The sequence below is a fragment of the Streptomyces sp. NPDC029159 genome, assembly GCF_055564055.1.
In genome coordinates this window covers 115,126-169,239 of sequence record NZ_JBVHWT010000008.1, presented here as the reverse complement: position 1 = coordinate 169,239, position 54,114 = coordinate 115,126, and the positions used below count along the sequence as shown (strand labels likewise).

General features: G+C 73.4%; 60 protein-coding genes and 3 tRNA genes (2 of these 63 cut by a window edge). 35 read left to right on the top strand and 28 right to left on the bottom strand.

The genetic code is table 11. The features are described from left to right. On the top strand, positions 1-74 hold the 3' portion of the coding sequence (locus ACZ4U4_RS18085) for a hypothetical protein (protein WP_467874954.1). The gene continues 334 nt to the left of window position 1, outside the view; the window shows 74 of its 408 coding nt (coding positions 335-408); the start codon falls outside the window, past its left edge; its stop codon occupies positions 72-74. A gap of 32 nt (positions 75-106) precedes the next feature. On the opposite strand, the gene ACZ4U4_RS18080 is transcribed toward ACZ4U4_RS18085, so the two are convergent. Then, positions 107-280: a hypothetical protein gene (locus ACZ4U4_RS18080; protein WP_467874951.1), complete on the bottom strand. Its 174-nt coding sequence runs from the start codon at positions 278-280 to the stop codon at positions 107-109. A 34-nt stretch (positions 281-314) separates the two neighbouring features. Then, complete coding sequence (locus ACZ4U4_RS18075; RefSeq protein ID WP_467874948.1) at positions 315-572, bottom strand: hypothetical protein; 258 nt, start codon at positions 570-572, stop codon at positions 315-317. A gap of 107 nt (positions 573-679) precedes the next feature. On the opposite strand from ACZ4U4_RS18075, the gene ACZ4U4_RS18070 reads away from it, so the two are divergent. From ACZ4U4_RS18070 to ACZ4U4_RS18060, 3 genes are all read left to right on the top strand, one after another. Further along, complete coding sequence (locus ACZ4U4_RS18070; protein WP_467874946.1) at positions 680-1,507, top strand: helix-turn-helix domain-containing protein; 828 nt, start codon at positions 680-682, stop codon at positions 1,505-1,507. Beyond that, on the top strand, positions 1,504-1,710 hold the full coding sequence (locus ACZ4U4_RS18065) for a DUF397 domain-containing protein (protein WP_467874943.1): 207 nt from the start codon (positions 1,504-1,506) through the stop codon (positions 1,708-1,710). The genes ACZ4U4_RS18070 and ACZ4U4_RS18065 overlap by 4 nt, the downstream gene beginning before the upstream one ends. Positions 1,711-1,857: 147 nt before the next feature. After that, positions 1,858-2,121 carry a DUF397 domain-containing protein gene (locus ACZ4U4_RS18060; RefSeq protein ID WP_467874941.1) on the top strand — a complete coding sequence of 88 codons (264 nt, stop codon included), beginning with the start codon at positions 1,858-1,860 and terminating at the stop codon, positions 2,119-2,121. Positions 2,122-2,194: 73 nt separating this feature from the next. Here ACZ4U4_RS18060 and ACZ4U4_RS18055 read toward each other — a convergent pair whose 3' ends face one another. Together ACZ4U4_RS18055 and ACZ4U4_RS18050 are read right to left on the bottom strand one after the other, a co-directional pair. Then, positions 2,195-2,389 (bottom strand): hypothetical protein, encoded by a 195-nt coding sequence (locus ACZ4U4_RS18055; RefSeq protein ID WP_467874938.1) that lies wholly within the window; start codon positions 2,387-2,389, stop codon positions 2,195-2,197. 144 nt (positions 2,390-2,533) lie between these two features. After that, positions 2,534-3,118: a TetR/AcrR family transcriptional regulator gene (locus ACZ4U4_RS18050; RefSeq protein WP_467874935.1), complete on the bottom strand. Its 585-nt coding sequence runs from the start codon at positions 3,116-3,118 to the stop codon at positions 2,534-2,536. Between the two features lie 146 nt (positions 3,119-3,264). Between ACZ4U4_RS18050 and ACZ4U4_RS18045 the strand changes: the two genes are divergently transcribed. The 4 genes from ACZ4U4_RS18045 to ACZ4U4_RS18030 all read left to right on the top strand — a co-directional run bounded on the left by ACZ4U4_RS18045 (position 3,265) and on the right by ACZ4U4_RS18030 (position 7,281). Further along, positions 3,265-4,113 carry a methyltransferase domain-containing protein gene (locus ACZ4U4_RS18045; protein ID WP_467874932.1) on the top strand — a complete coding sequence of 283 codons (849 nt, stop codon included), beginning with the start codon at positions 3,265-3,267 and terminating at the stop codon, positions 4,111-4,113. 120 nt (positions 4,114-4,233) lie between these two features. Continuing rightward, positions 4,234-5,697, top strand: coding sequence for a multicopper oxidase family protein (locus ACZ4U4_RS18040; RefSeq protein ID WP_467874929.1), 1,464 nt, complete (start codon positions 4,234-4,236; stop codon positions 5,695-5,697). Positions 5,698-5,893: 196 nt separating this feature from the next. Continuing rightward, positions 5,894-6,358, top strand: a complete 465-nt coding sequence (locus ACZ4U4_RS18035; RefSeq protein WP_467874926.1) for a hypothetical protein — start codon at positions 5,894-5,896, stop codon at positions 6,356-6,358. Positions 6,359-6,561: 203 nt separating this feature from the next. Continuing rightward, on the top strand, positions 6,562-7,281 hold the full coding sequence (locus ACZ4U4_RS18030) for a hypothetical protein (RefSeq protein WP_467874924.1): 720 nt from the start codon (positions 6,562-6,564) through the stop codon (positions 7,279-7,281). On the opposite strand, the gene ACZ4U4_RS18025 is transcribed toward ACZ4U4_RS18030, so the two are convergent. From ACZ4U4_RS18025 to ACZ4U4_RS17995, 7 genes are all read right to left on the bottom strand, one after another. Next, positions 7,218-7,745, bottom strand: a complete 528-nt coding sequence (locus tag ACZ4U4_RS18025; protein WP_467874922.1) for a hypothetical protein — start codon at positions 7,743-7,745, stop codon at positions 7,218-7,220. The two genes, ACZ4U4_RS18030 and ACZ4U4_RS18025, sit on opposite strands and share 64 nt — an antisense overlap. 80 nt (positions 7,746-7,825) lie before the next feature. Beyond that, on the bottom strand, positions 7,826-8,059 hold the full coding sequence (locus tag ACZ4U4_RS18020) for a DUF397 domain-containing protein (RefSeq protein ID WP_467874919.1): 234 nt from the start codon (positions 8,057-8,059) through the stop codon (positions 7,826-7,828). Positions 8,060-8,140: 81 nt separating this feature from the next. Further along, positions 8,141-8,998 (bottom strand): helix-turn-helix domain-containing protein, encoded by an 858-nt coding sequence (locus ACZ4U4_RS18015; RefSeq protein WP_467874916.1) that lies wholly within the window; start codon positions 8,996-8,998, stop codon positions 8,141-8,143. Next, positions 8,982-9,518: a DUF6879 family protein gene (locus ACZ4U4_RS18010; protein ID WP_467874913.1), complete on the bottom strand. Its 537-nt coding sequence runs from the start codon at positions 9,516-9,518 to the stop codon at positions 8,982-8,984. Before ACZ4U4_RS18010 ends, ACZ4U4_RS18015 begins: the two co-directional genes overlap by 17 nt. Then, positions 9,499-9,717 carry a hypothetical protein gene (locus tag ACZ4U4_RS18005; RefSeq protein ID WP_467874910.1) on the bottom strand — a complete coding sequence of 73 codons (219 nt, stop codon included), beginning with the start codon at positions 9,715-9,717 and terminating at the stop codon, positions 9,499-9,501. Before ACZ4U4_RS18005 ends, ACZ4U4_RS18010 begins: the two co-directional genes overlap by 20 nt. Before the next feature lie 102 nt (positions 9,718-9,819). After that, complete coding sequence (locus ACZ4U4_RS18000) at positions 9,820-10,344, bottom strand: DUF6879 family protein (protein ID WP_467874907.1); 525 nt, start codon at positions 10,342-10,344, stop codon at positions 9,820-9,822. An 81-nt stretch (positions 10,345-10,425) separates the two neighbouring features. Next, the gene (locus tag ACZ4U4_RS17995) at positions 10,426-11,742 is read right to left on the bottom strand and encodes an SGNH/GDSL hydrolase family protein (protein WP_467874904.1); all 1,317 of its coding nucleotides are present in this window, start codon (positions 11,740-11,742) and stop codon (positions 10,426-10,428) included. A 396-nt stretch (positions 11,743-12,138) separates the two neighbouring features. Here ACZ4U4_RS17995 and ACZ4U4_RS17990 point away from each other — a divergent pair, with 396 nt between their 5' ends. The 8 genes from ACZ4U4_RS17990 to ACZ4U4_RS17955 all read left to right on the top strand — a co-directional run bounded on the left by ACZ4U4_RS17990 (position 12,139) and on the right by ACZ4U4_RS17955 (position 20,620). Next, entirely contained in the window at positions 12,139-13,452 is a 1,314-nt protein-coding gene (locus tag ACZ4U4_RS17990) for a DUF445 domain-containing protein (RefSeq protein ID WP_467874902.1), read from the top strand. A 115-nt stretch (positions 13,453-13,567) separates the two neighbouring features. Next, on the top strand, positions 13,568-14,338 hold the full coding sequence (locus ACZ4U4_RS17985; RefSeq protein ID WP_467874899.1) for a class E sortase: 771 nt from the start codon (positions 13,568-13,570) through the stop codon (positions 14,336-14,338). A 45-nt stretch (positions 14,339-14,383) separates the two neighbouring features. Further along, positions 14,384-14,617, top strand: coding sequence for a DUF3311 domain-containing protein (locus ACZ4U4_RS17980; RefSeq protein WP_467874896.1), 234 nt, complete (start codon positions 14,384-14,386; stop codon positions 14,615-14,617). Further along, positions 14,614-16,179, top strand: a complete 1,566-nt coding sequence (locus ACZ4U4_RS17975) for a sodium:solute symporter family protein (RefSeq protein ID WP_467874893.1) — start codon at positions 14,614-14,616, stop codon at positions 16,177-16,179. The genes ACZ4U4_RS17980 and ACZ4U4_RS17975 overlap by 4 nt, the downstream gene beginning before the upstream one ends. Positions 16,180-16,336: 157 nt before the next feature. After that, the gene (locus tag ACZ4U4_RS17970) at positions 16,337-16,651 is read left to right on the top strand and encodes a DUF6412 domain-containing protein (RefSeq protein ID WP_467874890.1); all 315 of its coding nucleotides are present in this window, start codon (positions 16,337-16,339) and stop codon (positions 16,649-16,651) included. Between the two features lie 250 nt (positions 16,652-16,901). Further along, entirely contained in the window at positions 16,902-17,675 is a 774-nt protein-coding gene (locus tag ACZ4U4_RS17965; protein WP_467874887.1) for a YidC/Oxa1 family membrane protein insertase, read from the top strand. Positions 17,676-17,866: 191 nt separating this feature from the next. Then, positions 17,867-18,724 carry a fumarylacetoacetate hydrolase family protein gene (locus tag ACZ4U4_RS17960; protein WP_467874885.1) on the top strand — a complete coding sequence of 286 codons (858 nt, stop codon included), beginning with the start codon at positions 17,867-17,869 and terminating at the stop codon, positions 18,722-18,724. Positions 18,725-18,895: 171 nt separating this feature from the next. Then, positions 18,896-20,620 carry a choice-of-anchor A family protein gene (locus tag ACZ4U4_RS17955; protein WP_467874883.1) on the top strand — a complete coding sequence of 575 codons (1,725 nt, stop codon included), beginning with the start codon at positions 18,896-18,898 and terminating at the stop codon, positions 20,618-20,620. Between the two features lie 134 nt (positions 20,621-20,754). On the opposite strand, the gene ACZ4U4_RS17950 is transcribed toward ACZ4U4_RS17955, so the two are convergent. Beyond that, positions 20,755-21,882: a Gfo/Idh/MocA family protein gene (locus ACZ4U4_RS17950; RefSeq protein ID WP_467874881.1), complete on the bottom strand. Its 1,128-nt coding sequence runs from the start codon at positions 21,880-21,882 to the stop codon at positions 20,755-20,757. A 229-nt stretch (positions 21,883-22,111) separates the two neighbouring features. Here ACZ4U4_RS17950 and ACZ4U4_RS17945 point away from each other — a divergent pair, with 229 nt between their 5' ends. The 11 genes from ACZ4U4_RS17945 to ACZ4U4_RS17895 all read left to right on the top strand — a co-directional run bounded on the left by ACZ4U4_RS17945 (position 22,112) and on the right by ACZ4U4_RS17895 (position 31,010). Then, positions 22,112-22,693, top strand: a complete 582-nt coding sequence (locus ACZ4U4_RS17945) for a hypothetical protein (protein ID WP_467874878.1) — start codon at positions 22,112-22,114, stop codon at positions 22,691-22,693. Between the two features lie 107 nt (positions 22,694-22,800). Further along, the gene (locus ACZ4U4_RS17940; protein ID WP_467874876.1) at positions 22,801-23,571 is read left to right on the top strand and encodes a GntR family transcriptional regulator; all 771 of its coding nucleotides are present in this window, start codon (positions 22,801-22,803) and stop codon (positions 23,569-23,571) included. A gap of 138 nt (positions 23,572-23,709) precedes the next feature. Next, complete coding sequence (locus ACZ4U4_RS17935) at positions 23,710-24,831, top strand: TIGR03364 family FAD-dependent oxidoreductase (RefSeq protein WP_467874873.1); 1,122 nt, start codon at positions 23,710-23,712, stop codon at positions 24,829-24,831. 5 nt (positions 24,832-24,836) lie between these two features. Then, positions 24,837-25,535 (top strand): phosphonatase-like hydrolase, encoded by a 699-nt coding sequence (locus ACZ4U4_RS17930; protein WP_467875209.1) that lies wholly within the window; start codon positions 24,837-24,839, stop codon positions 25,533-25,535. A 1-nt stretch (position 25,536) separates the two neighbouring features. After that, entirely contained in the window at positions 25,537-26,631 is a 1,095-nt protein-coding gene (locus tag ACZ4U4_RS17925; RefSeq protein ID WP_467874871.1) for an ABC transporter ATP-binding protein, read from the top strand. Further along, positions 26,624-27,559: a 2-aminoethylphosphonate ABC transporter permease subunit gene (locus ACZ4U4_RS17920; protein ID WP_467874868.1), complete on the top strand. Its 936-nt coding sequence runs from the start codon at positions 26,624-26,626 to the stop codon at positions 27,557-27,559. The genes ACZ4U4_RS17925 and ACZ4U4_RS17920 overlap by 8 nt, the downstream gene beginning before the upstream one ends. Continuing rightward, positions 27,546-28,343 carry an ABC transporter permease gene (locus tag ACZ4U4_RS17915; RefSeq protein ID WP_467874865.1) on the top strand — a complete coding sequence of 266 codons (798 nt, stop codon included), beginning with the start codon at positions 27,546-27,548 and terminating at the stop codon, positions 28,341-28,343. Before ACZ4U4_RS17920 ends, ACZ4U4_RS17915 begins: the two co-directional genes overlap by 14 nt. Before the next feature lie 33 nt (positions 28,344-28,376). Next, on the top strand, positions 28,377-29,441 hold the full coding sequence (locus ACZ4U4_RS17910) for a 2-aminoethylphosphonate ABC transporter substrate-binding protein (RefSeq protein ID WP_467874863.1): 1,065 nt from the start codon (positions 28,377-28,379) through the stop codon (positions 29,439-29,441). Between the two features lie 124 nt (positions 29,442-29,565). Beyond that, positions 29,566-30,345 carry an HAD-IIA family hydrolase gene (locus ACZ4U4_RS17905; protein WP_467874861.1) on the top strand — a complete coding sequence of 260 codons (780 nt, stop codon included), beginning with the start codon at positions 29,566-29,568 and terminating at the stop codon, positions 30,343-30,345. A gap of 112 nt (positions 30,346-30,457) precedes the next feature. Then, entirely contained in the window at positions 30,458-30,709 is a 252-nt protein-coding gene (locus ACZ4U4_RS17900) for a hypothetical protein (RefSeq protein WP_467874858.1), read from the top strand. Further along, on the top strand, positions 30,699-31,010 hold the full coding sequence (locus tag ACZ4U4_RS17895) for a hypothetical protein (protein ID WP_467874855.1): 312 nt from the start codon (positions 30,699-30,701) through the stop codon (positions 31,008-31,010). Before ACZ4U4_RS17900 ends, ACZ4U4_RS17895 begins: the two co-directional genes overlap by 11 nt. A gap of 80 nt (positions 31,011-31,090) precedes the next feature. Here ACZ4U4_RS17895 and ACZ4U4_RS17890 read toward each other — a convergent pair. Beyond that, a tRNA-Lys gene (locus ACZ4U4_RS17890) sits at positions 31,091-31,164 on the bottom strand. A 575-nt stretch (positions 31,165-31,739) separates the two neighbouring features. Here ACZ4U4_RS17890 and ACZ4U4_RS17885 point away from each other — a divergent pair. From ACZ4U4_RS17885 to ACZ4U4_RS17875, 3 genes are all read left to right on the top strand, one after another. Further along, positions 31,740-32,159, top strand: coding sequence for an SsgA family sporulation/cell division regulator (locus tag ACZ4U4_RS17885; protein ID WP_467874853.1), 420 nt, complete (start codon positions 31,740-31,742; stop codon positions 32,157-32,159). A 34-nt stretch (positions 32,160-32,193) separates the two neighbouring features. After that, entirely contained in the window at positions 32,194-33,408 is a 1,215-nt protein-coding gene (locus tag ACZ4U4_RS17880; RefSeq protein ID WP_467874850.1) for a hypothetical protein, read from the top strand. A 380-nt stretch (positions 33,409-33,788) separates the two neighbouring features. Then, entirely contained in the window at positions 33,789-34,382 is a 594-nt protein-coding gene (locus tag ACZ4U4_RS17875) for a lytic polysaccharide monooxygenase auxiliary activity family 9 protein (protein ID WP_467874848.1), read from the top strand. Between the two features lie 341 nt (positions 34,383-34,723). Here ACZ4U4_RS17875 and ACZ4U4_RS17870 read toward each other — a convergent pair. The 6 genes from ACZ4U4_RS17870 to ehuB form a co-directional block, all read right to left on the bottom strand. After that, positions 34,724-34,797 (bottom strand) — tRNA-Lys (locus ACZ4U4_RS17870). A gap of 84 nt (positions 34,798-34,881) precedes the next feature. Further along, complete coding sequence (locus tag ACZ4U4_RS17865; RefSeq protein WP_391644009.1) at positions 34,882-35,640, bottom strand: IclR family transcriptional regulator; 759 nt, start codon at positions 35,638-35,640, stop codon at positions 34,882-34,884. Between the two features lie 271 nt (positions 35,641-35,911). After that, positions 35,912-36,718: an ectoine/hydroxyectoine ABC transporter ATP-binding protein EhuA gene (ehuA, locus tag ACZ4U4_RS17860; RefSeq protein WP_467874844.1), complete on the bottom strand. Its 807-nt coding sequence runs from the start codon at positions 36,716-36,718 to the stop codon at positions 35,912-35,914. Then, on the bottom strand, positions 36,708-37,361 hold the full coding sequence (gene ehuD / locus ACZ4U4_RS17855) for an ectoine/hydroxyectoine ABC transporter permease subunit EhuD (protein ID WP_467874841.1): 654 nt from the start codon (positions 37,359-37,361) through the stop codon (positions 36,708-36,710). The genes ehuA and ehuD overlap by 11 nt, the downstream gene beginning before the upstream one ends. Next, positions 37,358-38,086 (bottom strand): ectoine/hydroxyectoine ABC transporter permease subunit EhuC, encoded by a 729-nt coding sequence (gene ehuC / locus ACZ4U4_RS17850; RefSeq protein WP_467874838.1) that lies wholly within the window; start codon positions 38,084-38,086, stop codon positions 37,358-37,360. The genes ehuD and ehuC overlap by 4 nt, the downstream gene beginning before the upstream one ends. Further along, the gene (ehuB, locus tag ACZ4U4_RS17845) at positions 38,083-38,967 is read right to left on the bottom strand and encodes an ectoine/hydroxyectoine ABC transporter substrate-binding protein EhuB (RefSeq protein WP_467874835.1); all 885 of its coding nucleotides are present in this window, start codon (positions 38,965-38,967) and stop codon (positions 38,083-38,085) included. Before ehuB ends, ehuC begins: the two co-directional genes overlap by 4 nt. Before the next feature lie 428 nt (positions 38,968-39,395). Here ehuB and ACZ4U4_RS17840 point away from each other — a divergent pair, with 428 nt between their 5' ends. Then, positions 39,396-39,896: a DUF3830 family protein gene (locus tag ACZ4U4_RS17840; protein WP_467874833.1), complete on the top strand. Its 501-nt coding sequence runs from the start codon at positions 39,396-39,398 to the stop codon at positions 39,894-39,896. Positions 39,897-39,967: 71 nt separating this feature from the next. On the opposite strand, the gene ACZ4U4_RS17835 is transcribed toward ACZ4U4_RS17840, so the two are convergent. Beyond that, on the bottom strand, positions 39,968-41,380 hold the full coding sequence (locus tag ACZ4U4_RS17835; protein ID WP_467874830.1) for an amidase: 1,413 nt from the start codon (positions 41,378-41,380) through the stop codon (positions 39,968-39,970). A gap of 100 nt (positions 41,381-41,480) precedes the next feature. Further along, complete coding sequence (locus ACZ4U4_RS17830) at positions 41,481-42,464, bottom strand: D-2-hydroxyacid dehydrogenase (protein WP_467874827.1); 984 nt, start codon at positions 42,462-42,464, stop codon at positions 41,481-41,483. A gap of 283 nt (positions 42,465-42,747) precedes the next feature. On the opposite strand from ACZ4U4_RS17830, the gene ACZ4U4_RS17825 reads away from it, so the two are divergent. The 3 genes from ACZ4U4_RS17825 to ACZ4U4_RS17815 all read left to right on the top strand — a co-directional run bounded on the left by ACZ4U4_RS17825 (position 42,748) and on the right by ACZ4U4_RS17815 (position 45,856). Then, on the top strand, positions 42,748-43,713 hold the full coding sequence (locus tag ACZ4U4_RS17825; protein WP_467874825.1) for a maleate cis-trans isomerase family protein: 966 nt from the start codon (positions 42,748-42,750) through the stop codon (positions 43,711-43,713). Positions 43,714-43,829: 116 nt separating this feature from the next. After that, positions 43,830-44,561: a maleate cis-trans isomerase family protein gene (locus ACZ4U4_RS17820; protein ID WP_467874822.1), complete on the top strand. Its 732-nt coding sequence runs from the start codon at positions 43,830-43,832 to the stop codon at positions 44,559-44,561. 185 nt (positions 44,562-44,746) lie between these two features. Beyond that, on the top strand, positions 44,747-45,856 hold the full coding sequence (locus tag ACZ4U4_RS17815; RefSeq protein ID WP_467874819.1) for an LLM class flavin-dependent oxidoreductase: 1,110 nt from the start codon (positions 44,747-44,749) through the stop codon (positions 45,854-45,856). A 50-nt stretch (positions 45,857-45,906) separates the two neighbouring features. On the opposite strand, the gene ACZ4U4_RS17810 is transcribed toward ACZ4U4_RS17815, so the two are convergent. Then, positions 45,907-47,730, bottom strand: a complete 1,824-nt coding sequence (locus tag ACZ4U4_RS17810; protein WP_467874817.1) for a putative bifunctional diguanylate cyclase/phosphodiesterase — start codon at positions 47,728-47,730, stop codon at positions 45,907-45,909. A 371-nt stretch (positions 47,731-48,101) separates the two neighbouring features. Between ACZ4U4_RS17810 and ACZ4U4_RS17805 the strand changes: the two genes are divergently transcribed. Then, positions 48,102-49,343, top strand: coding sequence for a M6 family metalloprotease domain-containing protein (locus ACZ4U4_RS17805; RefSeq protein WP_467874814.1), 1,242 nt, complete (start codon positions 48,102-48,104; stop codon positions 49,341-49,343). Between the two features lie 68 nt (positions 49,344-49,411). On the opposite strand, the gene ACZ4U4_RS17800 is transcribed toward ACZ4U4_RS17805, so the two are convergent. From ACZ4U4_RS17800 to ACZ4U4_RS17775, 6 genes are all read right to left on the bottom strand, one after another. Further along, a tRNA-Lys gene (locus tag ACZ4U4_RS17800) sits at positions 49,412-49,485 on the bottom strand. Positions 49,486-49,554: 69 nt separating this feature from the next. After that, complete coding sequence (locus ACZ4U4_RS17795) at positions 49,555-50,196, bottom strand: bifunctional DNA primase/polymerase (protein WP_467874812.1); 642 nt, start codon at positions 50,194-50,196, stop codon at positions 49,555-49,557. Between the two features lie 251 nt (positions 50,197-50,447). Beyond that, positions 50,448-50,825: a hypothetical protein gene (locus ACZ4U4_RS17790; RefSeq protein ID WP_467874810.1), complete on the bottom strand. Its 378-nt coding sequence runs from the start codon at positions 50,823-50,825 to the stop codon at positions 50,448-50,450. An 80-nt stretch (positions 50,826-50,905) separates the two neighbouring features. After that, positions 50,906-52,285 carry an AAA domain-containing protein gene (locus tag ACZ4U4_RS17785; RefSeq protein WP_467874807.1) on the bottom strand — a complete coding sequence of 460 codons (1,380 nt, stop codon included), beginning with the start codon at positions 52,283-52,285 and terminating at the stop codon, positions 50,906-50,908. Then, entirely contained in the window at positions 52,282-53,826 is a 1,545-nt protein-coding gene (locus ACZ4U4_RS17780) for a hypothetical protein (protein WP_467874804.1), read from the bottom strand. The genes ACZ4U4_RS17785 and ACZ4U4_RS17780 overlap by 4 nt, the downstream gene beginning before the upstream one ends. Beyond that, positions 53,817-54,114 carry the 3' end of a hypothetical protein gene (locus ACZ4U4_RS17775; RefSeq protein WP_467874802.1) on the bottom strand. Its footprint extends 1,031 nt past the window's final position, so only the last 298 of its 1,329 coding nucleotides appear in the window; the start codon falls outside the window, past its right edge; the stop codon is at positions 53,817-53,819. Before ACZ4U4_RS17775 ends, ACZ4U4_RS17780 begins: the two co-directional genes overlap by 10 nt.

Sequence of the window (54,114 nt, the reverse complement as noted above, 5' to 3'; positions counted from 1 at the left end):
CCGCCCTCGTCGGCGCCGCACTCCACGCGGCCCTGCGCGCCACGGCCCGCCGCGTCACACGTCGCGACGGATGAGACCGGCCGCGGGGCCCGGCATACGCCGTCCGCTACCGGCAGTCCGGGCAGTTGACCGCCCGAAGCCATTCGTCGACGGGTTCGCCGGCCCCGGCACCGCACTTGGGGCGGGGCTCGTCGGTGCCGACGAGTTCATGGACACGGAGCACGTCCTCGCCGACGGTGCCGGAACGGGGCGCTTCCGCGTGCTCGGGGTAGCCGTCCACGGTTACCTCCACGGGGCTTCGGGCAGATGGCCGCTCACAGGATCTCCCCCCGGCTGCGCGCGTTGACCAGCGTGATCCCCGCGATCAGCCGCTCGGCACGGGACGGGCGCCGCAGGTGCGCGGCGTCGACAACCCACTCCTCGCCACCGGTCAGCGACCGCAGGGACCACGCCCCGCACAACTCCCCTTTGGCGAAGGCGAGACAGCGACGGTCGGCGTCCGCGACGAGTTCGCCGGGCATCGGGCGGTACGGGATCTGATCGCGCTTTCCGGAATTGCGTTCGACGGACACGATAGTGCCTCTCCGTAGTCATTCCGCTACCAGCGAGAGGCAGCGTGACCTACGTTGAGTGAGCCGTTCAACGTGTGTCAGGGGGAGGAAAAGTTGGTGATCGAGCCGTGAATCGCAAGGAGTTGGACCCGGACAGCTCGCCGGAAGCGGCATTCGGGGCGCGTTTGCGCACGTCACGTGAGGAACGTGGCTGGAAGCAGGAAGAGTTGGCCGAGCGGATGGGATATTCGGGCACGCATATCTCCGCCGTCGAAACTGGCCGCAAACGCCCGACTCTTCCGCTCTCCCGACGGGCGGACGTAGCGCTGGGCACCGGAGAAGAATTCGAACGCGCGTGGCGGAAGCTCCAGCACTCGGGCCTGCTGGAGGGCTTCCCGCAGTTCGTCGAACACGAGGCCCAGGCGGCGGAGATCCGTCTGTACGAAGTCGGGGTGATACCGGGGCTGGTCCAGACGCCGGAGTACGCGACGGCGCTGCTGGAGAGTGTGGTGAAGCGCGGGGCGATCACCGAGGAGCAGGCAGGCGAACGGATCGCACTCATCGAGGAGAGGCAGGCCACTCTCGCCCGCACGCCTGCGCCGCTGGTCTTCGTGATGCTGGACGAGAGTTGTCTCCTTCGCCCTGTCGGGGAACGAAGCGTCATGAACGCTCAGTTGGAGCGACTGATTGAGTTCGCCGATCTGCCGAACACCGTGCTCCAAGTTGCGCCGTTCGCGATGGGAGCACGGCGACCGCTTAGTCTGCCCCTCTACCTGCTGACTCTTCCTGACCGCTCCCTTGTGTCGTACGCGGAGTCGGCCCACCAGGGGCATCTTGAGCGGGACATCACATTCGTCCTGCCACTGCTGACGTCCTACCATCAACTACAGGCCGCCGCGCCCTCCCAGGCGGAATCCGTGGCCATGATCAAGCAGTTGCGAAAGGGTTCCCCATGACGACCGAATCCCCCCGTTGGTTCAAGTCCTCGTACAGCGAGAACGGCGGCGCCTGCATCGAGATCGCCGCCAACCTCGTCGCTTCGCGCGGCGTGGTCCCCGTCCGTGACTCGAAGGTCCCGCAGGGGGCGGCGCTGAGCGTCCCCGCCACCGCCTTCGCGTCCTTCGTGGCGGGCGTCAAGGGCGGCGAATTCCGCGCCTGAGCTGGTCCGCGTACGGCGAAAGCCCCGCCCGTTCCTCCGCGTTGGAGGGCGGGTGGGGCTTCCCTTTGCCCTCTCGCCGCGCCACCACCAGGGCCCTACCCTCGTACGGAACCTGAGCGTGCTGACCATCCTGCGAAGGGGCATGGCATGACGACCGAATCCCGCTGGATCAAGTCCTCGTACAGCGAAAACGGCGGCCAGTGCATCGAGATCTCCGCCGACCGCTGGTTCAAGTCCACGCACAGCAACAACGGCGGCGCCTGCATCGAGGTCTCCGCCATCCTCGTCGCCTCGCACGGAGTCGTCCCCGTCCGGGACTCCAAGGACCCGGACGGCCCGCAACTGAGCGTTCCGGCCACCGCGTTCGCGTCGTTCGTGGCGGGCGTCAAGGGTGGGGAATTCCGGGCCTGAGCTGGTCGGCAGTCGACGCAGGGGTGACGGTCGGCCGGTGCGGGTGCACAGGCTGACCGATCGCCGTAACCGCTCAGCTGCCGGGGCCCGCTGCCTCGCCGTCCGTCCGCTGCGGATCCACCGTCTTCCTCGGTACCAGGACGGCGAGGGTGCTGCGCGCTTCGCGCCGCAGGGTGCGGCGCCGGGCGAAGGTCGCGGTGAGAGCGAGGACCGAGACCGTGCCGCCGTAGAACACGGCAGCAAGAGTGGAGAGGAGCCCGATCATCATCGGGCACGCACCTTTCTTCCCCCGTGCGGCCTGCCCGGCTCATAGCCCGGGGCAGGCGGTGATGCGTTTCCTCTTCACCATACGTACGCCGTCAACTCCCTTTGCACAGCCCGGTCAACCGGAGAAGCGCGTACGGATGCTGACCTAATCGCCCACCAGCGCGCTGACCAGCCGCGTCACCGTGGCCCGCGGGTCGGGTGCGTCCGGGCCGCCCGTCATCAGCAGGTGGTGGGCGGTGCCGACGAGGGCGAGGGCGGCGGTGGGCGGGTCGACGGTGCGGGCCACCCGGCCGAGGCGTTGTTCGGCCGCCAGATAGCCGGTGAGGGCCTCCTCGATCGCGGTGAAGCCCGGTGCGCCGTCCGCCAGGGCCGTGCGGATGCGGGAGGTGGCGTCGGGGCGGGCCATGGCCAGGCCCGACAGGGCGGGGCCGCCGGATGCGAAGAGCGCGCGGACTACGGTGTCGAGATTCTCCGCCACCGTGCCCTGCCCGGCGCGCGCCGGCAGCGCCTGCGCCTGGGCCGCCGTCCGCGCGAACCGGTCGAGGCACAGCTCGGCCACGAACGCGTCGAACCCGGCGAAGTGGGCGTGCAGCAGCCCCTTCGCGCAGCCGGCCTCGGTGGTGACGGAACGGCTGGTCAGCGCGCCGGGACCGTCCCGCTCCACGATGCGCTCGGCAGCCGCGAACAGCCGCTCGCGCACATCCGGCGTCGCCACTCCGCGTGGGGACATGACCTCTCCTCCGTGCCGTCGCGCCCGCTCACAGGGTGCGTAACTCCCGTGATGGTAAAGGGATTGCGGGTTTGGGCGTGCGCCCATACAGTTTGGGCGTACGCCCATTCTTCGTTGTCCATCACTGTCCACCACAGGAGGCAACCGTGCCGGACGTCGTCAACACCGAGCAGGCACAGGCGTGGAACGGCCCCGAGGGCGCCCACTGGGCCCGCCATCAGGACCGCTGGAACGCCGTCAACGAGGGCTTCAACACACCACTGCTCGACGCCGCCGACCTCACCGAGGGCTCCCGGACCCTCGACTTCGGCTGCGGCGCCGGGCAGACCACCCGGCTCGCCGCGCTCCGCACGCCCCGGGGGAGCGCGCTGGGCCTCGACCTGTCCGGCCCGATGCTGGCCGAGGCGCGCTCCCGCGCGGAGCGGGAAGGCGTCGCCAACGTCTCCTTCGTCCAAGGGGATGCGCAGGTGTACGCCGTCGAGCCGGGCGGGTTCGATGCGGCGATCAGCCGGTTCGGGATGATGTTCTTCGCCGATCCCGTGGCGGCGTTCACCAACATCGGCCGGGCGCTGCGGCCCGGCGGGCGCCTGGCGTTCATCTGCCCGGCCGAGCCACAGGCCAACGGCTGGGTGACGGCCGTGGAGTCCCTGCGCGGCCTCCTCCCGCTCGGCGACCTCGGCAAACCGGGGGCGCCCGGCATGTTCTCCCTCGCCGACCCGGAGCACATCCGCGCCGTGCTCACCGCCGCCGGGTTCACCGGCGTCACCGTCAGCCAGGTACAGGCGGACGGCGTCTGGGGGGAGAGCGCCGAGGACGCGGCGGAGTTCCTGCTGGGCAGCGGCCCCGGCCGGCACCTGCTGGAACGGGCCGACGCGGCGGCGCGGGAGCAGGCCCGAGACGTCCTGACGGAGCATCTGCGGGGCCATGAGGCGGCGGACGGCACGGTCCGGTTGCGTAGCACGTCGTGGCTGGTCAGGGCGGGGCGGCCGGATTAGGGGGTCGTTCGGACGGCTGATCCCCGCGGTCGCCGATCAGCCCACCGCGGATGCGGGGCGGCGGGCGGCGGGATGGGATGGGACACGTCAGCGTCCCGTGCCTGGACAGAGGAGCCGGTGATGGCGCGTTACCTGCCGCGATTGCTCGTCGCGGCCCTGCTGCTGGCCGTCGTGGCACTGGTGGGCGGTTGCGGCGGCGGTCCTCAGCGCACCGCGCAACAGGCTCCGCTGGAGCACGGGGTGGACGCGGCGGTGGACGGCGGCCGGCAGCTGAAAGATCCCCCGGAAGTGGCCAGCCGGAACGGTGTGCTGAGCACGACGATCGTGGTGGAACGGCGGAAGGTCGACGTCGGCGGCCGCAAGCTGTGGGCCCTGACGTACAACGGCCACTACATGCCGCCGACGCTGCGGGTCCGCCCCGGGGACCGGGTACGGATCGCCATGCGGAACCAGGCGGGCGAGGACACCAACCTCCATGTCCACGGTCTGCATGTCTCCCCACGCAGCCCGTCGGACGACATCTTCCTCTCGATCCGGCCCGGCCAGACCTACCACTACGCGTACCAGCTCCCTGCCAACCTGAAGCCGGGCACCTACTGGTACCACTCCCACGCCGACATGCTCTCCGCGTCCCAGGTCGCGGGGGGCGAGTCCGGCGTCATCATCGTCGACGGGCTCCGCCGGCACCTGCCTCCCAAGCTGCGCGGCATCACCGAACACGTCATCGCCCTGAAGGACTTCCAGGTGGAGGGCGACGAGGTGAAGACCAAGAAGCTGAGCATCGGCGCCCCCGCCCACCGCACCGTCAACGGCCAGCTCAACCCCGTCATCCACATCCGGCCCGGCGAGACCCAGCTGTGGCGGCTGGCCAACATCGGCGCCAACATCTACTACAAACTCCACCTGCCCGGACAGCGCTTCCACGTGATCGCCCAGGACGGCTACCCCGTCGGCCAGGTCTACTCCGCCGACTCCCTGGTCATCCCCGCCGCCGCCCGTTTCGACGTCCTGGTGCGTGGCGGACCGCCCGGCACCACCCAGCTGGAAACGCTGCCCTACAACACCGGCAAGGCCGGCAACCAGTTCCCCCGGGCCACCCTCGCCACCGTGGTCTCCTCCGGCACCCCGGTGCCGCCCGCCCGGCTACCCGTCTCCTTCGCGCCGAACGAGGACCTCTCCCACGCGGCGATCGCCGCCCGCCACCAGGTCGTCTTCACGGAGAACACCGCCGGAACCGTCTTCTACATCAACGGCAAGGTCTACGACCCCCACCGCGTCGACATCCGCTCCCGGCTGAACACGGTGGAGGAGTGGACGGTCGTCAACGACAGCGACGAGGAGCACTCCTTCCACCTCCACACCAACCAGTTCCAGCTCATGAGCACCAACGGCAGACCCGAACCCCCGCTCCAGCGCTGGCACGAGACCGTCAACGTCCCGGCCCGGGGCCGGGACGTCATCCGCGTCCGCTTCACCGACTTCACCGGCAGGACGGTCTTCCACTGCCACATCCTCAACCACGAGGACGCCGGGATGATGGGCGTCCTGGACATCGTCGGCGACTATCCACACGGGACGAAGTGACGACCGTGCGCGGTTGGTGGCCGTACGGGACGACGGCCGCTGCGGCCGTGGAGCCCGTGGGCCGTGTCTCCCCGGCGGTACGGATGCCACCGTGCCGGAGCGCCGGATTAGGGGTTGCGCGGTGCAACGCATCGCCGCGGAACGGCCTCTCACCGGGTGCCAGCAGACTTTCGCACCTTCGCAGCAGAGGATGCTCATGAACCACCATTACGTCTTCGGCGCCGCCGCCCTCGCCTCCGCCGCCGCCCTCGTCGCCACCGTGTCCGGGGCCGCCGTGGCCGCCCCGCAGGCGGCGGGCGCCTCGCCCGCGTCCGTCCGGGCCACGGCCTGGCAGCCGTGCCACCCGCCCACCGGCTACCAGCACTTCTTCGACCTGCATGCGGCCAGGAACACCGGCGGCACGACTGTCGTGCGCGTCACCCCGGAGACGTGCAAGGTGAACACGGCGAACGACGAGGACGTCGTCTACACCCCGAGCGGTGAGGCCCGGACGCTCGGCTTCGCGCGGGGCGCGACCGTCACGGTCTTCAAGGGCAACACCCCCGTGAAGGTCACCCCGGAGTGGCTGGGCAGCCACCAGCTCACCAACACCCCGCACTTCGCCTACCGCCTCAACGGCCAGGGCAAGATCACGGCCCTTCAGGAGATCTACCACCCGTAGGACCGTAGGACCGTAGGGGGCTGTACCCGCCGTCCGGGCTGCGCCTGCCATGGGGCGCGGCCCGGACGGTTCGGGGGCGGATGGTTCGGGCGGGCCTGGTGCGGCCCGGTCGGTGCGGGCCGGGAGAGCGCAACGGACAAGGGGGCGCGCTGATAACCTGCGCTCTTCGCCGGTCGCCCGGACGGAGTCCCCGGCAGGCCGCCATGTCTCCTCACCAGCAGCATCTGATGACCGCGCTCGACGCGCTGGACCGCGCGTTCGCCCGCGAGGAGCCCTTTCCCGTCGAGGGGTGCACGTACTGCTACGGCGAGCCGGACCTCGCCGAACTCGCCGGACCGGTGCACCTGATATCCGACGACATGGTCTCCTCCGTCGCCCAGGAGGTGCCCAGCCACTGGGGCGACTTCTCCCGCCTCTACCGCCGGCTGACCCCGCGCATCATCCGCCCCGCCGTCACCGGCGAGTTCCACGTCGACGAGAACCTCATCGCCTCCCGTTTGCTGGAGGCGTCCTGGACCACATGGGACAAGCCCTTGGCCGATGCCCTCCGTGAGGTCTGGTCGGCCTGGTGGCGGGCCACGTTGCACACCTACCCCAGCCCCGTCCGCATCAGGGAGACCCTCAGTCTCATCACCGTCGCCACGGACACCCTGCGCCCCTGGCTGGACGTGTGGACCGCCACCCGCACCCCGGCCGCCGACGCCCACCTCGCCGACCTCCTCGACGACGTGATGTTCGAGTACGAGATCACCGACCTGCGCCTGGGCTTCTACAGCGAGTACCACGCAACCCCGGAGTTGCTGGGCTGGCTCCTCACCGACGTCCGGGGCCGCGTCGATGACGCCTGCCTGGACCACCCCTACCTCCTGGAACTCCACGGGGAGTTGAACGGGCGGCGCCCCGCCTCCCCGGACAGTCCTTGACCCAACGGGCAGTCCAGCTCCGGCAGCGCGCGGTTCGGGGAGCAGCACACCAGCGCCAGGGAGAGGAACGCCGGGCGTTCCAGGTAGAAGCCGTGGGCCACGTCGCCGCCCCAGGCCAGACGGGCGGCGGCGCGGCGGGCCAGTGCCGCCGCCCGCGCCGGGGCGCGGTCCGGCGCGGCGGCGAAACGGGCGGCGTACGCGGCGAGCCGGTCCCCGAGCCAGTCGGCCGCCGCCGTCGGCTCGTCCCAGGTGCCGCGCACCAACGCACCCGGCTTGACCAGCCAGCGCGCCGTCTCCAGCGGCGGCAGGTCCACCACGGGGTACTCCGCCGCCACCTCCCGGTACCGCTGGATCAGCTCCGGCTTACCGTCCGCCGGCGGCGGCTCGGGGTGCGGCGGCCGCCGCAGCGCCTCCTCGTCGAAGCGCTGCTTGGCGCCGGTCCATGCGTAGCCGTGGAAGTGCAACGGTCCGTCCCGTCAGGCGAGTTGGCGACGGCCGCCGCCCCTCCGCGAGGGCGACAGCCGCCGGTGGGCGAACGGCCGATTCAGGCCGAGAGCACGAAGCGGGCCGGATCGATCCCCGCCGCGGCCAACTCGGCAGCGGTGAACCGCAACGGCTCCGCACCCGGCCGCTTGCTGTCCCCCAGCGCCCACACACCGGGCCCGATCTCCGCGAGCGTGACGCAGGATTCGCCGTCGGGGTGGGTATTGCCGCCGCAGGGTTTGCAGAATGCGGTCGGTTCGGGGAGAGGGAGTTCGTAGAGGTCGGTTCCGGGCATGAGGGCGCCTCCCTGATTCGGCATCCGTGGCGTTTCTCGCCACGAATCCATCATCGGGGTGCGGCGATGGTGAACAAAGACCTAGTCACGTTGACGCATAAAGGTCTGAGCGGCATGCGTGAGGAATTCCGTGGCGGCAACTCCGGTGAGAGAATATGACCAGAAGAGATCGAACAAGGAAAGGTGCTGGGATATGTCTCGTGGGTCCCGCAGCACGACTTCGCCGGAGAAGAGTTCGACGGTGACGAGCCGGTCGTCGTAGACGACGAAAATATTCATGGGGGTTCCGGCAATCTCGGCCGACTGCGGAACCACGCCCAGGTGCACATTCGGTTTTCCGTTCACCTTCGCCATGTGGACGCACTGCGCGGCCATGACCTCCGAGGCGGCGCGACGCCATCTGACGGCCTGCTCGGTCATCAGGAAGTAGAACGATCGAGAGGTGTCGTCCAACACCTTCTGGCGCTCCATACGGGCATCGACCGCCCTGGTCACGTCCCTGGCGGGATCGCTCTCGACGGTGGGCGACAGGGTGGCGACGGCGTAGTCCCGGACGTGCAGGAGGCCGGTGGGGACAGCCGGAAGGAAATGTCTCATCTCCCGCGAAGAAGACTCCAGGGCTTTCAGCTCGGCCTGTTTTCGGTACAGGCCCATGCGGGCGTAGGTGCGCCACGACGCGTAATCGACGTTCGCCCGGCGGGCGAGCCGCAGTATCTCGTCGGCCACTTCGGCGGGCACCGCCAGAGCCTTCAGGATGCGTTCGACATCCATGACGGTCGGCAGGGCCCGGCCGGTCTCGATGCGGCTGATCTTCGTCTGGCTCATATTGCAGCGAACGGCCAGGCGCTCACCGCTCAACCCGGAAGCGTGGCGGAGGCTCCGGAGAGCCCCCGCCAGATCCTTGCGTTCCCGTCCCTGCTCCTCAGGCTCGATGGACACTAAAGGGAACTGCGCTTTCGAGTGCCAGATCCCGCCACGCAAGGTACGTGTCGATATCGGGATGCTGGATCAGTTCTCGGTTGATCTGTGTACCATCGGCGCGGTAATTCAGGTGGACGACGATGGTGTCGTCGAACAGCCAGAAATCCTGTTCCGGAATTCCCGGATTCGGAGTGTCCGTCAGATCGACGATCCGGTAGTCCTCCCCGGCCGCGACATTGCCGGGAATGCACCACTCGAAGAGATAGCGGCTGTAGTCGGTCAGCGGCCGCCGTACGACCTTGGCCCGCGTCATGCGGCGTCCGGCCGTGGCGTGGTCCCGGACCAGGCCGTGCCACCGGGCGTTGAAACCGTCCGGCACCGGTTCCCCGGCGAGAAATGCCCGTACCGTCTCCGCCTCGGCGGGCATCGTGTACGTCTGGTGGACCTCCAAGCGGAACGCGGAGCGCTTGAAGTCCCGGAAATACGACTGCCACTCCTCTCCGTCCAGGAGAATCGGGCTAGAGCCATCCACGGGCACGGGCTGCCTCCTTCAAGATTTTCTCGGGGATCAGGACCACCGACTCACCTTCAGGCGTCCGCCGGTCCACGTCGTACCCCTGAACCGCCAGCATCAGCGGATCCACCGTCTCGTACACGGTCGGGCAGTCGCCGTCGCCGCACTTGTCGTCGTCACCGCCGCTGCACGAACCGCCCGCGATCACGCGTAGTCCGTCCACTGCATTCCCCCTCTGTCCTCGGTGGTCAGCAAGCTACGGAGCGCTGCGGGCGCGCCACAAGAGCGGCGGGCCGTCAGTCACGTATGTGCATAACTTGGCGGGTCAGCCGTCAAGACCCTTCACGTACTCCTCGAAGGGCACGGCGTGTTCCAGGGCGATGCGCTTCTGTTCCAGGTAAGGGGCGAGGTCGCCCTCGTAGGACTCGCGGTTGATCTGGGTGCCGTCGGGGCGGAAATTCAGATGGGCGATGCGGGCTCCGTCGAACATCCACCAGTCGCGCCCGGAGAGCGGCAGGCCGTAATCCTCCTGGGTCACGTCCAGAATGCGGATGTCCTCACCCGCCGCGATATTGCCGGGGATGCCCCACGTGAATTGGTACCGCTGATAGTCGGTGAGCGGCCGCCGCACGATGCGGACGCGGCCGATACGCCGGCCGTGTGCGACATATCCGCGTACCCGCTCGTGCCAGCGGGCGTTGTGACCGGCGGGTTTCTCCTCGCCCCGCAGGAAGCGGGCGACGTTCTCCTGCTCCTTGGGCATGGTGTACGTGGGCTGCGCCTCGAACCGCCATGCCTCGTGCGTGAAGGCGTCGAAGAACTGACGCCAGTCCTCACCATCCAAGAGCACGGACGGCCTCCCCGTCATGATCTTCCTCCCCGGCCGCGGGGCCGTTCCCCGCAGCCAGGACGACGGTAGGGCCGCGCCCCCTCACAACGAAGCCGGCGCCGCCCTCCGCAGATGTTCCAGGTTGATCGCGTCGGCCATCGCGCGGTAGCCCTCGTCGCTGGGGTGGAGGTGGTCGCCGGAGTCGTAGGAGGGGCGGAGGTGTTCGGGGGACCAGGGGTCGCGGAGGGCCTTGTCGAAGTCGACGACCTCGTCGAAGACGGAGCCGGAGCGGATGGTGGCGTTCACCTTGCGGCGGACGTCGTCGAGCTTGGTGGTGTAGCCGCGGTGGCCGCTGAACGGGGTGATCGTGCCGCCGGTCACCCGCAGGCCGCGGGCGTGTGCGTCGCGGACGATCTGGCGCATCCCGGCGAGGATCTTCTCCGGGTCGTACTGGCGGGGCGTCTTCAGCAGGTCGTTGATGCCGACCTCGACGACGACCGCCTTCACGCCGGTGCGGGAGAGCGCGTCGCGGTCGAGGCGGGAGAGCATGCTGGGGCCGTTGTTGGGGGAGAAGCGGGAGCCGTTGACCAGCAGGCGGTTGCCGCTGATGCCCTGGTTGAGGACGCCGTAGCGGGGGGCGCCCGGTTCGGTGCGCAGGCGGGTGGCGAGGAAGTCCGTCCAGCGGTGGTTGGCGCCCGCGGTGGAGGTGATGCCGTCGGTGATCGAGTCGCCGATGACCACCACCGCGCCGTGCGCCTCGGTGCTCCACACGTCGACGCCGGTCAGATACCGCCAGTACGGGCTCTGCTCGGTGTACGCCGCGCCCGTCGTGTCCTCCGTACGGTCGCCGCGCGCCAGGTACGACGTCTGGCGGGCGTACGGGTGGTACGTGGCGGGGCCGGACGGCGACGGGGAGTACGTGGTGACCAGCAGGTCCGTGTCCTGCGGGACGGTCAGCCGGACCGGGTCGCTGGTGACCGCGCCGCCCGCCGGGATGGTCACCGCCGCCCGGCCGCCGAACGCCAGACGGCGCATGGTGCCGGACGCCGCCGTCGGATCGCTGGGCGCCGCGGCGAGCGCCAGGGAGGCGTGGCTGACCGGGAGCGGGCGGGTGCCGTAGAGGTTGGACAGCTGGATACGGGCGCTGGAGCCGCCGACGCTGGTGTGCACGACGTTACGGATCGACATGCCCGCGTAGCCGTCCAGGGTGCCCGGCTCGGCGGCCGCGGCCGCCGCGGACCAGGTGCCGACCCACTGACCGGAGAGGGCGGGCGCCGCCGGGTTGCGGGGTTGGTGCGTGGCGTCGTCGTTGCCCCAGGACCCGCCGGTACCACCGAAGCCGACGAAGATGGCGGTCGAGACGAGCACCACCACGGCCGCCAGACCGGCGAGCAGGGCGTAGCCCACACTTTTGTTCATGCGGGGCGGATCTCCTGGGACGGCGGAGCCGCGGGCTCCGGGCGGGCAGGGGCGGCCGGGCGCCTCGGCTGCCGCCGCCTCCGCGGCTCGGAGGGCGGCGGACCTGGGCGTCCGGCGATCAGCGGCACCGTTGCGGTCCGATCGGTCCCGCCATGATCCCACGGCGGATCCAGGGGGCGCCCGGCACCCTTTGCGCGCCCCCTCGGAGCCTGTCACCACTCTCCCGTCCCGAACGGCGGGGGTGTGACGACGGGCTCTGGTACCGACGCGTGGGACTCGTGGTTCGTTCCACGGGTGGGTCACAGTTGACCCACGCGGCCTGCCGCGGCCGGTATCCGGCGCGGCGCGGCCGGTCCGTGGTGCGCCGCACCGCGGGATTCGGGAACGGTGGAGTGGATGGAACGCACGCAGACGACGTCGGCGCCGCATGCGGCCCTGCCGGGCGGTACCGGCCCGCAGGCCGCCGCCGACCGGGACAGACGCCGGGCCGTACGGCGGATGAAGACGATCGCCACCGGCCTGCTGCTGGCGGTCGCAGTGATCTACGTCCTCGCCAGGTGGGCCGGGGCGTCCGGCGCCGGGGGCTGGGCCGGATACGTCGCCGCGGCGGCCGAGGCGGGCATGGTGGGTGCGCTGGCCGACTGGTTCGCGGTCACCGCGCTCTTCAAACGGCCCATGGGGCTGCCCATCCCGCACACCGCCATCATCCCCACCAAGAAGGACCAACTGGGGCAGAGCCTCGGTGAGTTCGTCGGGGAGAACTTCCTCTCCGACGAGGTGGTGCGCCGGCGACTGCGCTCCGTCGCCATCGGGCGGCGGCTCGGCGGCTGGCTGGCGGAGCCCCGTAACGCCGACCGGGTGACCGCCGAACTGTCCACGGCGCTGCGCGGGGCGCTGACCGTGCTGCGCGACGCCGACGTCCAGGCGGTCGTGGGGGAGGCGATCACCCGGCGGGCCGATGCGCAGGAGATCGCGCCGGGGCTCGGCTCGATGCTCGGCAAGATCGTCGCGGACGGCGGCCACCGGCGGGTGGTCGACCTGATCTGCGCCCGCGCCCACGACTGGCTGGTCACCCACGGCGACTCGGTGATGAGCGCGGTCTCCGGCGGTGCGCCCGGCTGGACGCCGCGGTTCGTCGACCGGAGGGTGGGCGACCGGGTCTACAAGGAGCTGCTGCGCTTCGTCACCGAGATGCGCGACATGCCCGAGCACCCGGCGCGCGGCGCCCTGGACCGCTTCCTCACCGACTTCGCCACCGATCTGCGCACCGACCCGGACACCCGGGCCCGCGTCGAACGCCTCAAGTCCGAGGTGCTGGGCCGCGGCGAGGTGCAGGACCTCATCGCATCCGCCTGGAACGCGGTCCGCGCGATGATCGTCGCGGCGGCGGAGGACGAGAACAGCGAACTGCGGCAGCGGGCCCGCGCCGCCCTGCTCTCCCTGGGGCAGCGCCTCGTCCGCGACGCACGGCTCCAGGGCAAGGTCGACGGCTGGCTGGAGGGCGCCGCCGTCTACGTCGTGACGACCTATCAGCACGAGATCACCGCGCTGATCACCGACACCGTCGCCTCCTGGGACGCCGAACAGACCTCCCGGAAGATCGAGGCGCACATCGGGCGCGATCTCCAGTTCATCCGGATCAACGGCACGGTGGTCGGCGCGCTGGCCGGACTGGGCATCTACGCGGTCTCGCAGGTGTTCGGGTGGTGAGCGGGCCGGGCGGGGCGCGGCCGGCGCCCGGCCCGCATCCGGGCGGCCGGCCCGCGCCTGAGGCCGGACGCCTCCACCCCTGGTGACCTCCACCCGCAGGGTCTACGGTGCCCGCGTGCAGGGGTCCTGGGAGCGGGCGGTTGCGGTGCGCGGGCGGCGGCGGGCGCCGGGCCGGGCGGTGCGGACGCTCGCCGAGACGGCGGTCACCTGCGGGGCGGTCCTGCTGCTGCTCGTCGTCCACCAGCTGTGGTGGACCAACCGCCAGGCCCACGAGGCCGCACAGGACCGCGTCGGGCAACTGGAACGCCGGTGGGCCCGCCCGGAGCGCCCGCCCGCCGCCCCGCCCGGCCCCGCCTCCTCCGACCCCGCGCCGACGGCGGGCCCGGCCCCGCGTCCGCACACTCCGGCCGCCCGCCCCGCGCCGCCGCGTCCGGCCGCCGACGGGTACGCCGTCCTCCGCATCCCCCGCCTCGGGCTCGACGTACCGGTCGCCGAGGGCATCGGCCGGGCCGCGGTCCTCGACAAGGGGTACGTGGGGCACTACCCGGGCACCGCACAGCCCGGCGCCGACGGCAACACCGCGCTGGCCGGGCACCGCAACACCCACGGCGAGCCGTTCCGCCACCTCGACCGGGTGCGGGCGGGCGACACCGTCCGTATCGACACCGCCGACGCCGTCCTCACCTACGTCGTCCGCGCCGTGCTGCCCCGCACCACCCCCGGCGACACCGGTGTCCTCGCGCCCGTCCCGCGCAGCACCGTCCACCCCGCGTACGGGTTCTCCGCCCCGGGCTCCTATCTCACCCTGACGACCTGTACGCCGGAGTTCACCTCCACGTACCGGCTGATCGTCTGGGCGCAGCTGCGCACCAGCAGTCCGCGCTGACGCGGCCTGCCGCCGGAGGCAGGGGAGCGCTTAAGCTCTCGCCCCGTGCGAAATCAGACACCCGGCGGCGCGTCCCCGGGCTCCCGCAAGCGCCCGGCGCTGCTGTGGCTGCTGCTGCCCTACGTCCTCTTCCTGGCGGTGTTGCCGCTGGTCAACCGGCTCACGCCGACCGTGTTCGGGCTGCCGTTCCTCTTCTTCTGGATGCTGCTGGCGACCGTGGCGACACCGGGCGCGGTGTGGCTGGCGCGCCGCGGTGATCTGCGGCGGGGGCACCGATGAAGGCGACCGTCGCCACCTCCGTCTTCGCCGCCTTCATGGCGCTGACCCTGGCGCTCGGCCTGCTGGCGGTCCGCGCCCGGCGCGGCGGACGCCGTGAGCGCGGGCTCGCCGAGTGGTCGGTCGGCGGCCGCAGCCTGGGCACCGTCTTCATCTGGGTGCTGATGGCCGGCGAGAGCTACACCAGCTTCAGCTACCTCGGCGCCGCCGGCTGGGGCTACCGCTTCGGCGCCCCGGTCCTCTACGTCATCGCCTACATGTCCTGCGGCTACGCCCTGGGCTATGTCGTCGGCCCGATGCTCTGGGCGTACGCGCGCCGCCACGGGCTGGTCGGCATCACCGACATCGTCGCGCACCGCTACGGCCGCCCCTGGCTGGGCACCGCCGTCGCCCTCTTCGCCACCGTCTGCCTGCTGCCGTACATCCAGCTGCAGATCACCGGCATGGGCGTCGTCGTCTCGACGATCTCCTACGGCGCGATCAGCCTCAACTGGGCGTACTTCCTCGGCTTCGCCCTCACCACCACCTTCGTCGTGGTCAGCGGGCTGCGCGGCAGCGCCTGGGTCTCCGTCCTCAAGGATGTCCTGGTCATCGCCACCCTCGGCTTCCTCGTCGTCTATGTGCCGCTGCACTACTTCGACGGCTACGGCGCCTTCCTCGACCGGGTGGTCGCGGAGAAGCCGCAGTGGCTGACGTTCCCCGGGCACGAGTCCGGCGGGCTCGGCCAGGGCTGGTTCATCTCCACCACCGTCGTCAACTCCCTGACCGTGGTGATCTTCCCGACGACCGTCGCCGGCTACCTCGGCGCCCGCAGCGCCGACACCCTGCGCCGCAACGCCGTCTACCTGCCCGCGTACAACGTGCTGCTGTTCGTGCCGGTGGCGCTCGGCATGGCGGCGCTGTTCGTGGTGCCGGGGCTGACCGGCACCCAGTCCGACCTGGCGCTCTTCAAGCTGGTCACCGACTCCCTGCCGGCCTGGGCGGTCGGCGTGATCGGGGTGGCCGCGGCGCTCTCCTCGATCGTCCCGATGGCGGTGTTCATGCTGGTCATCGGCACGATGTGGGGGCGCAGCGTGTTCGGTGCGCGCTCCGGCGGCGGGGCGGGCCAGGAGGCGCCGGTGGACGGTGCGGCCGGGCAGCGGCAGAAGCGCTGGTCGCAGCTTGTCGTGGTCGCCGCCGGCACCCTCGCGCTGCTGCTGACCTACTTCGCCCCGCAGACCCTCGTCCGCCTCTCCCTCATCTCGTACGAGGGCATGGCCCAACTGGTGCCGATGCTGCTGCTGGGGCTGGTCTGGCGGCGCTTCACCTGGCAGGCGGCGGTCGCCGGGGCGGTGTGCGGGATCGCCCTCGTCTGCACGGCGGTCTTCAGCGGCCACGACCCGCTGTGGGGCGTCAACGCGGGTCTGCTCGCGCTGGTGCTGAACATCGCCGTCGCCCTCGCCGTCACCCGCTTCGGACCGCGCGAGCGGGACGCGCGGCCGGACGGGGAGGTGCTGGCCGTGGACGACGAGTTCCCGCGGTCGGCGGAGCGGGACCGGGGCGTCGCGGTGGGCGCGGAGAACTGACCGGTGCGGGTGGGCGGACCAGGTCTTTAGCCCACCCGCTCCCCGAACCGTACGCACCGTGGTTACCCTTGACGCCACGACAGGCCCCGCGCCGAACGGGCGCGGGCCGCGCCGGGCCCGCCCGGCGCACCGACCGACCGCCGTGAGGAGGCGCCCGGTGCCCCGCATCGCCGAATTCTGGCGGCTCCACACCTCGGCGCTCGCGCTCCTCCTCGGCGGCCTGCTGCTGGCCGAGAGCGGTCTGGCGACGGCGCTCACCGCCGCCGCGACCACCGGCGCCATGCTGCTGCTGTGCCGGGCGTTCCTGCTCGGGCTCCTCGCCGGGGCCGCCCGGCCGATGCCGCCGGGCCGGGTCCGTACCGCGATCCGGGACCGCGAGCGGCGCACCGCCTTCCTGCCACAACGCGACCCCGACGCCGCGGGCCGCCCGCGGCCCAGGGCACCCGGCCGCGCCCTCCCGACGGCCGCGTAGACGCACCGCGGGCAGCCGCCTTCGGGGCCGCCCGCACCGGCGACGTACCCAGGGCCCGCCCCCGTTCCGGGGGAGCCCGCCCCGGCCCCGCACCGCGGGGGTCCGGGCGTACGCCCACATGTTCCGGAACCGCCCCGATCGGCCCCGTAGCCACGGGGTTCCGGCGCCCCGGTCACGGCACCCGCGTCCCGCACGGCCCGTCACGCCGCTTCCTCATCCCGGCACGACGAGACCCGTGGAGGGCTCATCCATGTCCGTTTTCGGTCTGCTCGGCGATCTGCTGGCGCATGGCGCGCAGGCGATCGAACCGCTCTTCGGCGCCTCGGCCACGGCCGCCGCCATCGTCCTGTGCACGCTGGCGGTCCGCGCCGCGCTGCACCCGCTGGCCCGCGCCGCCGCCCGCGGCGAGAAGGCCCGCGCCGCGCTCGCCCCGCAGCTCACCGCGCTCCAGCGCAAGCACAAGGGCGACCCGGAGAAGCTGCGCCGCGCCACCACCGAGCTGTACGCCACCACCGGCGCCTCCCCGCTCGCCGGCTGCCTGCCCTCGCTGCTCCAACTGCCCGTCTTCTTCGTGATGTACCACCTCTTCTCCACCGGCGGCTCCGGGCTACTCGGCCACACGCTCTTCGGCGCGCCGCTCGGCGGGCACTGGACGCAGGCGCTGGCCGACGGCGGCCCGTTCGGCCCGCACGGGCTGGTCTACCTGGGGCTTTTCGCGCTGGTCTGCGCCGTCGCCACCTGGAACCTGAAGCGGGCGCGGGCCGCCGCGGCCCGGCGGCCGGACGGTGAGACGCCCGCGCTGCCGGGCGCCGCGGGCCTGACCAAGGTGCTGCCGCTGCTCTCGTACGCCACGCTGATCACCGTCGCCGTGGTGCCGCTCGCCGCCGCGCTGTACGTCGTCACCACCACGGCGTGGACCGCCGTCGAGCGCGCCCTGCTCCACCGCGACCGGCCCGCCACGGCGTCCGGAACGGGCCGGGACGGCGGCGCCGTGCGGACGGAGACGGTACCGGCCCGGAGCTGAGCCGGGAGGGCCGAAAACCTTCGCATCGGGGCCGCCCGAGCGGGGGATTCCGGCCCCCCGTCCCACCCCGTGGACGGGGGTCTTGCGGAGTGGGCGGCGTTCCTGCACGATCGCCGACTGCCCGATGGCCGTCCCCATCGGCCGGCCCGGGAGGACCCTTCCGGGCCGACCTTCGACCACGGGAGTGACCGATGAAGCTGCTGCGTGTCGGAACCACAGGGGCGGAACGCCCGGCGCTGCGTGACGCGGACGGGGTGCTGCGGGACCTCTCCGGCCTGGTGCCGGACATCGACGGGGCGCTGCTCGCGGACGGTGCGGCGCTGGCCCGCATCCGTACGGCCGCGGGCGCGGGCGAGCTGCCCGTCCTCGATGCGGCGGGGCTGCGCACCGGCCCGCCCGTCGCCCGGATCGGCAAGGTCGTGTGCATCGGGTTGAACTACCACGACCACGCCCGGGAGACCGGCGCCGCCGTCCCCGAGGAGCCGATCATCTTCCTCAAGGCGCCGGACACCGTCGTCGGGCCCGACGACCCGGTGCTGGTGCCGCGGGGCGCCGAGAAGACCGACTGGGAGGTCGAACTCGCCGTCGTCATCGGCCGCACCGCCCGCTACCTCCCGGACGACGACGCGGCGCGCGCCGTCATCGCCGGGTACACCGTCGCCCACGACGTCTCCGAGCGGGCCTTCCAGATCGAGCGGGGCGGCCAGTGGGACAAGGGCAAGAACTGCGAGACCTTCAACCCGCTCGGCCCCTGGCTGGTCACCGCCGACGAGGTGCCCGACCCGCAGGCGCTCGGGCTGCGGCTGTGGGTCAACGGTGAGCTGCGCCAGCGCGGCACCACCGCCGAGCAGATCTTCCCGGTGGCCGAGGTGGTCCGGTACGTCAGCCACTTCATGACGCTGTACCCGGGCGACGTCATCAACACCGGCACCCCGGCGGGCGTGGCGATGGGGCAGCCGGAGCCCAAGCCGTATCTGCGGTCGGGCGATGTGGTCGAGCTGGAGATCGACGGTCTGGGCCGCCAGCGCCAGCAGCTCAAGGACGCCTGACCGGAGCGCGTCTGACGGGGCGTCGGCCGACGGGGTGACGCCCCGCGGGACGGTGCCCGGGCGCGTCGCTACGGCAGATGGCTCCCCGATGGCCCATCTGCCGGTCGGTTTTCCGGCGGCGCGCCCGGGCGCTCCCCGGTGCGCGCGGGCGCCCTCCGCATAGTGCCCGGCATGCCAGGAAAGCAGAAAAGATGGTTGAGGGCGGCGCTGGCCGCCCTGGTCGGTACGGCGCTCGCCGCACTGCTGGGGCTCGGTGCCGCCGTGGTGTTCGCCAACCCCCTGCCGGGCGGCCTCGGCCCCTGCCTGGGGAGCGCCTGCCCCGGCTCCTACGAAGATCCGCACAACGGCCCGGTCGCGGGCCGTGACGAGAACATCAACATCTACGTCGGCGGCAACTACCACGTCGGCGGCGCGGCGGCCGAGGCCGAAGGCAAGATCGTCGCCCTCGGCGACTTCGCCATGAACAAGACCGCCGGATCGAGCGTCTACAACGTCGGTGTGGTCGGCGTCGGTTCGCGGGTCCCGCCGCCCAACGGCTCGGACTTCCTCACCGTCGGCCACGACGTCACCGTCGCCCCCAACCAGCGTCTCCTCGCCGAGGAGGGGTCCACCCACGGCGTGGTCAAGTACGGCGGGACGCTCAGCGGCACCGTCCGGCCCAGCGCCGTCCACGAGCCGGGGGCCGCCGACCCGTACCGCGGCCTGCGGGCCCAGCTGACCGAGTCCAGCTCCTGCTACGCCTACGTGGACGGGGCGTCGCGCCCCGCGACCGGTACCGCCGTCAACCAGGGCTACCAGACGCTCTTCCGCGGCGACGGCACCTCGCAACTCCAGGTCTTCCACGTCGACTTCGACATCGCGTCGGCGAACGGCGGCGATCAGGGCATCGTCTTCGAGAACATCCCCGACGGCGCGACCGTCCTGGTCAACATGCTCGGCACCAGCCGCACCATCAGCACCTACATCGGCCACGACCTCCAGCCCCGCGGTATCCGCCAGCGGCTGCTGTGGAACTTCCCGGACGCGACGTCGGTGCACTTCCGGGGCAGTGCGCAGTTCCAGGGCGCCGTCCTGGTCGGCCACCCGTCGAGCCTGACGACGGTCACCGTGCCCGGTATGAACGGCCGTTTCTTCACCGCGGGTTCCCTGGACCACCGCGGCACCAGCGGCTCGGAACTCCACGACTACCCGTTCACCGGCGACCTGCCCGACTGCGCGGTGACCCCGACGCCGACCCCGTCCCCCACGACGCCCACGCCGTCGCCCACGGAGCCGACGCCCACGGTGACGCCTACGACGCCGGCGCCCACGACTCCGGCCCCGACGGTGACGCCTACGACCCCGGTGCCGACGACTCCGGCGCCCACGGTGACACCTACGACCCCGACCCCCACGCCGACCGAGCCGACGGTTCACCCGACGCGCCCGACGGTGCATCCCACGGAGCCGACGGTGCACCCGACCCGTCCGACGGTCCGCCCCACGGAGCCGACGGGGCATCCGACCCATCCGACGGTGCATCCCACCGAGCCCACCGTCCACCCGACGGTGTGGCCGACCGAGCCCACCGGCCGTCCGACGCACCCCACCTGGCACCCGACCGAGCCCACCGACCACGCCACCGAGCCCAGCGGACACCCCACGCACCCCACCGGACACCCCAGCTCCTCGTGGAGTGACGGGGGCTGGGGCGACGGCGGCTCCGACGGGGGCGGTCATGGTCATGGCCACGGTCACGGCCCCGGCGGTGGCGGCCACGGCCACGGTCACGGAAACGACGACGAACTGGCCGCCAGTGGTGCGCTCAGCAACCCCTGGCTGATCAGCTCCGCCATCGGCGCGCTGCTCATCGGCGCGGCGCTCGTCCTGCTCCTCCGCAACCGCCGGACCGACTGACCCACCCGGCGGCCGACACCCCGACGTCCGGCCGTCACCCGCTGAGGGGCCCCGGTCACCACGGTGACCGGGGCCCCGTCATGTCCGGGGGCGCCGGGGCGGGCATCCGGACCGCCGGGCCCGCGCCCCTCGTCTCAGGCCGCCGGGTGCTCGATCCGGACCGTGCAGGACTCGGCCGCCGACCGCTTCGCCGCCTCAAGGACCCGCAGCGCCGCCGCGGCCTCCGCCGCCGTCACCGGCGGCCGGCCGCCCTCGCGCAGCGCCCGCGCCACCGCCGCGTAGTACGCCGGATAGTCACCGGGCAGCGTCGGCACCGGCGTACCGCCCCCGGTCAGCGGGGACTCCCCGGCGCCCAGGCGGCCCCAGGCCGACTCCGGCTCCACGCCCCACGCCGCGCCCTTCGCACCGGGCCGGTCGCCCGCGCGCAGCGCCGCCTCCTGGGGGTCGAGGCCGTATTTCACATATCCGGCCGCGCTGCCCAGCACCCGGAAGCGCGGGCCCAGTTGGGCGGCGGCCGCGCCCGCCCACAGATGGGAGCGGACGCCGTTCGCATGGGTGAGCGCGAAGAAGGTGTCGTCGTCGGCCTCCGCGCCGGGCCGCCGTACGTCCGACTCGGCATAGACGGAGGTGACGGGGCCGAAGAGGGTCAGCGCCTGGTCGACGAGGTGGCTGCCGAGGTCGTAGAGGAGGCCGCCCAGCTCCGCCGGGTCGCCGGACTCGCGCCAGCCGCCCTTCGGGAGCGGCCGCCACCGCTCGAAACGCGATTCGAAGCGCCGGACCTCGCCGAACGCCCCCTCGTCCAGCAGCTTGCGCACGGTGCGGAAGTCGTTGTCCCAGCGGCGGTTCTGGAAGACGGAGAGCAGCAGACCGCGGTCGTCGGCGAGCCGTGCGAGGCGGTCGGCCTCGGCGGCGGTCGCGGCGAGCGGCTTGTCGACCACCACCGGCAGCCCCGCCTCCAGCGCGGCGGTGGCCAGTGCCACATGCGTCTTGTTGGGCGTCGCCAGGACGATCAGATCCAGCTCACCGGCGCGGGCCAGGACCTCCTCGGGGCCCGCGACCGTCCGCACTCCGGGGTGCTCCGTACGGGCCCGGGCCTGCCGCTCGGCGCTGCGGGTCGCGACGGTGTCCAGCACCAGGCCCGCGGTCGCGGCGATCAGCGGCGCATGGAACACCGAGCCCGCCAGACCGTAACCGATCAGTCCGACGCGGAGCGGGTCGCCGTCGCGGGCCGGGGGAGTGGAGGTGCCGGGGAGAGTGCTCATGAATCCACTTAAGCAACAGCGGGGGCGGAAGGGGCGGGCGGGGTGCGGTCGTCCCCGGGGCGGCGGTAAGTCATCTGATCAGGCGGTATCCCGCGCCCGGTCGGGTGCACCCGGCGCCCGGCCTCCCGGCAGGGGGCGTCGGCCGTGGCAGGGTCCGGCACGTGCGGTACGCGGTGGGCCGGGGGCCGCGTCGCCGCGCGTCCCGGCCGGCGAGCAGCAAAGGACCACCATGGCGACGCACCCGCCCCAGTCCCTGCCCATGGGGGCGGCCCAGCCTCCGGTGTCCGCCGATGTCGCGGCCCCGACCGCGCCCGCGGGAGCGGCCGGGCCCTGCACCGCCCCGGCCGCTCCCGCCGCCCCGGCCCGCCCCGCGCTCTCCCGGCGCCCCGCAGCCGGAGTCGGTGCCGCCCGGTGGACCTCCGGCCCCACCTTCCGCGTGATCTTCGCCGGGGCCCGGCCGGTCTGCGCCGGTGCCGTCGCCCCGGGCGCCGCCACCGCGCGGGCGGCCGTCGCCCCGCCCGGCGGCGTACCGGCGTCTGCGGCCCTGGCCGACCGCGCCCCGTCCGCCGCCGACCGCGGGGAGCGCCATCCGCAGACCACGCTCCGGGCCGTCACCGCCGGGCACCCCGTACCGGCCGGTGCGCACCGGCCCGTCGGCGGTGCGTCATCCGTGCCGCGGGCCCGGCCCGCCCTGCCGCGGGTGCTGGCCGACGCAGGTCAGGGGCCGATGCCCGCCCTCGTCGCCGTCGCCGCGGTCCTCCTTCTGGGCGGCGCCGGACTGGTGACAGCGGCCCGGCGGCTGCGCGGCTGAACTGCCACCGGGACCTGCCGCGTTCGGGCCCGGCGGGACGGGCGCCGCGCCGCACCGCGGCCACCGGCCCGCCGCGCCCCACTGCCTCCCCGTGCAAGACTCACGCCGTGAACACCCCCCACCCCCGGCACCCCGGCGCGCCCGTCCGGTCCGGTATCCCCGAGCACGGCCGCATACCGAAGTACTACGCGGTGAAGGTCGACATCGCGGCGCTGCTCGACACGTTGAAGGAGGGGGAGTCGCTGCCCGCCGAGCGGGATCTGGCGCAGCGGTTCGAGGTGTCGCGGGAGACGCTGCGGCAGGCGCTGCGGGAGCTGATCCTGGAGGGGCGGCTGCGGCGGCTGGGGCGCGGCACCGTCGTCGCCGGCCCCAAGCTGGCGCAGCCGCTCTCGCTGGCCAGCTACACCGAGGGCGTACGCAACCAGGGGCGGCGCCCGGGGCGGCAGCTCATCGGGCTCGACCGCTTCCCGTGCCCGCCGGTGCTCGCCGTCGATCTCGGGCTGACCGCCGGGGACCCGGTCTGGCACATGGAGCGGGTGCTCCTCGCCGACGACGAGCGGGTCGGGCTGGAGAGCACGTACGTGGCGGTCGCCCGCGTCCCGGACCTGGACACCGCGTTCGCGCCCGACTCGTCGTTCTACGCCTACCTCCACGACGAGCTCGGCATCGGGTTCGGGGACGCCGACGAGCGGCTGGAGACGGTGCTCGCCACGCCGCGGGAGGCGCTGCTCATCGGGACGCCGGGGGCGCTGCCGATGCTGCTCATCCACCGCTTCTCGCGGGACACCACGGGGCGCCCCCTGGAGCGGGTGCGCTCCCTCTACCGCGGCGACCGCTTCTCCTTCACCACCCATCTGAACTCCCGCGCGGGCGACTGACCCCCGCCCGCCGCGACGCCTGCCCTCCCCCTCAAGTCACGTAAAGGTAACGGGTCTAGGCCAGGATTGCGGCCTCGTTCACGTCGCCGTTGCCGGAGCGACCGCTCGGGGTCACCCGCCGCCGCGAACGTCTGCGGCATGCGAGTCATAGTCGTCGGAGCCGGTGTGCTGGGAACCATGCACGCCTGGCACGCAGTCGAACGGGGCCACGAGGTCCTCCACATCGAGCGGGAGGCCGAGGCCCGCGGCGCCTCGGTCCGGAACTTCGGGCAGGTCTGGGTCAGCGGCCGGGCGGGGGGCGAGGAGCTGGACACCGCGCTGCGCGCCCGCGAGCTGTGGGAGGAGATCGGCGCCCGCGTCCCCGGCATCGGCTTCCGCGCCACCGGATCGCTCAGCGTCGTCATGAACGAGGCGGAACGCGCCGTCGCCGAGGCCGCCACCCGCCGCCCGGACGCCGCCGCCCGCGGCTACGCCCTCCTCGACGCGCCCGCCGCCCGCGAGATCAACCCCGCCCTGCGCGGCGACTTCCTCGGCGCCCTGTGGTGCGAGCGCGACGCCGCCGTCGAACCCCGCGTCGCCCAACGCGCCCTCAAGGACGCCCTGCTGGCCTCCGGCCGCTACACCTACCTCGGTGGCCGCGAGGTCCGCGACCTCACCGACGACGGCGCCGTCCGCGACGACCACGGCGACGTCCACCACGGCGACACCGTCCTCCTCTGCACCGGCGCCCGGCTCGGCGGACTCGTCCGCGAACTCGCCCCCGAGCTGCCGGTCCGCCGCGTCCGCCTCCAGATGATGCAGACCGACCCGCTCGGCGAGAAGCTGACCACCTCCGTCGCCGACGCCGACAGCTTCCGCTACTACCCCGCCTACGCGAGCGAGGCGCTGGACGCGCTCGCCGCCGTCCAGCAGCAGACGCCGACCGCCGCCGCGCACAAGATGCAGCTGCTGATGGTCCAGCGCGCCGACGGCGGACTGACCATCGGCGACACCCACGAGTACGAGACGCCGTTCGGCTTCGACGTCGTCGAGGACCCGTACACGCACCTCACCGGCGTCGTCGAGAAGATCCTCGGCCGCCCGCTGCCGACCGTCCGCCGCCGCTGGGCCGGCGTCTACGCCCAGTGCACCGACACCTCCCGCGTCGTCCACCGCCAGCAGGTGCGCGACGGCGCCTGGCTGGTGACCGGGCCGGGCGGGCGCGGTATGACCTGCTCACCGGCGATCGCCGAACAGACCGCCGACGAACTGGGCTGGTGACCGACATGACCTCCCCGCACACCCCGCACGCCACCGAGCTGGTCGTCCTCGACATGGCCGGTACCACCGTCGCCGACGACGGCCTCGTCGAGCGCGCCTTCGACGCCGCCGCCCGCCACCTCGGCGTCGTCCCCGGCAGCGACGCGCACGCCGCCATGCTCGACCACGTCCGCGCCACCATGGGCGAGTCGAAGATCTCCGTCTTCCGCCACCTCTTCGGTGACGAGGACGCCGCCCGGCGCGCCAACACCGCCTTCGAGGGCGCCTACGGCGAACTGGTCGGCGAGGGCCTGATCGCCCCGGTGCCCGGCGCCCGCGAGGCGATCGAGGCGCTGACCGCCGCCGGGCTGACCACCGTGCTGACCACCGGCTTCGCCCGCGTCACCCAGGACGCCATCCTGGACGCGCTCGGCTGGCACGACCTCGCCGCCCTCACCCTCTGCCCGGCCGACGCGGGCCGCGGCCGCCCCTACCCGGACATGGTCCTCACCGCCCTGCTGCGCACCCGCGCCACCGCCGACGTGGCCCGGATCGCGGTCGCCGGGGACACCTCGTACGACATGCTCAGCGGCTGCCGCGCCGGAGCCTCGGTCGTCGCCGGCGTGCTGACCGGCGCCCACGACGCGGCCCGGCTGACGGAGGCCGGCGCCACCCACGTCCTCGGCTCGGTCGCCGAACTGCCCGCACTCCTCGGGGTGGTGTGACATGACGGCACCGCTGGCGGCGCCCCCCTCGGGGATCCGCTTCGACGGCGTACGGGTCGCCTACGGCGACACCGTCGTCCTCGACGGCCTCGACCTGACCGTCGAGCCGGGTGAGTTCATGGCGCTGCTCGGGCCCTCCGGCTCCGGCAAGACCACCGCACTGCGCGCCGTCGGCGGTTTCGTCACCCCGCAGCGCGGCCGGATCCTGATCGGCGGCCGCGACGTCACCGACCTGCCGCCGTACAAGCGCGGCATCGGCACCGTCGTCCAGAACTACGCGCTCTTCCCGCACATGAAGGTCGCCGACAACGTCGCTTTCGGACTCAAGGCCCAGAAGGCGCCGCGCGCGGAGATCGCACCCCGGGTGCGCGAGGCGCTGGAGATGACCGGGATGGCCGGGTACGCCGACCGCCACCCCCGCGAACTCTCCGGCGGCCAGCAGCAGCGCGTCGCCCTCGCCCGCGCCCTCGCCATCCGCCCCGGCGTCCTCCTCCTCGACGAACCGCTCTCCGCCCTCGACGCCACCCTCCGCTCCGACATGATGGGCGAACTGGCCCGCCTCCACCGCGAGCTGCCGGACGTCACGATCCTCTACGTCACCCACGACCAGGTCGAGGCGCTGACGCTGGCCGACCGGATCGCCGTGATGGACGCCGCCCGGCTCCAGGACTGCGGCACCCCGCAGGAGCTCTACCGCCGCCCGCGCACCGCGTTCACCGCGTCGTTCGTCGGCACCGCCAACCTGCTGCCGGTCACCGTCGCCGACGACGGCGTCGACCTCGCCGGACAGCGGCTCGCCGTCCCCACGGGCGACGCCGTCCGCGGCGCCACCGCCACCCTCTGCGTCCGCCCGCACCTCGTCGGCGTCGGCACGGTCCCCGCGGCGGACGGCAACACCCTCCGCGGCACCCTCACCGGCATCCAGTGGCGCGGCGCCACCCACCGCCTCACCGCCGAGATCTCCGGCCACCGCGTCCTCGCCGACGTCCGCGAACTGCGCGAACCCCCGGCGATCGGCGCGGACATCGCCCTGCACTTCGCCCCCGGCGACGCCGTCCTCGTCCCGGCGCAGCTCGCCGGAGGCACCGATGTCTAGCGCCACCACCACCCGCCCCGCGACGGCGGCGCACCCGGCGGACGACACGGCGGGCACCCCGGCCCCCGGCAGGCGTCCGGCCCGCCGCCCCGGCGCCGCGCTCTGGGCGCTGCCGCCCGTCGCCGCCCTCGCGCTGGTCTTCCTCTATCCCCTGGCCCTGGTGGTGTGGCAGTCCTTCTCGCCGGAGGACGGCGGCCACTCCACCGCGCCGTACGCCGAGGTACTGGCCCAGGCGTCGTTCCGGGACGCGCTGGTGACGACGGTGGGGATCGCGGCGGGCGCCACCGCCGGCGCGGTCGTCCTCGGCTCGGTCCTCGCGCTGATCATCGCGTTCGTGCCGTTCCCCGGCGGCCGGGCCTTCGCCCGCTTCATCGACGTCTTCCTCTCCTTCCCCTCCTTCCTCATCACCCTCGCCCTCCTCTTCCTCTACGGCACCGTCGGCGTCGCCAACGGCCTGTGGACGGATGTCACCGGCGCGGCGAGCGGCCCCTTCGACTTCCTGCACACGCCCTGGGGCGTGCTGCTCGCCGAGATCACCTACTTCACGCCGTTCGTGATGCGCCCGCTGCTCGCCGCCTTCGCCCAGCTGGACACCGGCCAGCTGGAGGCCGCCGCCTCCCTCGGCGCCCGTCCGGCGCGGATCGTGCGGACGGTGATCCTCCCGGAGGCGCTGCCGCAGCTCGCCGCGGGCGGCGCGCTGGTCCTGGTGATGTGCCTCAACGAGTTCGGCATCGTGCTCTTCACCGGCGCCAAGGGCGTCGTCACCCTGCCGGTGCTCGTCTACACCAAGGCGATCCTCGACGGCGACTACACCGGCGCCTGCGTCGTCGCCGTCGTCAACATCGCCCTCTCCGTCGCCCTGTACGCCCTCTACCGGTACGTCATGGCGCGTACCGCAGCCGGAGGTCACCGCCGTGCTGCTGCATAGCAAGGCCGCCCGCCGCACCGCGTGGGCCGTCTTCCTGCTGCTCTTCCTGCCGCTCTTCGCCCTGCCGCTGCTGGTCATCGTCGCCGCGTCGTTCGCCACCGGCTGGAGCGGCGCCCTGCCCTCCGGCGTCACCCTCGCCCACTACCGCGACGCGGTCCACGGCGACTCCCTGGACGCGCTGCTGACCAGCGCCGCCACCGCGCTCGCCGCCAGTGTGCTGGCGCTGACCGCCGGCACCTGGGCCGCGCTCGCCGCCCAGCGGCTGCCCCGGCGCGCCCGCCGCGTCCTCGACGGACTCTTCCTGCTGCCCCTCGCGGTCCCGTCCGTCGTCGTCGGCCTCTCCCTGCTGGTCGCCTTCTCGCAGCCCCCGCTGCTCCTCAACGGCACCCCGCAGATCGTGATCATCGCCCACACGGTGCTGGTCACCGCCTTCGCCCACCAGTCCGTCGGCGCCGCCCTCACCCGCCTCGACCCGGCGTACGAACAGTCCGCCGCCGGTCTCGGCGCCCGCCCCGCCTATGTCCTGTGGCGGGTCAAGCTGCCGCTGCTGCTGCCGTCGCTGAGCGCCGCCGCCGGGCTCTGCATCGCCCTGTCCATGGGCGAGTTGAGCGCCACGATGATGCTCTACCCACCCGACTGGATGCCGCTGCCGGTCCAGATCTTCGCCGCCACCGACCGCGGCTCCCTCTTCGCCGGCGCCGCCCTCGCCGTCGTCCTGATGGCCGCCACCCTGCTCGCCCTGTTCGCCGTCTCCCGCCTCCGCACCCGCGCCGCCTACCGCTGACCGGCCCGGACCGTCCCCTCCTGGAGATCCGCCATGCGCCCCCGCCCCCGCCGCACCGTGCTCGCCGCCTGCGCCGCCGCCCTCGTCCTGCCCGCCGCGCTCACCGCCTGCGGCACCTCCGCCGACCCGAACGCCAAGGAGATCACCGTCTACAGCGCCGACGGGCTCCGCGGCGAGAAGGGCGACGGCTTCTACGACAAGGTCTTCAAGGACTTCGAGAAGCAGACCGGCATCAAGGTCAACTACGTCGAGAGCGGCTCCGGCGCCGCCGTCCAGCGCCTCGCCCGCGAGCGCTCCCACACCCAGGCGGACGTCGTCGTCACCCTCCCGCCCTTCATCCAGCAGGCCGACGGCAAGGGCCTGCTCGCCACCTACCGCCCCAAGGGCTCCGACCAGGTCGCCGCCGGTGACAAGGACCCGGACGGCCGCTGGACCTCGGTCGTCAACAACTACTTCTGCTTCATCCACAACACCGAGGAACTGCCGAAGCCCCCGAAGACCTGGCAGGACCTGCTCGATCCGAAGCTCAAGGGCAAGCTCCAGTACTCCACCCCGGGCGTCGCCGGTGACGGCACCGCCGTCCTCGTCAAGGCACTCCACGACTTCGGCTCCACCGACGCGGCGATGGCGTACTTCGCCAAGCTCCAGGCCAACAACGTCGGCCCGTCCTCCTCCACCGGCCAGCTCGCGCCCAAGACCGACAAGGGCGAACTCCTCGTCGCCAACGGCGATGTGCAGATGAACTACGCCAACACCACGTCCCTGCCGCACCAGGGCATCTTCTTCCCGGCGGCCAAGCCCGGCGCCAAGCCGTCCACCTTCGCGCTGCCGTACGCCGCGGGCCTGGTCAAGAACGCCCCGCACACCGCGAACGCCAAGAAGTTCCTCGACTACCTGCTCTCCGAGCCCGTCCAGCGCGAGGTCTCCGCGGTCGGCGGCGGCTTCGCCGCCCGCCAGGACATCAAGGCCACCGACGCCCACGCCACCGAACTGGCCGCCCTCATGAAGGGCGTCGACATCTTCGAGCCCGACTGGAAGGACATCGACAAGAACCTCCCCGGCCACCTCGACGCCTGGCGCAAGGCCACCGGCAGCTGATCCGCCGCCCGGGACGGGGCGCCCGCCGCCCCGTCCCGCCCGTCTCCCGGCGCACGTAGGCTGGTCGTACAGGCCCCGCCGGCACCGTCGGCGGCCCCTCAACACGTACGGCAGGAGTCCGGCAGTGGCAGAGCGCAAGCCGATCGAGTCATGGCTCACCGACATGGACGGCGTCCTGATGCACGAGGGCATCCCCGTCCCCGGTGCGGACGCCTTCATCAAGAAGCTGCGGGAATCCGGTCGCCCCTTCCTGGTCCTGACCAACAACTCCATCTACACGGCGCGGGACCTGCACGCCCGCCTCAACCGCATCGGCCTGGACGTGCCGGAGGAGAACATCTGGACGTCCGCCCTCGCCACCGCGAAGTTCCTCGACGACCAGCACCCCGGCGGTTCCGCCTACGTCATCGGCGAAGCCGGCCTGACGACCGCCCTCCACGAGGTCGGTTACGTCCTGACGGACACCGACCCGGATTTCGTGATCCTCGGCGAAACCCGCACGTACTCGTTCGAGGCCATGACGAAGGCGGTCCGGCTGATCAACGACGGCGCCCGCTTCATCGCCACCAACCCCGACGAGACGGGCCCCTCGGCGGAGGGGGCACTCCCCGCCACCGGGGCCGTCGCCGCGCTGATCACCGCGGCCACCGGCAAGAAGCCGTACTTCATCGGCAAGCCGAACCCCCTGATGATGCGGACGGCCCTGAACACGATCGGCGCGCACTCGGAGACCAGCGCCATGATCGGCGACCGGATGGACACGGACATCCTCGCGGGGCTCGAGGCGGGGATGGAGACCTTCCTCGTCCTCACCGGGCTGACCGCCAAGGACGACATCGGCCGCCACCCGTACCGGCCGACCCACGTCAGGGACTCCATCGCGGACCTGGTCGACCTGATCTGACGCAGCGGGCCCCGGCCGCCGGGCCCCGCTCACCTGAACGGGGCACCGGCACCGCGCCCCGGATGCGGGCGCCCGCATCCGGGCGGACCTTCGGAGTATGCGGAGGTTCACCATGCGCTCGCCACTGCTCACACTCTGTGCCCTGCTCGCGGTCCATGTGGCGGGCGGCGCCGCACTGGCCCCGCCCGCCCGCGCCGCGGCGGCCCGCACCACCGCCAGCGGCACCGCCGCCGAGATGAGCGGTGCCCAGGCGGTCGGCCTGGTCCTGGCCGGCGGCGCGATACTGATCATCGCCGGGCAACTGCTCCGGCTCCGGCTCCGCATCCGCCGCGAGCGCCAGGGCGGCGGCACCGATGACCACTGAGCTGCACCCCGTCCGGCCCCTCACCCGCCCCGCCGACCCGCCCCCACGCGCCGCACCCGGCCCCGGCCGCTGGTGCACCGGCGTGGCCTGGGCGGTACTGCTGCTCGGCCTCTGGCTCTGGGGCGGCGACGCCGCCGGCAGCGCCGCCGTCGCGCAGCTCACCGCCACCGGCGACATGGCCGCCGCCGGCCGCCCGCCAGGACCGGCGGCGCCCCGCACCGACCCGCCGCCACCCGCCGCCGGAGCGCCACGCGCCGCGCTCCTCCCCGGAGGCGTCCTCCCGCTCTCCGTGGCGCCGTGACGCCCGACGCCGCCGCGGAGCGACCGGATACGGGCATACGACGAAGGCCCCCACCGAAGTGGGGGCCTCTCGCCTGTCTGTGCGCCGCCAGGGACTCGAACCCCGGACCCGCTGATTAAGAGTCAGCTGCTCTAACCAACTGAGCTAGCGGCGCCTGCTGACCTGAAGAACTTTACACGACCCTCCGGGGCCCCTTTGACCACCTGGGGCCGTCCCGGGCCTTTTCATGCCTCCAGGGCCGGTGAGGTGCGTCACAGGGGCGTGCGGGGCCCGGAGTGCGGCGGCCCCGGCCGGGCCAAAGTCCCGTGATCTTGGGACCTTCGGCAGGTGGGCCGCCCGCCACGGTCTGTGAGGATCGAAACTGCGGCATTGCGCCATTGGCCGGACCTTCGAGGTGCGGCCCGGCGCGCCCCTTGCGAGGCTGGGACGGGAGCGGGGCGAGGCGCGAGCGGAGGAGGCGACAGCGGTGATGGGGTGTCAACGCAGGCTGCGAGCAGGCGCGATGAGGGCGGCGGGGTCCGCCGCGGTCCGGCACCGGGCCCGGCCGCCGGGCCGCGCCGGCGGCTCCGGACCGGCCGCCAGGAAGGCCGCCACCGGCCACCCGGCGCGATGGTCTCCGTCACTCGTCACCTGCACGGTGCAACCCCGCCACGCCCCCTCACGTCTGATTGGACGCGCACCCCACCCGGGTCCGCCGGGACCGTCCCTCCCTCGGAAAGGTTGATCGTCATGGTGTCGACAGCCAAGCGCACCCTCGACATGTCCCTGCTGCTCGGCCCGGACGACGAGGTGCCGGTGGCGGGCCGGTTCAGCTACCGCAGCGACCGTCCGTACGAGGTCGAGGTCGCCTTCATCAGCCGCGGGGAGACGGCCGCGACCTGGGTGTTCGCCCGGGAACTGCTGCTGGGCGGGGTGCACGGCGAGGTGGGCGAGGGCGACGTACGGGTGTGGCCGCAGACCGCGGCGAGCGGGCGGCGCCGGGTCCACATCGAGCTGTTCAGCGACGACAGCGTCTGCGAACTGTCGGTGCGGGCCCCGGAGCTGACCGCCTGGCTGGAGCAGACGGCGGCCATCGTGCCGCCCGGCGAAGAGGACCGGTACCTGGAGCTGGACACCCACCTGGCCCGGCTCCTGGCGGGGAAGTGCTGAGACGGCGATGACTGTGACGACGGTGAGGACGACGATGACGACCGGGACCACGACCGCCGAAGCCCCGGAGACGGCCACCCCTGCGCGGCGCCGCCCGGCCGCGCAGCGCACCGGCCGGTCCGCGACCGTCCCCCGGCAGGGCTCGGGCCTCGAGCTGCGGGCGACCGCCGGCACCGCGCCCGGCGACGCCGACCCCCGCGGTGACGCGCGCACCCACGACCCGCGGGCGCACGGCTTCCTGCCCGAGCGGCCGCCGGTCCGCAGCATGATCGGGACCTGGACCCTGCTGGACGCGCTGGCGCGGACGGCGGCGCTCGCGCCGAGCGCCGCGGACGCCGTCGCCGCGGTCGAACGCTCCGGCCGCGCCGGTGAGCTGACCGCGCTGCGCCAGCGGGTCTCCCGGCTCTCCCCGCGCAACGCCGAGGCCGCCGCGATGCGGATCGCCGTGATCGCGGTGGCCTGCGACTGGTCCGGGCTCGACCCGCAGGCCCCGGCCGCAAGACGCTGCGCCGACGGCGGCTTCCTCGACCTGTGGTCCGCCATCGCGCACCGCATCGACCACGACCAGTTCGTCGCGCTGCCCGCGCTCTCGCTCCACAACTGGGCCCCGGAGCGCAAGCCCCGCCGCCATCTGCCGATCGACCAACTCGCCCGCACCGAACAGCTCGTACCTATCGTGCGCTGGGCCCCGGAGAGCGAACCGCTCTGCCGCCTCGACCGGTTGATGCTCGCCGTGACCCGCCTGGAGGCGCACGGCATCTGGCTCTTCCGCCTCGCCGAAACCCTCGCCGGCCGCGCCCCCGACGACTCCTCCACCCCGACCGCGCTGCGCCGCCTGGTCCGCATCCAGCACGCCCTGCGCGCCCAACTCTGCGAGGAGACTGCCGAGTTGCTGGACGCCCCGGCCACCGCCCGGCAGTCCGAGGTGATCGGCACGCTCGCCGGACAGGGCGCCCTGGAGCCGCCCGTGCTCCAGGCGGCCGACGCGGTCCTCGGCATCGGCGGACGCCGCACGGGGGAGGGCGGCCGCCAGCTGCTCCGCCGCCATCTGCCGGCCCAGCACCGCGCCTGGCTCAGCGCCATGGACCGGCACTGCGCCCCGGTCCGCACCCTCGCCCACCGCGGCGGCCCCGACGCCGCCGTCTACCGCGAGGCCCAGGAGTCCCTGATCGCCCTGCGCCGCACCTACACCGCCCTGGTCCAGGCCGCCGCCGGCCCGACCCCCGCCTTCACCGCCGCGGCCGCCTGACCGCCCCTGCCCCACCGCGCCGTACGACGCCCCCACGGCCGTACGCCCTCCCCACCAGGCCGCCCGCCCCACTCCCGTACGGGATTCCCCCGGGGCGGCGGCCTTTCGGGTTCCGGCCCCGGCCCCCTGCCGCGGCCGCCCGCCGAGCCCGGCCGCACCCGGACAACCGCGCAGGTCACACCGGGCCCCGCCGCGCCGCCCGCCGCTGCCGCACCCGTGCCGCTCCGGCCGTGCCTGGTCTCTCCGGACCGCGGAACCAGGAATCCCGGTTGTTATTGGTCTGGACATGTCGAGCATCCACTCGTAGCCTCACGTTGGTCTAGACCGCACCGCACATTCCCCCTGTCGTCGGAACTCCCCACGTTCTCCAGGAGTGAACTATGCGCAAGAGGTTCAGTGCCGCCCTGATCGGCCTCGGCGTCGTCGGCGCCTCCCTGTTGTCCACCAGCAGCGCCTCCAGCCACGGCTACAGCGACGCCCCCGTCAGCCGCCAGCAGCTCTGCGCCAAGGGCACCGTCAAGGACTGCGGCGCCATCCAGTACGAACCGCAGAGCGTCGAGGGCCCCAAGGGCTTCCCGGGCGCCGGCCCCGCCGACGGGAAGATCTGCTCCGGCGGCAAGGACGGCTTCGCCCAGCTGGACGATCCGCGCGGCGGCGCCTGGCCCACCACCAAGCTCACCGGCGGCCAGGGCTACACCTTCCAGTGGCGGCTGACCGCACGTCACGCCACCACGGACTTCGAGTACTTCATCACCAAGGACGGCTACGACCCGAGCAAGCCGCTCACCCGCGCCGACCTGGAGCCCGAGCCGTTCATGACCGTCCCGATGGGCGGCAAGCAGCCGGACGCCACCTGGCAGCAGCAGGGCACCGTGCCCACCGGCAAGAAGGGCCACCACATCATCCTGGGCGTCTGGAACATCGCCGACACCGGCAACGCCTTCTACTCCTGCTCGGACGTCGACCTCTCCTGACCCGGTGACCGCCGTACGGCGGGCCCGCCGACGCAGGCGTCCCCACCGGCGGATGCCGGGTGCCCGTTCACCCCGGCCGTCCGTCCGCCGCCCCGTCCGGCCCGCCGTGCGGCCCCGGCCCGGCTCGCGCGTCCCCGATCCGTACGGGATCCCGTACGGGTGGCGGGCCGGGCACCCCACCGGAAGCCGGACGTCCGCCCGGGATGACCCCGGGCGCGCTCCCCGTACGCCCCCTGTACGCCGGGACGGAACTGGTCACCGTGCACGTGCAGGGGCGCACGCCGGTGCCGGAACGCCGAAATGGGCGCCTCCGGAAAAACCGGAGACGCCCATTTCACAGGTGCGCCGCCAGGGACTCGAACCCCGGACCCGCTGATTAAGAGTCAGCTGCTCTAACCAACTGAGCTAGCGGCGCGCGCTGACAAAAGAAATACTACCTGCTTCCGAGGGGTGCTCCCGACCACCCCGTCCGCCGGGCCCCGAGGTGCCCCGCCGCAGGTCAGATCGCCAGCGACAGCAGGACCGGGGTGGCCCGGCGGTTCAGCGCATCGGCCGCCTGCCGCAGCCGGTGGGCGTTCTCCAGCGGCATCGACAGCGCCAGGCAGCCCACCGACGCACCCGCCGTGATCGGCACCGCGGCGCAGACCGTGCCCACGGCGTACTCCTGGATGTCGAGCACCGGGACCGTCGGCGGCTGGCTGTCGAGCTTGTGCAGCAGGATCTTCTCGTTGGTGATCGTCCGCGAGGTGAGCCGGGCGGTCTTGTGCCGGGCCAGATGGTCCTTGCGCCCGTCGTGGTCCAGCTGCGCCAGCAGACACTTGCCGACCGCGCTGGCGTGCGCGGTACGGCGGAACTCCGCCCACTCGTTGACCTTGGGGGCGAGCGGACCGTCCGCGTAGTGCAGGATCTTGACCTCGCCGTCGATGTACCGGCTGATGTAGACCGCCGCGCCCACCGAATCCCGCAGGTCGTCGAGGGTGATCTGGAGCTTGTCGCGGAGCGCCTGATCGCGGTCGCCGCCGGTGCCGAGCAGCAGGAGCGATTCGCCGACCACGTACGACCCGTCCGGCAGCTGCTCGACGTACCCCTCGCGCCGCAGCATCGTCAGCATCTGCGCGAGATGGGTGGCGGGCAGGTGGGTGTGGCGCGCGATCTCGACATCGGTCACGCCGCCGCTGTGCCGGGACACCGCTTCGAGCACGCGCAGGGCGTGCTGCACCGAAGCGAACGGCGCGGTCGGATCGGGCTTCAGCGCCACGGTGGCCCCCTAGCAGGTCGGTACCGCTTGCGTCGTCTCCGCCGCCGTCGGGCGTGAGCGGCGCGTCCCGCCGGCGGGACGCCTATCACGATAGCCGCCAACGACCCCCGGTGGAGAGGGGCTTGACCGAAAACCACGCTCCGCGGGTGACCCGCACGTGCGTTCCGGTGGCATGGCATATGCCATGGTCACAGGCGTGCGGCGGGCCCGGACGGTGCGGAGCCCGGCCGCCGGGACGGGGCCGGGCTCCGCTGAGCGGGCACGATCGCGGTCACAGCACCGCGCCGAGGAACTCCCGGGTCCGCTCGTGCTCGGGGTCGGTGAAGATCTTCTCCGGCGGACCGGACTCGATGACCCGGCCCGCGTCGAACATCAGCACGTCATCGGAGATGTCCCGTGCGAAGGACATCTCGTGGGTCACGCAGAGCATGGTGATGTCCGTGGTGTGGGCGATGTCCCGGAGGACGTCGAGGACTCCGGCCACCAGCTCCGGGTCGAGCGCCGAGGTGACCTCGTCCAGCAGCAGCACCTGCGGCCGCATCGCCAGTGCGCGGGCGATGGCCACCCGCTGCTGCTGACCGCCGGAGAGCTGCGTCGGGTACTTGTCGAGGTGCGCGGTCAGCCCCACCAGGTCGAGCAGCCCGCGGGCCCGCTCCTCCGCCTCGTCCTTGCCCAGCCCCAGCACGTGCACCGGCGCCTCGGTGATGTTGCGCAGCACCTTCATGTTGGGGAAGAGGTTGAACTGCTGGAACACCATGCCGATGTTCTTGCGGACCTCGCGGAGGTGCTTCTCACCCGCGGGTATCAGCCGCCCGCCCTTCTCCTCGTGGGTGAGATACGTGTCGCCGACCTTGATGGTGCCCTCGTCCGGCTTCAGCAGCGTCATCAGCAGCCGCAGGATCGTCGTCTTGCCGGAGCCGGACGGGCCGATCAGCGTGACGTGCTTGCCCGCCGAGACCGTGAAGTCCAGCGCGTCCAGGACGGTGTGGGCCCCGAACCGCTTGGTGACGCGGTCGAAGCGGATCAGCTCGGTGCCGCCGGCGGCGGCGTCCTTCGGGAGGTGGGTGTCAGCGGACAAGGCGGCGCTCCAGGGCTCGCAGGAGGAGGGAGGTCGGGTACGAGATCACGATGAACAAGGCGCCGACGACGGTGATCGGCTCCATGTAGTCGAAGGTGGTCGCGCCGATGGTGTTCGCCTGGAAGAGCATGTCGCCCACGGTGATGGCGGCCAGCATCGGTGTGTCCTTGAACATCGCGATGACGTAGTTGCCGAGCGCGGGGACCACCCGGCGCAGCGCCTGCGGCAGGATCACCGCGGTCCAGGTGCGCCGGCGCGGCAGGTTCAGCGCGAGCGCCGCCTCCCACTGTCCGGCGGGGACCCCGTCGATCCCGGCGCGGTAGACCTCGGCGGTGTACGTCGAGTAGTGCAGCCCGAGCCCGATGACGCCGGTGACCAGCGGGGAGAAGGTGAGCCCCCAGCTCGGCAGCACGAAGAAGAGGAAGAAGAGCTGCACCAGCAGCGGGGTGTTGCGGACGAACTCGACGACCGCGCCGACCGGCCATGTCACCCAGCGGCTCGGCGACCGCAGTGCGAGCGCCCAGACCAGGCCCAGTGCGAACGAGACCAGCGACCCCAGCAGCGTCGCCTCGACGGTGACGCCGAGCCCCTTGAGCAGGTCGGGCAGGATGTCGCCGACGTACCCCCATGACCAGGTGTTCACGGCTTGCCACCTCCGGCGGCCGGTGCGGCGGTGCCCACGGCGGCGGGGGTGCGGGAGAACAGGCCGCCGGAGGACTCCGGGGCCTTCCCGACGGACGCCTTGGCCCGCCGCTCCACCAGCCGCATGATCCGGGTCACCGCGAACGCGATGACGAAGTAGAGGACGAGGATGATCCCGTAGACCTGGGCGCTCTCACCGGTGGAGAGCCGGGCGAGCTTCGCCTCGAAGGTCAGCTCGCCGATGGAGAGCAGCGACGCCAGGGCGGTGCCCTTGAGCAGTTCGACCAGCAGGTTGGTGAAGGGCGGCATCATCTCGGGGAACGCCTGCGGGAGCAGGACCTTCCGCATCCGCTGCCAGGGCGTGAAGCTCAGCGCGACGGCCGCCTCCCGCTGGGCGGGCGCCACCGCGGCCAGTGCGCCGCGCACCACCTCGGAGCCGTACGCGCCGTAGGACAGGCCGAGGGCGAGGGTGCCGGCCCATACTCCGGCCAGCTGCCAGCCGAGCAGCGGCAGGGCGAAGAACAGCCAGAACATCAGGACCAGCGCCGAGGTGCCGCGGAAGATCTCCACGTAGGCACCGGACAGGAAGCGCACCACGCGCAGCCGGGAGGTGCGGGCGATGCCGATGCCGAACGCGACCACGGCGGCCAACGCGGCGCTGTAGACCATCAACTGGACGGTGATCCACACGCCTTTGAAGAAGAGTTCCCACAGTGCTCCGGTCACCGTTTGCACAGCTCCTTCGTCGTGAGATCGGTCATGAAGTCCTCGGTGAATCCGAACGGCCGTACCAGGCGCAGGAGTTCACCGCTCCGCTTCATCGCGTGCAGCTCGCGGTTGAATGCGTCGCGCAGCCGTGTCTCACCGATCCGGAACCCGTAGCCGCCGCCGTCGCGCTGCGGGACGCCGGCCACCTCCGGGGTGAACGGTTCCGTCATCTCCACCCGCGGGTGGCGGCCGGTCTTCAGCGCCTCGATCATCGCGAGCGCGGTGCCCGCGAAGCAGTCGATGCGCCCCGCCTCCAGCGCCTCCATCCCGGCGATCGTGTCGCCGTAGGTCTGGACGGTGCTCTTGTGCACGCCGTTGCCGACCGCGTAGTCCAGCTCCGCGTAGCCGACGCCGGTGCCCATCCGGAACCCGCCGCGGGCGATGTCCCGATAGGAGTGAATTTTCTTCGGATTCCCCTTAGGGACGAGAAATCCGTCCTTCGACTCGTAATCCGGATCGGAGAAGAGGACGGCCTGGCAACGGGCCTTGTTGATGAACATTCCGGCGACGATCACGTCGAACTGGAAGGAATGCAGTCCCGGGACCAGGGCGCCGAATTCGACCGGTACCGGCTCGAAATTCCGGACACCCAGTTTCTTGAAGACGGTACGGGCGACGGCGGGTGCCTCGCCCGTCAGCTCGCCGTTCCTGTCGATGTACGCGTAGGGCGCCTCGCCGGCGATCCCCATCCGTACCGTGCCGCGCTCCCGCAGATCATCGAGGAGATGCCCCCCGTCCGTGGCGCCGGTGACATCGACCCGGGCGCACCCGGTCGCCGCCGTCAACGCGCCTGCCGCACCGAAAGCCGCCGCTCCTGTCAACAGCGAGCGGCGGCTCATTCCTCTGACACTGATGCCTGAATCTTTCCCCTGTGGTGGCGCCATGGGCGCGCGGCTACCCGAACTGTTCGAACGTATGCCGATCGTTTCCAGCCCCTGAGGGAAGTGCCCCTCGTACGTAGCGTAATTCCCTTATCACCGCCTACGGTGAAGAGTGCCGGATAAGCCGTATCGGGAACCGCATGGGCGATTGACGGTCGTGTGCGGCGGTGTGGGCCGGTACGCCGTCGGGCCGGTCGGCGGGGTTTTCCGCGGGCCGGACGGAATTCACCGATTCGCCCGGCGCCGCCCTCCCGGATTCCGGGCGGCGGTGCCGATAGGCAGGCGGTAGGGCCTGCCGCAGGGCGCATCCGCGAGGCCCGCGCGGCGAGCACCCCGCGCCGCCCTGCGGACCGCGCCCGGTATCTCACGGACCGAAGGAGGCCCCCATGGCCGACCGTTACCTCGACGTCTCGCTGGACAAGCGCGGCGTCCACTGCACCGCCCGGCTGCTCGACGACCGCGCGCCGCTCACTTGCGCCGCCGTCTGGGACGCGCTGCCGCTGGGCGGCGACGCGTACCACGCCAAGTACGCACGCAACGAGATCTACACGCTCCTCGCGCCGTTCGCCGCGCAGGAACCCCCGCTGGAGAACCCCACGATCACCCCGATCCCCGGTGACCTGTGCTACTTCACCTTCAGCGGCACCGAGTTGGGCACCTCCTCGTACGGCTACGCCGCCGGGTCCGAGGCCCACGGCGGGCCCACCGTCGTCGATCTCGCGCTCTTCTACGAACGGAACAACCTGCTCATCAACGGTGACGCGGGCTGGATCCCGGGCATCGTCTGGGGCACCGTCGTCGAGGGTCTCGACCGGATGGCCGACGCCTGCCAGGACCTGTGGCGGGCCGGTGCGGTGGGGGAGAGCCTGAGCTTCCGCCGGGCGTAGACGGGCGGCGCGGAGCGGGCGCGCGGGCCGGGGCGCGGGGCGTGCGGGAGCGGTCCGCGCGCCCCGCGCCCTCACCCCCAGGCCGCCGGGATCTTCGCCACCCCCGCCTCGTACAGCGCATGCGCCGCGCGCAGCACCAGCGCGTCCTCGTGGCGGGCTGCGATCAGCTGCACGCCGATCGGCAGCCCGTCGCGGTCCATGCCGCAGGGGACCGTCGCGGCGGGCTGCTGCGTCATGTTGAACGGGTAGGTGAACGGCGTCCACCCCGTCCAGCGCTCCAGCCCGGAGCCGGGCGGCACCTCGGCGCCCGCCGCGAACGCCGTGATCGGCTCCGTCGGCGTCACCAGCAGGTCGTACGTGGTGTGGAAGCGGCCCATCGCGGTGCCGAGCGCCATCCGGGTGTCGACGGCGGCGAGGTAGTCCAGCGCGCCGTACCGGGCGCCGAGGGCGCAGATCTCCGCGAGCCCCGGGTCCAGCAGCTCCCGCCCGGCCGGGTCCAGATGCTCCACCACCCGCGCCGCCCCGCTGAACCACAGCGCATGGAACGCCTCCACCGGGTCCGCGATCGGCGGATCGGCCTCCTCGACGTGCGCGCCCAGCGACTCCAGCGTCCCCACCGCCGAGCGCACCGCCGCCGCCACGTCCGGCGCGACCGGCACGTCCCAGCCGAGCGACGGGCTGTACGCCACCCGCAGCCCGGCCACCGGCTCCGCCAGGGCCGCCTGGAAGGAGCCGGTGGCCGGCCCCAGGTGCGACCAGTCGCGCGGATCGGGCGCGCTGATCACGTCCAGCATCAGCGCCGCGTCCGCCGCGTCCCGCGTCATCGGTCCGACGTGCGAGAGCGTCCCGAACGGGCTCGCCGGGTACAGCGGCACCCGCCCGTACGTCCCCTTCAGTGCGAAGACGCCGCAGAACGACGCGGGGATACGGACCGAGCCGCCGCCGTCGGTGCCCAGGCTCAGCGGCCCGGCGCCCAGCGCGAGCGCCGCCGCGCTGCCGCCGCTGGAGCCGCCGCAGGTGCGCGCCGGGTCGTACGGATTGCCCGTCACGCCGTTGCGCGGGCTGTCGGTGACGCCCTTCCAGCCGAACTCGGGGGTGGCGGTCTTGCCGAGGAAGACCGCGCCCGCCTCCCGCAGCCGGGCCACCGACGGCGCGTCCTCGTCCCACGACGTGCCGTCCGGGGAGAGCGTCAGCGAGCCCCGCAGGGTCGGCAGGCCCCGGGTGAGCAGCAGGTCCTTGACGGTCACGGGGACGCCGTCGACGGGTCCGGCCGGGCACCCGGCGCGCCAGCGCTCCTCGGCGGCGCGGGCCCCGGCGATGGCCCCCTCGGCGTCGATCAGGACGAACGCGTTGGTCCGCTCCTGCGCGGCCCCGGCCCGCTCCAGCGTGGCGGTGACCGCCTCCACGGGCGAGAACGTACCGGCGGCGTACCCGTCGGTGAGCTGCCGGGCCGAGAGTGTGGCGAGCCGGTTCGGTGCGGTCATGGGGCGTCCTCCGGTCGGGCGGCCGCCCCGGTGGCGGGGCGGGGGCGGTTGGCGACGGGTACCCGGACGGGGCCGGGTGCCGGGGGCGGACGGGCCCGGGTCAGCGCACCGGGACGTAGCCGAGCCGTTTGTCGACGACGTTCTCCAGCGGTTCACCGGCCGCCCAGCGGTCGAAGTTGTCCGCGAACTGCTCGGCCAGCGCCTCGCGCCAGCCCAGGGTGTCGCCGCTCATGTGCGGCGAGACGATCAGGCCCGGTGCCTCCCACAGCGGGCTGTCCGACGGCAGCGGCTCCTGCTGGAAGACGTCGAGGGCGGCGCCCGCGAGGTGCCCGGAGCGCAGCGCCGCGACGAGCGCGCCCTCGTCGACGAGCGGACCCCGGCCGACGTTGACGAAGTGGCACCCGGGGCGCATCGCGGCGAACGCCTCCGGGCCGAACAGGCCGCGGGTCGCGTCGGTCAGCGGCGCCGCGCAGACGACCCAGTCGGCGCCGCCCAGCAGCGGGTGCAGCGCCTCGGCCGCCCGCACCGTGCCGAACTGCGGATCGCCGGTGCGCTCCCGGCGGCCCACCAGATCGACGGTGACGCCGAGCGCCTTGAGGGTGGTGCCGACGGCGCGGCCGATGGGGCCGGAGCCGACCACCACGGCGTGCGTCCCGGCGAGCCGCCGGGTGTCGCGGTGGTGCCAGCGCCGCTGCCGCTGGAGCTCCCAACTCCCGTGGAAATCCTTGGCGAAGGCCAGCACGAGCCCGGCGACGTACTCCGCGATCGGCTGCTCGAAGACGCCGCGGGCGTTGGTCACCAGCGTGTCGTCGGCGACCAGCGCCGGGCACAGCAGCCGGTCCACCCCGGCGCTCGCGGTGTGCACCCAGCCGGGCCGCGGCCCCTCGACCGGCCATGCCTCGCGGATCGCATCGGAGGTGAAGTCCCAGGCCAGCAGCACATCGGCGGTGCGCAGCCGGTCGGCGAGCGTGTCCGGGTCGGCCTGCACCAGCCGGGCCCGGCCGGTGAGCCGGTCCAGCTTCGGCGGCGGGTCGGAACCCAGAACGAGAACGGTGCTTTCGGTGCTTCCGGTGCTTTCGGACATGGGCCAGAACCGTTCTGAGACGTGTACCGGGCGAGGGCGGCGGGGCGGACGGGCCCCACGGGCAGCGTACGGCGGCGAGCGGCGGCGGGCCGGTGGACGAGCGGGGGAGCGACGGTACGACAGGAGGCCGAGGGATGTCGGAGATGTGAGGATTGACCACGCTAAGAAGTCGTATCTACCGTGTCAACAACGGCACTGTCCCGACGTCCCGGCTCGTACCCGGCTGCTCTCTTCCTCTCTGGCCACCGTTTGGCCACTGCCCTTCGTTCTCCTAGGGGCTTACATGGACGTCTCCTTTCTCGGTGGCCCTCAGCCTCAGCTCGGCGTGGGCGTCGTCGCACCGTTCGACTTCGCCCTCGACCGTGAGCTGTGGCGCTGGGTACCGGACGACGTGTCCCTCCACCTCACCCGTACCCCGTTCGTCCCCGTCGAGGTCAGTCTCGACCTGGCCCGTATGGTCAGCGAACACGAAACGCTGCGCGCCGCCGTCGAGGCGCTGAGCGCGGTCTCCCCGCAGGTCATCGCGTATGCCTGTACGTCCGGAAGTTTCGTCGGCGGGCTCGCGGGCGAGCGGGCGATGACGGCGGCCATGGTCCAGGCGGGGGCGGTCCCCTCCCTCACCACCTCGGGCGCGCTCATCGAGGCGCTGCGGGAGCTGGACGCCTGGCACGTCGCCGTGGTCACGCCGTACACGCGATCGGTCACCGACTCCCTGGAGGCGTTCCTCGGCGAGGCGGGCATCACGGTCACCGGGCGTGCCTACCTCGGCCTGACCCGGCACATCTGGCAGGTTCCCTACCGCGATGTCGTCGCGATGGCCCGCACCGCGGTGGGCGAGGGCACCGACGCCCTCTTCATCAGCTGCACCAACCTCCCGACGTACGACGCCATCCCGCAGTTGGAGGCGGAGTTGCGGATGCCGGTGATCTCGGCCAACCAGGTCACGCTCTGGGCCGCACTGCGGGCGATCGGCGTCCGGGCGGTCGGGTCGTACCAGGCGCTGCTCGACCCGGTGGCGCGCGCCGGTCCCGCCGGGATGACGTCCGCCCCGCCCGTACCACCCGCCCCGGAGGTGCCCGGCACCCGGCCGGACGCGCCGCCGGAGTCCGACCCGGAGGTCCCGCCGGAGCCGGACGCCGCCCCGCCCGACGCCGCCCGCACGGCCCCGCCCGGTGAGCCACCGGACGCCGACCCCGCGGAGGGCCGCACGCGAAAAGCGCGGGCCCGGCGGGGAGGTACCCGCCGCTGACCCCGGAGCGGCCCCCGGGCGCGCGGACCGCGGCCCGCGCGCCGTCCGAACCCGCCCGCGCGCCGGACCCCGGCGCCCCGTTCCCCGCCCCGAGCCCCCACCCAAGGGAGAACCGCATGACCACGGTCGGCTTCCTCTACCCCGGCCACTCCGCCGAGGACGACTACCCCCGCCTCGCCGCCCTCCTCGGTGAGGGCATCGCACTGCCGCTGGTCCACACCGACATCGGCGAGGACGCCCACCGGGTGGACGCGCTGCTGGAGATGGGGTCGGCGGCGCGGCTCGCCGCCGGCGTCGACGAGCTGCGCGCCCTGGGCGCCGAGGCGGTCGTCTGGGCCTGTACGAGCGCCAGCTTCGTCTTCGGCTGGGAGGGCGCCCAGGAGCAGGCCCGGGAGCTGTCCGTCGCCGCCGGGCTGCCGGCGTCCAGCACCTCCTTCGCCTTCACGCACGCGGTCCGGGCGCTCGGGCTGCGCCGCGTCGCGGTCGCCGCGACCTACCCCACCGACGTCGCGGAGCTGTTCCGGGCCTTCCTGAAGGCGTCCGGCACCGAGGTCGTCGCGACCCGGGGCAGCGGCATCGTCACCGCCGCCGAGGTCGGCACCTGGGGCCGCGACGAGGTGCTGGCGATGGCCCGGGCGGGCGACCACCCGGCCGCCGAGGCGGTCCTGCTGCCGGACACCGCGCTGCACACCGCGGCGTATCTGCAGGACCTCGAAAACGAGCTGGACAAGCCGGTCCTCACCGCCAATCAGGTGACGGTCTGGGAGGGCCTGCGCCTGCTGGGCCGCACCGTCGAACACCCCGCCCTGGGCACGCTCTTCACGGCCGCCGCCCACCGGGAGGGCTGAGGCGGGGCCGCCCACCGGGAGCGGACCCGGTACGTCTTCCGGTGCCCCCGCCGCCCTCGGGCCGGGGGCACCGCCACGTCACCCAGGGGTGGATTCACGGGAACGGGTGAACCGGGTCCGGGAATAACCGGAGCGCATCTCCGGTTATGGTGGCCGCAGACCGGCGAAGCGAGGAGGCCCCGCCCGTGAGCGGCGACAGTGACCAGCAGCAGCCCGACGAGATCCGCGGCACCGCCCGGGGCGATGCGCCCGTCCCGCTGTCCGTGCTCGACCTCGTGACGGTCGGCGCGGGCAGCTCCGCGACGGACGCCGTCCGCACCGCCGTCGACCTCGCCCGGATCGCCGAGCGCCGCGGCTTCCACCGCTACTGGGTCGCCGAACACCACTCCATGCCCGGCGTCGCCTCGTCCTCCCCGGCCGTGCTCCTGGCCCATCTCGCCGCGCACACCGACCGCATCCGCCTCGGCTCCGGCGGCGTGATGCTGCCCAACCACGCACCGCTGGTCATCGCCGAGCAGTTCGGCACCCTGGAGGCGATGGCCCCCGGCCGCGTCGACCTCGGCCTCGGCCGCGCCCCGGGCACCGACGGCGCCACCGCCGCGGCCCTGCGCCGTACGGAGCGGCTCCATGAGGGTGCCGATGAGTTCCCCCAGCAGCTGTCCGAGTTGACCCGCTTCCTGGACGGCACTTTCCCCGACGGCCACCCGTACGCCCGGATCCACGCGGTCCCCGGGCCGGTCCAGGCGACCTCGCCCGGTGGCGTGCAGTCACCGCACCGCCCGCCGCTCTGGCTCCTCGGCTCCTCCGGCTTCAGCGCCCGGCTGGCCGGGACCCTGGGCCTGCCGTTCGCCTTCGCCCACCACTTCTCGGCCGCCAACACCGTGCCCGCCCTCGACCTCTACCGCGCGTCCTTCCGCCCCTCCGAGGTGCTCGCCGAGCCGTACGCCCTGATCGGCGTCGCCGCGCTCGCCGCCGAGGACGAGCGGGAGGCCCGCCGCCAGGTGATGACCGGCGCGCTCTCCATGCTCCGGCTGCGCACCGGCACCCCCGGCCTGGTGCCGAGCCCCGAGGAGGCCGCCGCCCATCCGTACAACTCCCACGAGCGCGATTTCGTCGACGGCTGGCTCGCCAACATCGTCCACGGCACCCCCGACGCCGTCCGCCAGGGCCTCGACGCCTTGGTCGAACGCACCGGCGCCGACGAGCTGATGCTCACCGCCAACGCCCACGGCGGCGCCACCCGGCTGCGCTCCTACGAGCTGATCGCCGACGCGTACGGACTGCCGCGCGGCTGAGCCGGAGCCGCAGCCCCGCGGCCCCGCACACAGCCGGTGCGGGGCCGCGGTCAGAAGTCGTCGGTGCGGCCGTCCGCGTCGAGCAGGGCGGTGATCCGCTCCGGGGCCAGCGGCCGGGCGTAGAGCCAGCCCTGGCCGGTGTCGCAGCCGATCCGCCGCAGCCGCGCCGCCTGCTCGGCGCTCTCCACGCACTCCGCGGTGACCGTCAGCCCGAGCCGGTGCGCCAGCGCGACCAGCGCCTCCACGATCGTTTCATCGGCCGGATTCGGATGCTCCTGTGACCGGAAACCGCTGACGAACGAGCCGTCGAGCTTCAGGACGGAGACCGGCAGCCGGCTGAGGTAGGCGAGGTTGGAGTAGCCGGTGCCGAAGTCGTCGATGGCGATCCGGACGCCCATGTCGCTCAGCGCCTGCAGCGCCTGGAGCGGACGCCCGGCCGAACCCATCACCGCCGACTCGGTCAGCTCCAGCTGCAACAGCTCCGGCGGCAGCTCGGTCGCCGCGAGGATCCCGGCCACGTCCGCGACGAGGTCGGAGTCCCAGACCTGGCGCACGGCCACGTTGACGCTGACGAACAGCGGCCGGGCGGCGGGCCGCTCCAGCTGCCAGGCGCGGGCCTGACGGCAGGCGGTCTCCAGCACCCAGCGGCCCAGTTCGACGATGGAACCGTTCTCCTCGGCCAGCGCGATGAACCGATTCGGCGCCAGCGTGCCGAACTGCGGATGACGCCAGCGCACCAGCGCCTCCACCCCCTCGGCCCGCCCGTCGCCCAGCCCCACCAGCGGTTGGTACTCCAAGGTGAACTCGCCGCGGTCCACCGCCGGACGCAGCGTGCTGGACAGCGCCTGACGGGTCATCCGGTGGGCGTTGCGCTCGGGGTCGAAGAGCGTCCAGCGCGCCTTGCCGTCCTCCTTGGCCCAGTACAGCGTGGTGTCCGCCGCCTGCATCAGACCGGTGGCCGTCGTGCCCGCCGCGGTCCGCTCGACCACGCCGATGCTGGCCGACACCGAAAGGCGCTGCCCGGCCAGGTCGAACGGCTGCTGAAGCGCGTCCAGCGCACACTGCGCCAGCTCCGCCACCTGGTCGGTGCCGGTGGAGTTCTCCACCAGCAGCGCGAACTCGTCACCGCCGAGCCGGGCCACCAGATGGCCGCGCGAGGGGTCGTCGCCCCGGACGCCGGTCCGCTCCGCGCAGCGGCTCAGACGCTGCGCCACCGCGCTCAGCAGCCGGTCGCCGACGCGGTGGCCGAGCGTGTCGTTGACGGCCTTGAAACCGTCGAGGTCGAGGTAGCACAGGCCGATGCGGCCGGTCCCCGACGGCTCGAACGACGCGGCCTCCAGCGCCGAGGACAGCCGCTCGAAGAAGAGCGCGCGGTTGGGCAGCCGGGTCACCGGGTCGTGCATCTGCAGATGCCGCACCCGGGCCAGCAGATCGTGCCGGTCGCTGCTGTCGGCCACGGTCAGCAGGAACCGTGCGCCGTCCGGCAGCGGTTCCACGCCGACCTCCACCCAGAGGGTCTGGCCCGCCGGGTGCTTGAGGCGGCGGGTGCAGCGCAGCCGGTCGCTGCGGCCGCACAGCACCTCGCGGTAGGCGGTCCACAGCCGCGGGTCGGAGCCGAGGTCGGCGAGGTCCGCGGCGGCGGCCGAGGTGAGCTGTGCCGGGGCGGTGCCGAGCAGTTCGCCGAAGGCGGGGTTGGCCGCGATGATCAGGCCGTCGCCGTCCAGCAGGGCCATCGGCAGCCGGGCGGTGTGGAACGCGGCGCGGTAGTCGCCGAACGCCGTGGCCGGGCCCTCGTGGGCGAGCGCCGGGAGACGGCCCGCGGTGCGCTCGGCCCGTACACCGGATTCGTTGGTCGTACCCTTACGCTCCGTCACGGAGTCAAGCGTCACTCCGGGCGTGCGGCCCGGCCTGTCGGGGTGTCCGCTCACTGCTCGCTCCCGCATGGCGCTGGTCTCGTGACGGAGGGGGGAATCCGCGCTGGAAAGTGTGGCGATCATAGAGGCTGCCGCGGCGGACGAGCCAGCGACAGCGCCGTGATCATCGGCACGGGTGACGGAAGTTCAGCCAATTCTGCCCGGCTGTGTTCGTCGGAGTCCGCCGGAAACGACGCGAGGGACGCGTGTGACGTTCCGTGACGGAGCAGCGGTGGGGTGCCGCTCACTCATCCGGCCGCGGAAACAGGACGAACAGCTTTAAATCACCACAGGGTGGGAGGGGTGTCCGAATCCCGTCCCCGGAGGTCGATGTGGTGCGCCCCCAGCCGCCCGACAGGGCCGAACCGCGTCGGCTGCGCCGTGTCGTCGCGGTCGCCACCTCGCTGACCGCACTCATAGCGACCTCCATCGTCGCCGGTCCCGCCACCGCCTCGGAAGCCACCCTCTCGTGCGCCCTCGGCCGCACCGACGTCCACCACTCCGAGGGGCTGGACACCTGGAACTCCGCCTACCCCCGCCCGCGCGGCACGCTCGACGCGGTGATGATCTTCCTCTCGTTCCCCGACTCCACCCCCGTCGCCGGCGCCGGTGAACTCGCCCGGAACTACTTCCCGGCCACCTCCCGCTTCTTCGACCACGCCTCGTACGGCAAGTTCCGGCTCCGCCCGCACCTCCACCAGAAGTGGGTACGGATGCCGCACCGCTCCACCGACTACGGGATACGGCGCGACTGGGCCACCGACAGCCGGGCGGCCTACCTCCGCGACGCGGTCGCCGCCGCCGACCCCACCATCGACTACAGCCGCTACGACATCGTCTACTTCGTCGCCGACCCGGACGCCCCCGGCGTCGACTCGGACGCCACCAAGGTCGTCAACCTCGACCAGCCGATGCGCGCCGACCACACCGACCTGCGGCGCTTCGTCACGGTCTTCGAGCAGAACCCGCCGGACCGCAACGTCCTCGCCCACGAGACCAGCCACGTCTTCGACCTGCCGGACCTCTACCACCGCCCCGAGCGCGGCAAGGGCGACTGGGACACCTATGTCGGCGACTGGGACCTCATGGGCAGCCAGTTCGGGCTGGCCCCCGACCCGTTCGGCTGGCACCGGTGGAAGCTCGGCTGGCTGACCGACAACCAGGTCGACTGCGCCGGACTCACCGGCACCGGCTGGCACACCCTGCGTCCGCTGTCCGCCCCCATGGAGCCCGGCGACGAACGCCGCTCCCGGCTCCTGGTGGTCCGCACCGGACGGGACACCGCCCTCGCCGTCGAGGCGCGCGACGCGAGCGGCAACGACCGGACGCTCTGCCGCGAGGGCGTCCTCGTCTACCGCGTCCGCTCCTCCGTCGCCTCCGGCTCCGGCCCCGTCCAGGTCCTCGACGGCCACCCGGCCACCTCCGCCTGCGCCGGCACCTCCGTCCATCCGCCGCTCGCCGACGCCCCGCTCGGCGTCGGTGAGAGCCTGCGCGACACCGCCGACGGCGTACGCGTGGAGGTCGAGGGACGCACGCCGGCGGGCGACTGGACGGTCCGGGTCACCCGTGCCTGAGCCGCCCCGCGGACACGCCCCGCAGATACGACGAAGGCCCTCACCGAAGTGAGGGCCTTGCCTGTCTGTGCGCCGCCAGGGACTCGAACCCCGGACCCGCTGATTAAGAGTCAGCTGCTCTAACCAACTGAGCTAGCGGCGCCTGCTGACGTGGAAGACCTTAGCACCCGGAAGGGGGAGGGGAAAAATCGGCGGCCCGGCGGCCGGAGGCTCAGTGGGAGGTCAGCGCGGTGGCGGCCCGCTCCGGGGCCCCGCCGGCGGCCGCCCGGACCGGGTACTCGGGGACCGTGGCGTACCCGGCGCCGGTCTCCGTGCGGGCGGCGCGCACACAGGCCCACAGCAGGACGTCGGGCCCCGGCAGCCAGGGCGAGCGGACGTCGGGGGCGACCAGCCACCGGGTGGCGGGCGGTGCGGCGCCGCCCGCCGGGCCGGCGCCCGGGTGCAGCGGCGGGACGGTCACCGCGTCCCCGCTGCCGTGGCAGAGCAGCGGTGGCACGGCGGCCGCCCACTCCTCCCACTCCAGCAGCGCGGGCAGCCGCTGCGCGGAGCCGGGGGCGGCGAAGAGCAGGATCCGGCCCTGGTGGGCGGCGACGGGGCCGGAGCCGGGGCCGTCCGACCAGAGCCGGTCGACCATCCGGCGGCCGAAGAGCGCGGGCGCGTTGATCACGTCGAAGGCGGTGCCGCACGGCAGCACGCTCGGCGCGGTGGGCCGCTGCGCCCACAGGGCGCGCACGGCCCCCGGACGCGTGCTGGCGGAGGCCAGCCAGTCGGCGCCGGCCAGGGTGACGTACGAGGCGGTGGGGAAGCCCGGGGAGGCCGGGGCGGAGGAGGTGTCGGACTGCCAGTCGCTCATGGGGACAGGTCTACCGACGCGCAGGGGTCTCCGCGGTGGATTTCCGAAACCGGGACACTACGGGTCGGTAAGGGGTATCTTCCCCTCGCGCATATGCCGTGGGCTCATGGAGGACCCCGGTGGGACGGGGTCCCGGGGCGTTCCCGGAGCCTCACGGGCGGCCCGTACGGGGCGGTCGCCCCCCGGGGGGAGCGCGCCGGTACGGGCCCGGCACCGGGCCGCCCGGTGGGCCCGGCCCGCGGCCGTGCCGGTCAGTCGCCGCCGTCGGGGCGGGCGGCGCCGTCGCGCATCAGGCTCCGGCCGAACTCGACCATCTTGCGGGCGTAGTCCTCCGTCCACTCCGCGCGCTCGGCGAGGGCTGCCGACGTCAGGCGGTCGAAGCGCTTGGGGTCGGCGAGCTGTGCGGCGGCCAGCGCCTGGAACTCCGTCGCCCGGTCGGCGGCGGCGCGGAAGGCGAGCGCCAGCTCCGTGGAGCGGCTCAGCAGCTCATGCGGATCCGCTATCGACTCCAGGTCGAAGAAGTGCTCGGGATCCGCCGTGGCCTCGGGCGGTTCGAAGAGCAACGGCGCGGGCCGCAGGCGCCGGGGCGCCGCGCCGCGCGGGTCGGGAGCCGGTCGCGGCTCGGACATGGACATACCTCCAGGGTTCGAGTGCCGCATTCCATTCTCCCGCGCCGCGCAAGGGCGCGGGGCCACCGCGCGCGGCGCCGTCACGGCCGCCACCCCACCCGGTGCTCCGCGAGCCGGGCGAGCACGGCGTGGTGGGCCTCCCAGCCGTCGGGGAACTTCACCGTGACGCCGAGCTGCACCGGATCCGTCGACGGGTGTTCGTCCAGCAGCTCGGCCACGCCCGCCCGGCAGACCACGATGCAGGCGTGGCGGTGGCGGGAGGCGAGGACGCACAGGCGGCCGGTCTCCAGGTGGAAGGCGGTGGCGTCGGGGCGTCCGGAGAGCGGGTGGAGCACCACCGTGACGTCGTACTCGCGGCCCTGGAGGCGGTTGGCGGTGTCGACCACGACGCCGCCCACCCCCAGCTCGGCGAGGGCCGCGCGGACCGCGGCGGCCTGATCGCGGTGGGCGGTGCCGACCGCGATCCGGGCGGCCGTCACCGGCTGGGGGTCCGGACCGCGCTCGCTGGTGGCGACCGTGCCGCGGTCCAGCAGCCGCCGCACCACCAGCGCCACCGCCCGTACCGCCTCCGGGTCGGTGCGCGGGGTGTGCCGGGCGGGCAGCTCCAGCAGGCCCCAGCCGGAGGCGGCGGCCTCGTCCAGGACGCGGTCGACGCCCGAGCCGTCGCCCGCCGCCCCGAACGCCAGGCTCCGGTCGCCGGGGCCGGTGCCGCTGCGGAAGCGGGTGAACGGGTAGAACGCGTCGGAGACCAGCGGCGCCGCCGACGCGGGCAGCCGCCAGGAGACCGGCAGCCGGTGCTGCGGCAGGTCGGGGTTGTGCGCCAGGAGCGTGGCGACGGCGCTGGACGACGGGTCGTACGCGAGACCGGCCCACTGCTCGGCGCCGACCACGCTGAACGGGTCCAGCTGCCCCGGGTCGCCGACGAACAGCGCCCGCTCGAAGAGCCCGGCGACGGCCAGCAGCGCGTCCGAGCGCATCTGGTACGCCTCGTCGACGATCGCGTGCCGCCAGCCCTGCTCGACCTTGGTGTGGGCCCACTTCGCGGCGGTGGAGACGACGACGTCCATCCCGGCGAGGTCGCCGATCTTCGCGGAGGCGCGGACCTCGGGCAGCGCGGCGAGCGCCGGGTCGACGGTGCCCGGCTCGCTGCCGTGCAGCCGCCCGACCGGCAGCTGCGGATCCTTCTCGGCCAGCCGCAGCACCAGGTCGTCCACCTGGGCGTTGGTCTGCGCGACGATCATCAGCGGGTGCCCGGCCGCGGCCAGCTCCCGGGCCGCGCGGACCACCAGGGTGGACTTGCCGGCGCCCGGCGGGGAGTCGACGACCACGCCGGGACGGGTGCTGTGCAGGGTGTCGTGGAGGATCGCGTCCGTCGCGGCGGTGGCCGCCGCGCCCGGGTCGAACGGCTCGGGGCCGCCCGGCCCGGGGGCCGCGCGCGTCGTCCACGGGGCGCCGGTCACAGGAAGTCCTCCGGGGTCATCGGGTCGGGGGCGTCACCCTCGGGTGCGGCGGCGGGCGGGCCGCCGTGCGTCCACGGGGTGTCCTCGGGCTCCGGCAGCTGCGGGCCGCCGCGCGGGGCGTGCTCGAACAGCGTCCAGCACATCGTCTCACCGGGCTCGGGCACCGAACCGGGCGCGGGCACCTTGCCCCGCCCCATGCCGCCGGTGAGCCGCACCGTCAGGCTGCCCGCGGCCCCCTCCTCGTACGCCACGAACACCGCGCTCTGCGCCTTGCCGTCGGGCAGCGGGCGGTGCAGCCGGGCGCCGTCGGTGAGCAGCGGGGTGTCGGTGGTGCGCAGCGTCACCAGGGGGCGCGGCATCGGGCGCGGGCCCTCGGAGAACGCCTCCTCGACGGCGGTGACCTCCCCGGCGAACGCCTCCCCGGCCAGCCGCCGGCCGGCCATCACCAGCGCGTCGTCCAGCGCCTCCTGGGCGTCCAGCTGGGCCTGGGCGGTCTCCCGGGAGGCGAGCTTGCGGGCGGCGGTGACCGCGTCGTCCCGCTTGGGCTGCGGCGGCTCGCCCGCGCGCACCCGGTCGCGGTGGGCGGTGTACGACCAGCGGTCGCGCTTCCAGCGGTCGGCGACGTGGCCACCGGGCGGCAGCGCGCGCAGCAGGTCCCAGCCGCGCCAGACCGCGTCCCAGGTGGGCCGGAGCTGACCGGCGATCAGCTCCCGTAGCTCCTCGGCGGCGCCGTCCGCGCCCGCGTCGTACCGGGCCATCGCGGGCGCCAGCAGGGTGTTGTCGAACGCCGGGTCGGTGGCGGGGCCGGCGGGCGGGCAGTGCAGGATGCCGTCCGCGCCGCGCGCCGACTCCGCGTGCTCGGCGGCGGCCCGGCCCGACAGCCCCTCGGGCGGGTCGATCCAGGCGAGCAGGGCGCCCAGGTGCTGGTCCTCCAGGGCGCTCTGGCCCGTCGCCCAGTGGCGGGTCAGCAGCTCCGTCATGGAGAGCAGCAGGCAGGAGCCCGGCACCCGGGCGCGCTCGCCGAGGTGGGTCAGCCAGCGGCCCAGCAGCGGCACCCGGGGCGGCGCGGGGTACGGCGCCTCGGGGTCCTGCTCGGCCGTCCGCCGGAACCGGGTCGAGCGGCCCAGCAGCCGCATGTACGCGACGCCCGCGGCGGACGGCACGAGCAGCTGCGGGGCGTCGGCGCACAGTTCGACCTGGACGGTGACCTTCCGGCCGGTCTCCGGGTCGGTCTCCTTGCGCTCCTCGTGGCCGACGGCGTCGGCGAAGCCGTCCAGATACGGCAGCACCGCGTCGGCCAGCTCGGCGAGGAAGGCGAAGCGCAGATCGCGGTCGCGGGGCTGCGCCACCGTCAGCAGCATCGGCCGCTCACGGTCCGTGCCGACCAGGGCGCCCAGCGGCGCACCGGCCTCGCCCGCCGTCGTCAGCGGGACGCACACCAGGGGGCGGTCGGAGAGATGGCGGTGGCGGACGGTGGTGAGCGGGCGGGCCGCACCGGCGGCCGCCGCCTCCATCCGGGCCAGGGTCTCGATCAGCGGCATACCGGATCCTCCGCTCCGGGGGCGGTACGGGGGACGGGCACGGGCGGCGCGGCGGTGGCCAGCGCCTCGGCGCGCAACCGGGCGGCGCGGCGCAGCGCGGCGAGGGCCGGATCGGCGTCCTCCGGGGCCGGGTCCGTGGGGGAGTGCTCCGGGGCGGCCGGGCGTTCCGGTCCGGCGCCGCACCCGGGGGCGCCGGCCGCCGGCGCGCCGGCCGCGGCCAGCACCTCCTCGATGGTCCGCAGCGACCCCAGCTCGCCGCGGACGCCGCGGCCCAGGGTCTCCACGGCG

What these genes read in the sequence shown, in the direction of transcription:
- ACZ4U4_RS18065 (WP_467874943.1), top strand. Translation starts at nt 1,504, where the DNA reads ATGACGACCGAATCCCCCCGTTGGTTCAAGTCCTCGTACAGCGAGAAC.
- ACZ4U4_RS18060 (WP_467874941.1), top strand. Translation starts at nt 1,858, where the DNA reads ATGACGACCGAATCCCGCTGGATCAAGTCCTCGTACAGCGAAAACGGC.
- ACZ4U4_RS18055 (WP_467874938.1), bottom strand. Translation starts at nt 2,389, where the DNA reads ATGATGATCGGGCTCCTCTCCACTCTTGCTGCCGTGTTCTACGGCGGC.
- ACZ4U4_RS18050 (WP_467874935.1), bottom strand. Translation starts at nt 3,118, where the DNA reads ATGTCCCCACGCGGAGTGGCGACGCCGGATGTGCGCGAGCGGCTGTTC.
- ACZ4U4_RS18040 (WP_467874929.1), top strand. Translation starts at nt 4,234, where the DNA reads ATGGCGCGTTACCTGCCGCGATTGCTCGTCGCGGCCCTGCTGCTGGCC.
- ACZ4U4_RS18035 (WP_467874926.1), top strand. Translation starts at nt 5,894, where the DNA reads ATGAACCACCATTACGTCTTCGGCGCCGCCGCCCTCGCCTCCGCCGCC.
- ACZ4U4_RS18030 (WP_467874924.1), top strand. Translation starts at nt 6,562, where the DNA reads ATGTCTCCTCACCAGCAGCATCTGATGACCGCGCTCGACGCGCTGGAC.
- ACZ4U4_RS18020 (WP_467874919.1), bottom strand. Translation starts at nt 8,059, where the DNA reads ATGCCCGGAACCGACCTCTACGAACTCCCTCTCCCCGAACCGACCGCA.
- ACZ4U4_RS17995 (WP_467874904.1), bottom strand. Translation starts at nt 11,742, where the DNA reads ATGAACAAAAGTGTGGGCTACGCCCTGCTCGCCGGTCTGGCGGCCGTG.
- ACZ4U4_RS17990 (WP_467874902.1), top strand. Translation starts at nt 12,139, where the DNA reads ATGGAACGCACGCAGACGACGTCGGCGCCGCATGCGGCCCTGCCGGGC.
- ACZ4U4_RS17975 (WP_467874893.1), top strand. Translation starts at nt 14,614, where the DNA reads ATGAAGGCGACCGTCGCCACCTCCGTCTTCGCCGCCTTCATGGCGCTG.
- ACZ4U4_RS17965 (WP_467874887.1), top strand. Translation starts at nt 16,902, where the DNA reads ATGTCCGTTTTCGGTCTGCTCGGCGATCTGCTGGCGCATGGCGCGCAG.
- ACZ4U4_RS17960 (WP_467874885.1), top strand. Translation starts at nt 17,867, where the DNA reads ATGAAGCTGCTGCGTGTCGGAACCACAGGGGCGGAACGCCCGGCGCTG.
- ACZ4U4_RS17955 (WP_467874883.1), top strand. Translation starts at nt 18,896, where the DNA reads ATGCCAGGAAAGCAGAAAAGATGGTTGAGGGCGGCGCTGGCCGCCCTG.
- ACZ4U4_RS17950 (WP_467874881.1), bottom strand. Translation starts at nt 21,882, where the DNA reads ATGAGCACTCTCCCCGGCACCTCCACTCCCCCGGCCCGCGACGGCGAC.
- ACZ4U4_RS17945 (WP_467874878.1), top strand. Translation starts at nt 22,112, where the DNA reads ATGGCGACGCACCCGCCCCAGTCCCTGCCCATGGGGGCGGCCCAGCCT.
- ACZ4U4_RS17935 (WP_467874873.1), top strand. Translation starts at nt 23,710, where the DNA reads ATGCGAGTCATAGTCGTCGGAGCCGGTGTGCTGGGAACCATGCACGCC.
- ACZ4U4_RS17930 (WP_467875209.1), top strand. Translation starts at nt 24,837, where the DNA reads ATGACCTCCCCGCACACCCCGCACGCCACCGAGCTGGTCGTCCTCGAC.
- ACZ4U4_RS17925 (WP_467874871.1), top strand. Translation starts at nt 25,537, where the DNA reads ATGACGGCACCGCTGGCGGCGCCCCCCTCGGGGATCCGCTTCGACGGC.
- ACZ4U4_RS17920 (WP_467874868.1), top strand. Translation starts at nt 26,624, where the DNA reads ATGTCTAGCGCCACCACCACCCGCCCCGCGACGGCGGCGCACCCGGCG.
- ACZ4U4_RS17910 (WP_467874863.1), top strand. Translation starts at nt 28,377, where the DNA reads ATGCGCCCCCGCCCCCGCCGCACCGTGCTCGCCGCCTGCGCCGCCGCC.
- ACZ4U4_RS17900 (WP_467874858.1), top strand. Translation starts at nt 30,458, where the DNA reads ATGCGCTCGCCACTGCTCACACTCTGTGCCCTGCTCGCGGTCCATGTG.
- ACZ4U4_RS17895 (WP_467874855.1), top strand. Translation starts at nt 30,699, where the DNA reads ATGACCACTGAGCTGCACCCCGTCCGGCCCCTCACCCGCCCCGCCGAC.
- ACZ4U4_RS17885 (WP_467874853.1), top strand. Translation starts at nt 31,740, where the DNA reads ATGGTGTCGACAGCCAAGCGCACCCTCGACATGTCCCTGCTGCTCGGC.
- ACZ4U4_RS17880 (WP_467874850.1), top strand. Translation starts at nt 32,194, where the DNA reads ATGACGACCGGGACCACGACCGCCGAAGCCCCGGAGACGGCCACCCCT.
- ACZ4U4_RS17875 (WP_467874848.1), top strand. Translation starts at nt 33,789, where the DNA reads ATGCGCAAGAGGTTCAGTGCCGCCCTGATCGGCCTCGGCGTCGTCGGC.
- ehuB (WP_467874835.1), bottom strand. Translation starts at nt 38,967, where the DNA reads ATGAGCCGCCGCTCGCTGTTGACAGGAGCGGCGGCTTTCGGTGCGGCA.
- ACZ4U4_RS17840 (WP_467874833.1), top strand. Translation starts at nt 39,396, where the DNA reads ATGGCCGACCGTTACCTCGACGTCTCGCTGGACAAGCGCGGCGTCCAC.
- ACZ4U4_RS17835 (WP_467874830.1), bottom strand. Translation starts at nt 41,380, where the DNA reads ATGACCGCACCGAACCGGCTCGCCACACTCTCGGCCCGGCAGCTCACC.
- ACZ4U4_RS17830 (WP_467874827.1), bottom strand. Translation starts at nt 42,464, where the DNA reads ATGTCCGAAAGCACCGGAAGCACCGAAAGCACCGTTCTCGTTCTGGGT.
- ACZ4U4_RS17825 (WP_467874825.1), top strand. Translation starts at nt 42,748, where the DNA reads ATGGACGTCTCCTTTCTCGGTGGCCCTCAGCCTCAGCTCGGCGTGGGC.
- ACZ4U4_RS17820 (WP_467874822.1), top strand. Translation starts at nt 43,830, where the DNA reads ATGACCACGGTCGGCTTCCTCTACCCCGGCCACTCCGCCGAGGACGAC.
- ACZ4U4_RS17795 (WP_467874812.1), bottom strand. Translation starts at nt 50,196, where the DNA reads ATGAGCGACTGGCAGTCCGACACCTCCTCCGCCCCGGCCTCCCCGGGC.
- ACZ4U4_RS17790 (WP_467874810.1), bottom strand. Translation starts at nt 50,825, where the DNA reads ATGTCCGAGCCGCGACCGGCTCCCGACCCGCGCGGCGCGGCGCCCCGG.
- ACZ4U4_RS17780 (WP_467874804.1), bottom strand. Translation starts at nt 53,826, where the DNA reads ATGCCGCTGATCGAGACCCTGGCCCGGATGGAGGCGGCGGCCGCCGGT.